This window comes from Acidobacteriota bacterium (genome assembly GCA_009838525.1).
GTDB lineage: Bacteria > Acidobacteriota > Vicinamibacteria > Vicinamibacterales > UBA8438 > VXRJ01.
The window spans coordinates 843,689-885,768 of sequence record VXRJ01000018.1; the positions used below are offsets into that span (position 1 = coordinate 843,689).

The window sequence follows — 42,080 nt, forward strand, 5'->3', positions numbered from 1 at the left end:
GGCATCTGGTTGTCGAGAATGTCGCGGACGAACGAGCCGACGATGATCACGTCGTTCACGACGAGCGGGGCCGAGTTCCAGTAGTAGTCCGGGAAATCGCGGATCAGCCCCTTCCGCAGGTCTACCGCGCCGTCCTCCCCGAAGGCGGGATCGCGCACTCCCGTTCCTGCGTCGATCGAGATCAGCTTCGGTCCGCGCGCCGCGATCACGCGCGACTCGATTCCATCCGTCCAGTAGGCGACGCCCCGCGTCTGCCGGGTCCGCTGGGAGAGGCCCGCCTCCTCGAAGACCGGCTCGCTGTCGTTCCAGAGGACGTCCCCGGTGGCCGGGTCGAGCGCCGCGACAGTGCCCAGGCCCGTGCTCACGTACAGACGCCCCTCGGCCATGAGCGGCGTGTTCTGCGCCGCCACCGGAGCCCGTATCGTGTCGCCGTTCCGGATCGCGTCCGGAATGACCGACTGCCGCCAGGCGATCTCGAGCCGATCCACGGTAGTGGCGTCTATCTGATCCAGCCGCGTGTACTTCGTGCCGGCCGCGTCGGCGGCGTAGCTCGGCCATTCCACGGTCTGCGCGTCGGCGGGCGCCGGGGCGGCCAGACCAGCCAGCCCTGCGGCAACCGCGATGGCGGCGCCGGCGGGAACCGCCAGGCGGTGTCCGGACATCCAGAACTGCGGCATGTCTCGTCCCTCCCCCGCGCCAGTCTACTCCGACTGCATCGCGGCCATGCTACGTTGACGCGTGCCTCAACCCACCGCTCCGCGTCCCGCCGACGATGAGGTCATCGCCGGTTCCGTGGAGCGGGTGACCTTTCATAACCCGGACAACGGCTTCTCCGTCCTGCGGGTGCGGGCCCGAGGCCGGGGCGGCGTAGTCACGGTCGTGGGGCACGCCGCCGCCATTTCCGCCGGCGAGTGGATCAACGCCTCCGGCGCCTGGATCCAGGATCGGAACTACGGCCCGCAGTTCCGCGCCCGTTTCCTGCAAGCGTCCGAACCCACCTCGAAGGAGGGAATCCGGAGATATCTTGCTTCCGGCCTGATCCACGGGATCGGTCCGGTCTACGCCGCGAAGCTGGTGGACGCGTTCGGCTCCGCGATCTTCGACGTGATCGACGGCGAACCGGACCGCCTCCGGGAGGTCGAGGGCATCGGCGCGGTCCGCGCCGCGCGGATATGCGACGCCTGGGCCGAGCAGCGATCGGTCCGCGAGATCATGGTCTTTCTCCACGATCACGGGGTCGGGACGGCACGCGCCGTGCGCATCTACAAGACCTACGGCAACGACGCGGTCCGCGTGATGTCGGAGAACCCGTACCAGCTCGCGCGCGACATCCACGGCATCGGGTTCCGGACCGCCGACTTGCTGGCGATGCGCCTCGGCATCGAGAAGACGGCTCCTATCCGAGTCCGGGCTGGCGTCGGCTTCGCGCTCCTCGAGGCGATGTCGGACGGTCACTGCGGCCTCCCGGCGGAAGAACTGCTAGCGAAGGCGTCCGACCTGCTCGAAGCGCCGGCGGAGCTCGTCAAGGAGGCGATCGACCACGAGGTGGCGGAAGGAACCGTCATAGCCGATACGGTGCGAGGCACCGACTGCCTATTCCTGGCGTCGCTCCACCAGGCGGAGCGGGCAATCGCCCGCCGGATGCGCGCGATTGCGGCCGGGCCGGTCCCCTGGAGTGAGATCGACACCGCCACGGCGCTCCGCCGGGTCGAAGCGCGGACCGGCCTCCGGCTCGCGCCCCGCCAGGCGGAGGCGATTCGCCGCGCCCTCACCTCCAAGGTGCTCGTGATGACCGGCGGCCCCGGCGTCGGCAAAACCACGGTGGTCAAGGCCCTGCTCGCGGTCCTCGCCCCGGGAGGGCTCGCCGTCACCCTCTGCGCGCCGACCGGCCGCGCCGCGCGCCGCCTCAGCGAGACGACCGGCCTGCCGGCAAAGACGATCCACCGGCTGCTCGAAATCGACCCGGCCACCGGACGGTTTCAGCGCGACGACGAGCGTCCCGTCGATGCCGACTTGATCGTCGTCGACGAGGCGTCGATGATCGACGTCCCGCTGATGCACGCACTGGTCCGCGCCGTCCCGGGCGAAGCGGCAATGCTGATCGTGGGTGATATCGATCAGCTTCCGTCGGTCGGACCGGGCCAGGTACTGAGCGACCTGATTACGTCCGGCGCCCTCCCGATCGTCCGCCTCACGGAAGTGTTCCGGCAGGCGGCCGGGAGCCGGATCATCACGAACGCCCACCGCGTCAACGCGGGCGAGATTCCCTGGCTGGGCAAGCCGGAGGGCCGGACCGACTTCTACTTCGTTCCCGCCGACGACGCCGACGCCGCCGCCGCGCGCGTGCGCGAGCTGGTGACCGAACGAATACCGCGCCGCTTCGGATTCGACCCGATCGACGACATTCAGGTGCTCTGCCCCATGAACCGGGGCGGGGCCGGCGCGCGCACGCTGAACGCGGACCTCCAGGCGGCGCTCAACCCGTCAGGCGGCCGCCTGACCGTCGAGCGCTTCGGTTGGACCTTCGCGGCCGGCGACAAGGTGATGCAGACGGAGAACGACTACGACCGCGACGTCTACAACGGCGACATCGGACGCGTGGAAACGGTCGACCCGGAACTGGGCGAGCTGCGCGTCCGCTTCGACGGCCGGCCCGTTGCGTACGGCTTCGGCGAGCTGGACGCCCTGGTTCCGGCGTATGCGACGACGATTCACAAGAGCCAGGGCTCGGAGTACCCCGCCGTCGTCCTTCCAATCCTCTCGCAACACTACGTGATGCTGCAGCGGAACCTGCTCTATACGGGCATCACGCGCGGCCGGCGACTCGTCGTCCTTGTCGGCCAGCCAAAGGCGATCGCCGTTGCCGTGCGGACCGTCTCCGGCCGCCGCCGGTGGTCCAAGCTGGCCGAGTGGCTGCAGGCGGACCGCCGGCCGGGCTAGCGTGCCCGTGCGCCCGCGCGCCCCGGTGGGGCGGCGTTGTGGGCGCGTTGCGGGCGGGTTGGAAGCCGGGGCCGCGTCAGGAACACTGAGGCTCCCGCCCCCAGCCGTCGCGGCGCCAGCGCTCCACGACGGCCACCGGACCCTCCACCTCCATCGACACGGTCCCTCCCTCCTGTTCGTGGCGGAGAACGCGGCCGAGGCGATAGACGTCGGAGATCCGCCGCCGGTCGCGGTCGAGGCGTTCGTCGAAGCGGAGACGGACGCGCCGGGTGTCGAGGCCGAGCGTCGCGGTGACGGCGCGGACCAGGAGGTCCCGCCCCTCGCCGGTGCGGGCGGACACCAGCAGCGCGTCGGGGTGGAATTCTCGGAGCCGTTGTGCGGTCTCCGCATCGATCAGGTCGCTCTTGTTGAAGACGAGTTGCCTCGCCCGATCGGCGGCGCCCACCTCGGCCAGGACGCGAGTCACCGCGGCGGCGCGCGCCTCCCGGTCCGGATGGCTCGCATCGATGACATGCAGAAGGAGATCGGCCTCCGCCACCTCCTCCAGGGTCGCCCGGAACGCCGCCACCAGGGTATGGGGCAGCCGGTCGATGAATCCGACCGTGTCCGCGACGAGAACGGTGCGTCGATCCGGCAAGCGCAGGGGCCGCAGCAGGGGATCGAGAGTGACGAACAGCGCGTCCGACGACGGCGCCTCGCCATCCGTCAACCGATTGAAGAGCGAACTCTTCCCGGCGTTGGTATAGCCGACGAGCGCCACCGTTGGGGTGGAGTGCTTTCGGCGCCGCTCGCGCAAGCGCCCGCGCCGGCCGCGCACGCGATCGAGGTCGCGTGTCAGGCGGTCGATGCGCCGCCGGATGCGCCGCCGATCGGTTTCGAGCTTGGTCTCGCCCGGACCGCGGGTCCCGATGCCCGCCCCGAGACGGGAGAGGGAGGCGCCCACGCCGGCAAGACGCGGCAACAGGTAGCGGAGCTGCGCCAGCTCCACCTGCAGCCGGCCCTCCCGGGTTCGGGCGCGGGAGGCGAAGATGTCGAGAATGATCTGCGTCCTGTCGATCACGCGTCGACCGAGATCCTGCTCGAGGTTCCGGGACTGACCCGGGCTGAGCTCCGCATCGACGACCATCAGGTCCACGTCGAGTTCGTCGCACGCCGCGGCGAGCTGGCGCACCTTGCCGCGGCCGAGGAAGCAGGCCGGATCCGGCCTGGAGCGCTCCTGAAGGGTATGGAGAACCACCTCGGCGCCGGCGGCGGCCACGAGCCCGGCAAGCTCTTCCAGGGAACGCTCGGTGGCGTCGCGGCGACGGGCTCCGAAGCGGAGACCGACTATCGCCGCGCGGTCGCGCGCTGGCGCGCCCACGGCCCCGCCAAAGCCTCTCACCGGGTCGATTCTACGCGAAAGGAAGCACCCCCCAGGTGCACATCTCCGCAACTCTCAGGTGCTACCATTGTCCGACGTGCCGTCCAGCCCGCTGCCCGAAGCAGACCGCTCGGAGACGCCTGACGCGCCCGCCGCGCCGAAACCGGCGCCGGCGGGCGGCACGGACGGACCGGCCGCCGCGCGCTCCACTTTTCCCTTCGGCTTGAACTGGTCGTCCGAGGCAGGGGCCGTCACCACGACGATGGCGGGCGCCGCCGTCCTCGCCTTCCTGCGCGTCTTCCGCCGCTGGCGGCCGGAGCCGGAGCCGGTCGACGTGGAGGCGGATCAGGCCGCGCTCGACCCGCTTGCCATGCCGCCGAGCGTGCCGGCGGAGTCCAGAGTCGACTCGGTTGACGACCGCCGCGCCGAAGCGCACCTCGGGGGCGGCCAGGAACGAATCGACGCGCAACATGCCCGCGGCAAGCTGACCGCGCGCGAGCGGCTCGACGCACTGCTCGACGACGGCACGTTCGAGGAGCTCGCCCCTTATGTCGAGCACCGCCACGAAACCTTCGGGCTCGACCGCCAGCGCCACCCCGGCGATGGAGTCGTGACCGGCTTCGGGCAGATCGACGGCCGGCGCGTCGCCCTCTTCTCCCAGGACTTCACGGTCCTGGGCGGATCGTTCTCCGAGACGCAAGCACTCAAGGTGGGAAGACTGCTCGAAGCGGCAACCGCCAGCGGCCTGCCGATCATTGCGCTGTTCGATTCGGTCGGTGCACGAATCCAGGAGGGCGTCTGGAGCCTCGCCGGGTTCGGCGACCTCTTCTGGCGCAATACCCAGGCGAGCGGCGTCGTGCCGCAGATCAGCGTGATGCTCGGCCCGTGCGCGGGTGGCGCGGTCTACTCGCCCGGCCTGACCGACTTCGTGATCATGGCGCGGGGCAGCAGCTACATGTTCATCACCGGTCCGGACGTCATCCGTACCGTGACCGGCGAGCAGGTGGACGTCGAAACGCTCGGCGGCGCCGATACTCACGCCGCCACCTCGGGGGTTGCCCACCTGGTGGCGGACGACGAGGAATCCGCGTTCGTCCTGACGCGGAAGCTGCTCGGCTACCTCCCGTCGAACAACGCGGACGATCCTCCGGCGGCGGAACCGGACGATTCGATCGAGCCGGATGGCGCGGCGCTCGACGATCTGATCCCCGCATCGGCCGAAGTCGCCTACGACGTGCGGGAAGCCATCGAGCTGATCGCCGACCGTGGCTCGTTCCTGGAGGTGCACGCCGACTTCGCCCCGAACGCGGTGGTCGGATTTGCGCGGATCGAGGGACACGTCGTCGCGTTCGTCGCGAATCAGCCGTCGCACCTTGCCGGCGTGCTCGACATCGATGCCTCCGACAAGATCTCGCGGTTCATCCGCTTCGCCGATGCGTTCAATATCCCGCTCGTGACGCTGGTGGACTGCCCCGGCTTCCTGCCCGGTGCCAGCCAGGAACAGCAGGGAATCATCCGGCACGGCGCCAAGATCGTCTACGCCTACTCCGAAGCGACCGTGCCGAAGGTGTCGGTCGTGCTGCGCAAGGCCTACGGCGGCGCCTACATCGTGATGAGCAGCAAGATGATCCGGACCGACGTCTGCCTCGCGTGGCCGACCGCGGAGGTTGCCGTGATGGGCGCCAAGGGCGCCGTCAGCATCCTGTACGCGCGCCAACTGAAGCAGGCGGCGTCGGACGCCGAGCGCGAAGCGAAGCGCGCGACGCTCGAGGACGAGTTCCAGCAGCAGTTCAACTCCCCCTTTGTCGCCGCCGCCGCCGGGCACATCGACGACGTCATCCACCCGCGCGAGACCCGGGCGAGGATAGCCACCGCGCTGGCCTATCTCCGCGACAAGCAGACCCAGTCGCTGCCGAAGAAGCATGGCAACATCCCGCTCTGAGGCGCGCCGCGCGCGCGCCCGGCGGCAGACCGCGACCCGATGACATCCGCGCTCGACACCGTCCTGCCCATCGCTGCCGTTGGATCCGGCCTGCTGTTCCTGGCCCTCGCCGGGCTGATCGGCCTCATGTACCTCCTCACGTCGTCCTGGTTCTACGGAGAAACCGAGGCAGTGGACGAGACGGAAGAACAGCCGGAGGAACCGCAGGAGGAGACCATCGACAAGACGCCCGCGCTTCCGGGGGTGGCGGCGCTCGAGGAAGCGAAAGCAGCAGACGAAGCGGCGGAAGCGGATCGGCGGCGGCGCGCGGTCGGCCTGGCGGTTGCCGTGGCGGTGGCGCACGCCCGCGCGGGGCGGACCGCCCGCCGGGCGACTGCCGGCGCCAGCGACGCGGCCTCGGAGTGGCGGCGGGCCGGACGGGCGCGACGCCTGTCGAAGCCGCGGCGCCGGGCGAGGACCGGCCCGTGACGCGCTACCGTGTCACCGTCGACGGTCAGACCTACGACGTCGAGGTCGACGATCCGCGCGCGCGTCCGGTGACCGCCCGCATCTCGGGCGCCACGTACACCGTCGACGTCGATTCGGCGCCGGCCGAAACCGCATCCGGAGACAGCGCCCGTGCGGACGCCGCGCCGGCCGTGAAAGAGCCGGGCCCCGCCGAGAAAACGCCTTCCGGCTCGGCCCCCGCCGTGGAAACTGCCGGCAAGGCGCCGTCCGGCGCCGGCGAGGGCGGTTCGCCGCGCACGATGAACGCTCCGATACCCGGGGTCGTTTCAAGAGTATCGACCCGCCGCGGCCAGACGGTGGCGCGCGGCGACGAGTTGCTTACCATCGAAGCGATGAAGATGTTCAACGTCATGCGCTCTCCCTGGGCGGGCAAGGTGAAGACGATCCATGTCAAGGATGGGGACCAGGTTGTGCAGGGGCAGCCGCTCGTCACCGTGACGCCCCGCTGAGCCGAACCACGCCCGCCGTGCCCGAAGTCCTCGCCCTCGACCCCGGCATCCTGCTGATGTTCGCCGTCGGCGGGACCTTGATCTACCTCGCCATCGCGAAGCAGTACGAGCCTACGCTGCTGCTGCCGATCGGCTTCGGGGTCATCCTGGGCAACCTTCCGAATTCACCGATGAACGAGCCGGGCGGGATGCTGCACATCCTGAACGAGTTCGGCATCCAGACGGAGCTCTTCCCACTGTTCATCTTCATCGGTATCGGTGCGATGATGGACTTCCGGCCGCTCCTGTCACAGCCGTACTTCGCCATCCTCGGCGCGGCCGGGCAGCTCGGCATCTTCGCGACGCTCATCCTGGCCACGCTGCTCGGCTTTCCGCTCAACCAGGCGGCGTCAATCGCCGTGATCGGCGCCATCGACGGGCCGACCAGCATCTATGTCTCGTCGCTGCTCGCGCCGGAACTGCTGGCCCCGATCGCGGTGACCGCCTACTCCTACATGAGCCTGGTGCCGATCATTCAGCCGCCCATCATGCGGCTGATGACCACCCGGAAGGAGCGGCGCATCCGGATGGCGTACGCTCCGCGCCCGGTGCCGCGCCTGGCGGTGATCCTCTTCCCGATCACGGTGACGGTCGTCGTCGGCCTGCTCGTGCCGGAGTCGGCGCCCCTCGTCGCCACGCTGATGCTGGGCAACCTGCTCAGGGAATCGGGCGTGGTCGCGCAGTTGACCAAGTCCGCGTCGAACGAGCTGGCGAACCTCTCCACCCTCTTCCTCAGCCTGACCATCGGCAGCCTGATGCAGGCCGAGACGTTCCTGCAGACCCAGACCCTCTACATTCTGCTGCTCGGGCTCGGCGCCTTCGCGCTCGATACGGTGGCGGGGGTCTTCTTCGGGAAGATCCTGTGCGTCGTGACCGGCGGACGGATGAACCCGCTGGTCGGCGCGGCCGGGATCAGCGCCTTCCCGATGAGCGGCCGTCTCGTCCAGCGCGTGGCTCAGGAGGAGGACTTCACCAACCACGTCCTCATGCACGCGATGGGCGCGAATACCGCCGGCCAGCTCGGCTCCGTCATCGCCGGCGGCGTCCTCCTCTCACTGGTCAGCAACGTCCTGGGGTAGGGCGCGGGCAACCTCTCATCGAACCAGTCTTTCGAGCAGCAGGCTGGCCAGGTCCCGCCGGGCATCCAGAACCGACGAAAGTCAGCCACCCGCCTCCGTAGTCAGGCGTGATCGAATGTCCTCAGGCAGGCTCGACCGGTTCCCCGGTGTAGAAGGCGGTCGTGCGCCGAGTCGAGGCGCTCGCGACATCCGGATCCGCTCCCGCTGCGACGGCAGCCTGTCCCCAGCCGTCGCTGCTGCCCGTGATGAACGCCCTGCCGTCCCGCGAAGCGGCAAACTCCGCTTCGTCCGGCTTCGGCGCGTCCGGCTTCGCGAGATGGAGGGCGAGGCCGAGAAGGCCCAGCTCCCAGCCGACACCCACCGCGCCGGGGCCGTACTCGTCCCAGTGCGGGGAGAGACGCGCGGTATGTGTGAGCGTCAGCCGCGCGCGGCCTGCGCCATCGTCAACCACCCTCACGTCTACCCAACTGACATCCCCGGCGAACTCCCACGTAATCGTGAATTGAGACGGTCGATCGCAGGCCGTGATGACGCCCCCCGCGTTGCCTTGCAACTGATAGCGACCACCGAGTTCGAGGCGGCCGCTGACCGGCAGGAACCAGCGGGGGATGCGCTCGGCGCTCGTCACCGCATCCCACAGGTCCTCGACCGTCGTCGCGTAGCGGCGGGAAAGCGTGACCGAGCCGGCGGACTGTCCGTCCCGCTCCAGCAACGAGACGAAGCGCTCCACGGTGCCAAGCTGACCGTCAACATCGAATTCCATAGAAGTTGTATCCCCCATCGGATCGAATCCGGGCGGGATCGTAGCGCTTTGGGGCACGCGCGTCGTTCGCACCTGCGAGAATGGGCGGATGCCTGCGGCCGAGGCGGCCGGTCTGGATCCCCGCCGCGTCTACGAAGACCGACGCGCCGCGCGCCGAACGGCGCATGCGGCAGCCGAGCGGAGGCACCACGCCACCGGGATGCTCAGGCTGGCAGTACTGGGCATCGCCGCCGTGCTGGGCATCGGCATCGTCGGGGGCGCCGGATACTCCGGCTGGTGGCTGCTGGCCCCGCTGGCCGGGGTCTTCGGGCTGGGGGTGCGGCTCGACCGGATCGAGGCGGAACGCGCGCGCCTGGCACGCGCCATCGCGTTCTACGACCGCGGCCTGGCGCGACTGGACGACGCCTGGGCGGGAACCGGCGACCGCGGGGACGAGTTCGCGGACCCGAGACACCTCTATGCCGCGGACCTCGACCTCTTCGGTGAGGGATCGGTATTCCAGCGGCTCTGCGCGGCACGTACACGGCGTGGCATGGGCACACTCGCCGCATGGCTCCTGTCGCCTGCTCCACCCGGCAGGGTCCGCGACCGGCAGGACGCCGTCGACGAGCTCTCATCGAACCTCGATCTCCGCGAAGACCTGGCGGTGCTGGGCGACGACACGCGAGCCGTGGTCGATGCCCAGGCGCTGGCGATCTGGGGTGCGGCCCCGCCGGACTCCTTTTCGCCGGCCCTGCTCGCGGCGGGGCGCATCGCGTCGGTCGCCGGCGGACTGGCTGTGGCCGCAGGCGTCGCCTACTTGCTGTCAGGAGTGCGTTCGCTGGAGCTGAGCGACGGCGTCCGATCGCTGCTCGGTTGGTACTTCGTCGCCGCCGTGATCGGGGTGGTCCTCGTACAAAGGCGCATCCAGCCGATCGCGGCCCGCGTCTTCGAGGGGGTCGCCCCCCCGGCGCGGGACATCGCGTTGCTGGGCGCCGTGCTCGACCGGCTGGAGACCGAGCGCTTTCGCGCGCCGCGCCTCGCGGAGCTTCGCGCCCGGCTCGACGTTGACGGGGAGCGAGCGTCACGGCAGGTCGCCCGGCTGACCCGCCTGAGGGAGCAGGTCGACTCGCGCCGCAACGCCATGGCGCGGCTCATCGGCTTCTTCGTTGTCTGGGACCTGCACCTCGCGCATGCCGTCGAGCGCTGGCGCCTCGCCTCGGGCCCGAAGCTCGGCAAGTGGCTCGGCACGGTCGGGGAACTGGAAGCACTGGCGTCACTGGCTGGCTATCGGTTCGAGCGGCCGGAGGACGTCTGGCCCGAGTTCGCGGACGGTGCGCCGCAATTCGAAGCGGACGCCCTGGCCCATCCGCTGCTGAACGCGGACGCCGTCGCGAACGATGTCCGCCTGGACCATCACCCGCAGGTGCTGGTGCTAAGCGGATCGAACATGTCGGGCAAGAGCACGCTGCTCCGCGCCATCGGCGTCAACGCCGTCCTTGCCCAGGCGGGCGCGCCGGTGCGGGCGCGACGCCTGCGGATGTCGCCGCTGACGGTCGGCGCGTCGATTCGCATCGTCGACTCGCTGCTGGACGGGAGTTCCCGGTTCCATGCCGAGATCCTCCGCCTGCGGGCCATTCTGGCGACGGCGCACCTGGAAGAACCGGATGACGATGGCGCCCCCGGCGACGCAGGGCCAGTCCTATTCCTGATCGACGAATGCCTGCACGGTACGAACTCGCACGACCGGCGGGTCGGCGCCGACGCCGTCGTCGGAAGTCTGGTCGAGCGCGGCGCGATTGGCATCGTGACGACGCACGATCTTGCCCTCACGGCTATTGCCGACGCGCTCGGTTCGCGCGCCGTGAACGTCCATTTCACGGATCACCTGGCGAACGGCAAGCTGCGCTTCGACTATCGGCTACGGCCGGGCGTGGTCGGGAAAGGCAACGCCCTGGAATTGATGCGGGCCGTCGGCTTCGAGATTCCGACGGCTTCCGCCAAGACCATGACTGAATGAACGTCCGCCGGCCTACCCCGTCATCCAGGTCTCGGCGGTCAGACCGGGCACGCGTTGAAACTCCGCGAGGTTGTGCGTAATCAGCTGGACGTCCCGAGCCAGGGCGTGAGCCGCGATCCACAGATCGTTCGGGCCGATCGGCTGGCCGATGGAGCGGAGATGCGCTCGGAGCTGGCCGTACCGCCTCGCGACTTCCGCGTCGAGTTCGACCACCTGTACCGCGCCGACAATGTCGTGTATAGCGGCAAGGCTGTCCCGCTTGCGATCCGAAAGGCAGGCTCCCCACTCCAGTTCACCCAGGACGATGATGGAGATTCCGCACTCACGAAGCGGCAATCGAGCCTCGAAGCCCTCCCGCCGCTTCATCGCGTAGATACACGTATTCGTATCGAGCATCGCTCTCAATCGAATGGCTCCCTCTTCTCAAGCGGCAACTCGCCCTTGCGCATCTCCGGCGTTGCAGCCTCGAAGTCATCGGGCAACCGTGCACCGTTCTTCAGGTAGTCGTCCCAATCCTCGAACATGGGGCTCAGCACGACATGGCGGCCCTCACGCCGAATCAGGACCCGGTCCGTGTCGAAGCGGAATTCCTTCGGCAGCCGCACCGCCTGGGACCGCCCGGTCATGAACACTCTCGCAATTTTCCGATCATCGCGCTCCTCCTTCTTGCTACCTAATCGCCTGGCGCCGGCCGGTCTCGTCATCGCATCTCCTCCACGCAGACTGGGGCGAACCGAACGTGATATATCTTCTGGAAGTATATCGCTTGTAGCCCTGCCTGCTCGCGTGGGCCGGGAGAGCGCGTATACTGCCGACGGTCGATGCGATCGCCCCCCGGCGCGCCCCGCTACCGCTTCTTCGGTCACATCCTGTCGCCCGCGCGCCGGACACTCGTGCGCGATGGACGGGAGCTGCCGCTGATTCCGCGCTACTTCGACCTCCTCGTCCTGCTCGTCGAGCGGCGGAACGAAGCGGTGTCGAGGAACGAGATTCTCGACGCAGTCTGGAGCGACGTAATCGTCACTGACGGCGCCCTGAGCCAGGCGGTCCGGATCCTCCGGCGCACGCTGGGCGACGACCCGCGTGAGCCGACTTTCATACGCACGGTTTCGCGGCACGGCTACCGCTTCGTCTGCGACGACGTCGTCGAGGAACCGGATGAAGGGCCGCTGGAACCAGCGCGGGCGGCTCCGGCGGAGCCCGCCGGCGCGAACGCCGCGTTCGATCAGGCCCTGGAGGCCTTGCTGAACGACGCTGGCGACGACGCCGAGGGAGCGGACATCAGACGGCGACAGGCCGCCGAGGGCCTCCACCAACTGGGGACGGCGGAGGCTCTCGAACGCCTGGACCTCAGAGAGGGACACGCCACCGCCCGCGCCTACCTGCGCGAGACCCGCTGGGACGTCCCGGGGGCAGGCCCGGTTCCGCTATTCGGACATCCCGGTTGGCTCACTGCCGCCCGGATTCTGTTCCTGCTTCGCCTCCGGCGCATGGCTCAGCTGGTCGAGCGCCGCTGGATGGCCGCGGCGGGTGGCGGCGCCGCTACCGGGGCGCTCGCCGGGTTCCTCGGCGGCCTCGTTCTACGTTTCGGACCCGGGTCTACGGCAGGCGACAGCGTGCTCGCGATGTTGCCGGTTCTCGGAACTGCGGTCGGCGGCGTCGCGGCCGCGGGGGTCGGCGCCGGCCTGGCCGCCGCGGAAGCGGCCTTCCGCACGCAGCGGCGGGTGGCGCTCGCCGCGGCCGGCGCGTTGAGCGGCCTGGTGGTCGGCGCGACCGCCCACCTCCTTGCACGCCTCGTGCTCGAGGGACTGTTCGGTCGCGATCTGTCGCCGCCGGTCGGCGCGGTGGAGGGCCTTGTCCTGGGCGGAGCGGTCGGACTGGGCTACGGGCTCGCCACGCCGACGACGGAAGGCGGGATGGCCACTCCGCATGGGCTAGCCCGGGTCCGCGTGGCACTTCTGACGGGGCTCGCCTGCGCCCTGGCCGCCGGCATGCTTGGCTGGAGCGGCCGGTTCCTGGGGGCGATGAGCCTCGACTTCATGGCGCAGAGTTTCCCCGGCTCGCAGGTCGGCCTCGCGCCCCTGGCCCGCCTGCTCGGCGAACAGGAGCCGGGGGTCGTGACCCGGGCCGCCATCAGCACCTTCGAAGGCCTGATGTTCGGCACCGGCCTGGCCGCGGGGCTGACCAGAAGGCCCCGCTAGGAGCTTGCGCGCGCCCGCCAAGGCGCACTTTCAGCGAAATATCACCGTACCCTCACTTCTCGCTCATGTCTTTGGGCTGCCTTCTTCCCATACTGCCTGCGAGTGAATCTGAGCGGGCGCCGCCGCAGACAAGGAGCGACTAAGAGATGCACGTCGGGCTCATCATGGACGGCAACGGTCGCTGGGCCCATGCGCGCGGGCTCTCAAGGACGGAAGGACACCGTCGCGGCGCCGACGCCGTGCGACGGGCGGTGGAGGCGGCGCCCGGGATCGGCATCACGACACTGACGCTCTATGCCTTCTCCGCCGACAACTGGCGGCGGCCGGCCGCCGAGGTGTCGACGCTGATGCGGTTGCTGCAGTCCTTTCTCGTTCGCGAGCGCACGAACTGTCGCCGCAACGGCGTGCGGCTCGCACTCATCGGCCGGCGGGATCGCCTGTCCCCCACCCTGGTTCGCGCCATCGAGAAGACGGAGTGCGCGACACGCGACGGCGGCCGGCTCTACCTGCGGCTGGCGGTGGACTACTCGGCCCGCTCGGCGATCCTCGCCGCGGCCGGCACGCTGCGGTCCGACGAAACCTGCGACGAGCACGCCTTCCTGCGGCGCGTCAACCGCGCCTGCCACTCCGATCCGGAGACGCCTCCCGTCGACCTGGTGATCCGGACGAGCGGCGAGCAGCGCCTGAGCGACTTCCTGCTGTTCGAGTCGGCTTACGCGGAGCTCATGTTCATCGAGACGTTGTGGCCTGACTTCGACGGCGAGGACCTGCGCCGGACGGTGGAGGCGTTTCGTCGCCGCGACCGTCGCTACGGTGGCCTGACCCGACGGGGAGCACTCGCCACCTGTGGGGTGGAGACGTCCGGGTAGCCGACCGGCGGCAATTCTCGCCGCCGTGCGCTACGGATTGAACAGAACCTGAATGGACAAACAGCTTACGGACGGAAACTCACGGTGATGGTGATCCGCGTGTCGACGGGCACGCCGTGCAGGAGTGTCGGCTCGTATCGCCACCCGCCAACCGCCTCTACCGCGGTGCGAGCCAGGTCGGGGTACACGGTGGTCATCGTCGCCGGGTCCACCGGGGCCAGGATCTGAAGCACGTCGACGGTGCCGTCCATCCTGACCAATCCATCCAGAACCACCTTGCCCTCGAACCCGCTGCCGCGAACGGAGGCGGGATAGACAGGAGACTGATCCCGGATCTTGATGGGGGGCAGAATCGTCCCGCCGCGCGTCCGATTCTCTCGGGCGCGGGCCAGTGCGTCGTCGCTCATCGTCACGGGTGGCGGCGGTGGCGCGTTAGTATCCGTCACGTTGATCGTCTCCTCGATGGAGCCGAGCCTGAGCACCACTTCCTCTTCGCGTTGTTCCTCCGCTTCCAGCGAGAACCGCCGAAACAGCCGCTCGAAGCCCGGTTTGCTCGCGACGAAGCTGTACTCTCCTGGTTCCAGCTCACCGAACTCGAAGCGGCCGGCCTCGTCGCCAGTGACATTTGACCGTTCCCACGTCGCCCGATTGGTGAGCGTGAGAGTGGGATTCTGCACGACGCGTCCGGTCTGGTCCGTGACCGTGCCGGAAATCCGCGCCGTCTGTGCGGCCGCTGGTGCGCTGACGGCGAGCAGCGAGGCGAGCGTCAATCCAAGGCTCGTGTTGCGGCGACGTACTGCCTGCCCGGTGCCCATTGGCAAACTGTATCAACACGTCGCCGGCAGCCCAAGCCTGCCGCCTATCCAGGTCGTTCTGCAGCACCCACGTCGCGGGTAGAGTAGTTACTGGCTGCTACGGCCGACGGGGCGGCACTGGAGTTCTGGACGCACGATGAGCGTCAAGCCAGCGACGCGCATGGAAGAAGCCCTGCTCCTGCGGCGGATACGGGAGGAGTTCCCCAACGTCACGTGGACGTCGCACCGGTACCTGACGCGCGGCTGGGACCATGCCGTCCTGATCCTCGACGAGGCGCTCGTCTTCCGGGCTCCCAAGGCCCGGGCGAGCCGGGATACGCTGGCGAACGAAGCCAGGCTGCTTCGCCACCTCCGGCCGAGGGTCAACGTCGGCATTCCCGACTACGTCTACGAGTCTGCCGACGGCTCGTTCGCTGGCTACAGACTTCTCGCCGGTCGGGAGCTGGACGTCGCTACGTTCGGACGGCTCTCCGTTACGGCAAGGGAACGGGTAGCGGAACAGCTCGCCACGTTCCTCACCGCGGTCCACGAGACCCCGAAGTCGGTCGCCCGCGAGTGCGGCGTGTCCGAACAGGACCCGGAGAAGGACCACGAGGACCTCGCTCGTGACGTCGAAACGCTCGTGCTACCGCGCCTCGCATCGCACGAAGTCGAGATCATCCGTGCCTTCCTGACCGAGCTGGCCGCCGCAGTGAAACCGACCCGCCCGACGGCACTGGTCCACGGCGATCTGGCCGGCGAGCACATACTCTGGGACGCGGGCCAGCAACAGGTCAACATCATAGACTTCAGCGACCGCTCCATCGGAGACCCCGCCCTCGACTTCGCCGGACTGCTCGCCAACGGGCAGCAGTTCGCCCAACGCGTCGTGGACCAGTACCGCGGACCGAAGGATGAGGGGAGGCTGTGGCGGTCACAGTTGTACTTCCGCCGGATGGCATTGGAGACGATGGCATACGCGCTGCAGGGCTACCCGTGCACGTTCGAGGAAGGCTACGCGGAGTTCAGAGCGCAGTTCCGGGTGTAAGCGTCGTGCCCGTGGACCCGCTTCGAGTCAAGGCAACGCGAAGACGAACAGCGTGTTCCCCGCCGCCGGGCGCAATTCGGGCGTGAGGCGGTTGAACGCGCCCGACGTGAGCGACGTGCCGGTGCTGACGGCGACGTACTGTTTTCCGTCGACGGCGTAGGTGACCGGGAACCCGGTCAGCGGCGAACCGAGGTTGATCTCCCAGAGGACGTCGCCCGTCTCGTGATCGAGGGCGCGCAAACGCCCGTTGTGATCCCCGACGAAGACGAGGCCGCCGCCGGTGACGATCAGCGAGCTGGTTGCCGCCCGCTGCTCGTGCTTCCAGACGACCTGCCCGGTCTCCGCGGATATGGCCTGGACCGTCCCGACCTGATCGGTGCCGGGTGCGATCTGGCTGCGCACCGTGAGGTTGTAGAGCGAGCCGTTATCGTTGGCCATGATGCGCGCGCAGGCGTTCCGGAGCGGCATGTACATCGCGTTGGTCAGCGGCGAGTAGGCGCCCGCCTCCCAGTCCTTGCCTCCCGTCAGCGTCGGGCAGACCATCATCTCCTGACCCTCGCGCTCGAAGACCACCTCGGCGTTCTCGGAGACCGCGCCGGTGGCGCCATCGATGGAGCTGACGACGTTCTGGGCGATGGTCGGCTCCGCCCAGAGGAACTCTCCGGTCTCGCGATCCAGCGTGTAGACAATCCCGGTCTTGCCGGGAATGCCGGTCATGACACGCCGCTCCTCACCCGGCGTGAGGCGAGGATTGATCCAGTCCACGGTCTGCGGATCGGGCGCCACCGCGGTATCGACCAGCAGCCGCTCGAACGGATGATCGAGGTCCCAACTGTCGTTCAGGTGCTGGTAGTACCAGACGATCTCGCCGGTGTCGGCGTCGAGAGCAAGCGTCGAGTTGTGGTACAGGTGCTTGTTGCCGGTCCCGCCGATCATGAACTTGGGGGCGGGCGAGGTGACCGACGTGCCGGCGTAGACAAGATCCAACTCGGGATCGAAGCTCGGCACCATCCACGAGCCGACATGCTTGCGTTCCTCGAACGGGACGCCGCCCCAACTCTCGTCGCCCGGCTCGCCGGGGGCCGGAATCGTGCGCCGGCGCCACAGTTCCTCGCCGGTGCGGGCGTCGTGGGCGACGATGACGCAGGCGTTCGGCCCGCCGCGCGGCGTGCAGCCCCGGCCGGAGACGATCTTGCCGTTGGCGATGATCGGCCCGCTGCTCTGATTCGCGGGATTGACGCGGTAATCGAGGATCTGGGTCTCCCAGGCCAGCTCCCCCGTCGCCGCATCGAGCGCGAAGACATAGTCGTCGCCGCTCGTGTCGATGATGTGGGTTCCGAAGATCGCGAGGTTACGGTTCAGGTCGGTCAGCACGCCGAGCATGTAGTCCCTGAGGTCCTCCGGGAGGCTCCGCTGGTAGCGCCAGTAGAGGTCGCCCGTCGCCGCGTCGAACGCCTCGATGATGTCGCGGGGGTTCGGCATGAACATCACGCCGTCGTGGACGAGGGGCGTCCCCTGCTGCAACCCGGGGCCGAGGCCGCGCGACCAGACCATCTGGAGGTCGCCGACGTTGGTCCGGTCGATCTCGTCGAGCGGGCTGAAGCCCCAGCCGTTCAGCGTCCGCCGCCACATCAGCCACGAGCCCGCGGGGGGATCCTGGAGCATGGCGTCCGTGACCGGCGTCACGGCGGGCGCTTGCGCGTTCAGCGCGGCGAGCGCGCCGCCGGCGACAACGACAGCCAACACAATCCGGAGCCAGAACCTGCCCTCCATTGCCACCTCCCGTTCCTGCCGGTCCGCCGCACTACGGCATGGATCAACGATACGCCACCCGAGCCTATTCAGCCCGAGGCGGCGACGGCCGACGCGCGCGACTCCTCCATCGGAATGATCCGATCGAAACCGTTGATCCGGAAGATCTCCCGGATATGACTCTTCATCGCGCAAAGCACGAATGTCCGCCTCTCAGCTTCCAGGGTCTTCGCGGCAAGCAGGAGTACCCGCAGCCCCGCGCTGCTGATGAAGTCGAGACGGCTGAAATCCACGATCACGTGCCCCTCCGCATCACCGATACGCTGCATCACGAGCGATTCGAACAAGTAGTCGTTCGTGCCGTCCACGCGTCCGACGGGCAGCAGCACCAGCACGTCGCCGTCCCGTTCCTCCGACATTTTCAGGCTCATCAACCGTCCCCTTCGAGCTCATGCACCACCAGGTCGCGGTCACGTCAGCGTGCCGCCGACGCCTGTCAATCCAGATCCACAAACACCGGCGCATGATCGGACGCCGTGTTTCCTTCCTTCTTCTTGCGGTACTCGCGATCGATCTCCACGCTACGCACCCGCGCAACCACGGCCGGGCTCCCCAGGAGCAGGTCGATGCGCAGCCCCATGCCGCGGTGGAAGGCCCCGCCCCGGTAGTCCCACCAGGAGAACCTCTGCTCTCCCGGGTACCGATGGCGAAACAGGTCCGTGAGCCCCAGATCGAGGAGGGCCCGGTAACGGGATCGCTCCTCGGTGGTGCAGAAGATCGAGCCATCGGCGGCCGCACCTTCCCAACCGTCCAGCGCCGCCGGCACGATGTTGAAGTCCCCGCCGATAATCAACGCGGCATCCCGATCGACGCCGGAGAGGAAGTCCCGCAGCGCATCGAACCAGGCGAGCTTCATGGGAAAGTCGGGATGGTCGAGCGTCTTGCCGTTGGGACAGTACACCGTGGCGAAGTGGAGGCCGGCGACCCGCACCGCGAGCAGGCGCGCTCCGTCGTCTTCGCGGCCGGGCAGTCCCCGTGTTTCCACCTCCGCCGGCGTGCGGCTGAGCACCGCTACCCCGTTCCAGCCCTTCTCGCCATGCACGACGGCGTGATAGCCCAGGGCCTCGAAGTCGTCGTGCGGGAACTCCTCGTCGCTCACCTTCACTTCCTGCAAGCCCACGACGTCGGGCGAGCGGTTCTTCAGCCAGTGCGCGATGAAGTCCAGGCGCGCCCTCAGCCCGTTGACGTTCCACGTCGCGATTCGCATGGCCCGTCAGTATCGCACCTTCAGTCTGCCCGGCGGCAATCCCGCCGTCGTGACGCGAGCCCCCAGACCGACTACACGAGGTCCTTCCCCATCCGGACGACCGCCATCCGATGCCCGTTGGGGAGCGCGACTTTCGTTCTCTCAAGGACGCTGTAACCGAAGTTCGCGTAGAACCGCTCGGCGTTGAGAGAGGCATGGAGCGTAAGGCGGGTTACTCCATTGGATCTGGCGATCCGTTCGATCTCACACACCAGCGCCGAACCACAGCCCTGCCGGGCGCCCTCCGGCGCCACGTAGACCGCGCGCAGATCCGATTCCTCCAGCACGAGGGCTCCGATCCCAACGGGTTCGCCGTCCAGTTCGGCTATCAGGCGGATCTCGCGGTCGGCATTCAGCGTCAGACGGCGAAGACTCTCGTCCGTCGCCGGCACGACCCAACCCTCGATGTCCTCCTGGGAGTAGTGCCTCCCGGCCAAGCCTCGAATCGCCCGTTCGTGAATCTCGAGGTACAGGCGGACCTCGTCGTCCCGGAGCGGGCGAACGGTCACCGCCATGATTCGGAGTCTACGCGGAGTCGCAGGCGGTGATTGGCGACGCCCCCGGCGTTCCCATTCGGACCGTCTGCCTCTTTGGCATGGCTCTATACTTCGTCGCCTGGAAGCACCTGGTCGGATTCCAGGCCGACGGGGCCGGAGTCACCTTGACGGGATGACTGCTGACGAATTCCGCGACATCGCGCTCGGCATGCAGGGCGCCGTCGAAAGCGCCCACATGAATCACCCGGATTTCCGGGCCAACGGCAGGATCTTCGCGACGCTGGCGGCCGATGAACGGTCGGGAGTGGTCAAGCTGTCGCCTGACGAACAGAGCGAGTACATGCGCGAGCATCCGGAGACGTTCGCCCCGGCGGCCGGCGCCTGGGGCCGCCAGGGATGGACGACTGTATCGCTGGCCTCGGCCGATGCGGGCGCAGTGCGCGGCGCCGTGCTGCTGGCGTGGCAACGCGTAGTCAGCAAGCCTCTCAGGCGGTCTGGTGCGAGACGCAAGTGACCTTCTCATCCGCCGCGGCGGCCGCGACCCATCCGGCTGACGCCGAGGCAGAAAACGGCAGATCAACCAAGAATTCGCTTGACACGTTTTCCACGAGGCCCCTCTGGAACTTCCCAACCGGTGGGTAGACACGTCGTTCCAGCAGCCTGACAGCGCCGTAGAGCGACACCGCCGCGAAAACGAGATCGCAGAGCTCTCCGCCCGCATCGACGCCGCCGTCTACGAACTGCTGGTCCGCATCCGCCGCTTCGACGAGCTGGGCGGCTGGTCGGGCGCCACGTCCTACCCCCAGTGGCTGAGCTGGCGGGCCAACCTGGCCCCCGGCACCGCGCGGGAGTACGTGCGGGTGGCGCATGCCCTGGCCGACCTGCCGAAGACCTCCGACGCGCTGCGGCGGGGCCAGATCTCTTACTCGAAGGTGCGCGCCATCACCCGGGTCGCGACGGCGGCGACCGAGGACCGCCTGCTGCATCTCGCCCGCCAGGCGACGGCGGCCGACCTCGAGCGTATCGTCCGGGCGTGGCGGCTGTGCGACCGCCAGCACGAGGGGCGGGAGGACGCGAAGCGGCGGCGGAACCAGGGTCTCAGCATCTATCCCGATGTCGACGGCATGTTCGTCGTCCGGGGTCTGCTGACGCCGGAGGTCGGCGCGGTGGTGCGCCGGGCCATTGAGGCGGCATCGGAACAGCTCTACCAGGAAGCGAAGGACGCGGAGCCGAAGAACGTCGAGGCGGCCCTGGAGGAGACGGGCGGCATCCGCGTTTCCGCGGAAACGTCGCGGCGGATTGCCTGCGACGCCGGCAAGGTGGTGATGCGGCACGACGCCGAGGGCAACGTGCTGGACGTCGGCCGCAAGACCCGGACGATTCCCCCCGCACTGCGTCGGGCCTTGGCATCACGCGACCAACACTGCCGATTCCCGGGCTGCGAGGCGCGCCGGTGCGACGCGCATCACGTCAAGCACTGGGCGGACGGGGGAGCGACGAAGCTGGACAACCTCGTGCTGCTCTGTAGGCCGCCGCGGAGAATATAGCAAGTCATTAATAATGAATGACTTACTTGTCTTGTACTGGTCGATATTCCCTCGTCTATTCCCTCTTTCTGAGAGGGAATAGACGGAACGTCCACAGCCGCCGCCGGACCGTGGCGCATGACCGCTAGACCACGGTTCGCGCCTTGCCGACATAGACGGTCGTGGCTCCTTGCACGAGAAATGGGCCGGTGATTTGTCCCGGGGCGAGGGAGGGGAAGATGAGAACCGTTCACGCTTGTGTCCAGGCGACGTACTCGCGCACGCACCTGTGGGATTGACCCGTCCTCGCGGCCTTTCTGTAGCTGCCATCGTGGACATCGGAGCCGCCCAGCGGAGTCTCGTCCGCCTGCTGCTTACCACGTCACAGCCAGCCGCATACCCATGCGTTCGTGTGACACTAGCGGTGAGACCTCCACGCGCGCCGGTGGCGGAGCCCGGTAGAGGGTCCTGGTCATGTGCCTGTCGAACAACGCCCCGAAGTAGACGCCGAGGCCGAGCTCCACGTAACCGGCCGTCACGGCGTACGGGATGATCGGACAAATGCCGGTCCGGTTGCCTCCGTACTTGCACCGCATCAGGAACGCACCGACGCCGATGGCCACTCCGATCAAAATGCCGTTGGTCAGGCTATCCCGGGCTTCAACTCGGACGATATCGCTAGCCACCCAGCTCCATTCATCGTTCCCGTTCTTGATCGTCAGCCCCGCCGCGGAGACCTCGCTGACGCGGCCGTCCTCGCGCTCGCCCCCGACATCCGTCACGTAGACCCTGTCGCCCGGTTCCAATCCGGTGCGCAGCAAGTCGTCCGACGGGGCGGACACGTCCTGCGCCGCCGCCGCACTTGCCACCGTGACAAGCACCAGCGTGATGATCCCGATGGTCGCGCGCCGCTTCTCAGAGCTTGCTGAGAGGAGGTTCAGCCGCCGAACCTCCTTTGGATCTCGAACTTCCCTTCTCATCGGTTCGTGCCCTCGCTCACTGCATCACCCACCGCAAGTTCCCGAGAAGGGTTGTCTTCGTGTCCTCAAAACCACAGACGTGCATACAGCACGGGTTGAAAAGCCCGCTCGTCGAAGTCGCGAAGCAGGATCGCGCCGCCCATGACCCCGACGTGCGGGAATAGCTTACGTCCGATCAGCAACTCCAAGGCAACGGTGGGACCGCCCCACGGAAACCGGCGCGTCTCGTCGGTTGCACCGAGCGAGGCACGTTGCGCCTCCGTCAGGTACCTCAGCGGGTTGTATGTGCCCCGATGGAGCACCCGCTCTATCCTCGTGCCCATGAACTGCGCGCCGATGCCCAGTACAAGCTCGGTGCCGTTGTTGAGGAACGCTCGATGTCGCGCCGTGAGCATCCAGTAGCGATAGCCCTCACGCCCGCTGAGCAGGAACGGATGTTGCCGCCACGACTCCGAAGTAAAGGTGAACCCGTCTCCCCGGGTGCGTGCGTGCTGCAGGGCAATCCCCCAGTGGTCGCTGAACCATGCCGCCGCACCGAGTTGATACGCCGTAGCAAAGTCGGCAATGCGTCCCTCTGACAATGCACCGGCGCCAACCAGCACTTCGACCGTGTCGCCGACCTGCGCCGCAACTGGCCCGGCACCCGACCCGATGCCCAGCAGCGCGACGATCGAAATCCGAAGAACGATGACTCCGCCCGTCGTCGTTTCGTTCCGCCGGTCTCGACAGCGACCTGCTGTGCCTCTATGCCTCATGCATTCGGACCTCTACAGCCGAACCGCCCCGTGATGGTTGACGCAGTCATTCCGGCGTCCGGAGTCGTTTCCATACCAGACAGCCGCCCGCTAGTTCGTAGTGGTCCTGCTAGTCCTGCTCTTCCGCCTGTTCGAACGCCAAGATTGCTGCGCGAGTCTGCTCTAGATGCAACGCCCTGATCGGCGTCACGCCCGCGACAATCGAGTCATCGGTATACGTCAGGACCGCCCGACTTGCAGCACACGCCCAGCTTCCAACCTCCCTGCTTCGAGGCACCCGCTGCTCCGACGCCACGACTGCCCTGCCCTTCGTCGCTATCTGGACACACCGCGGGCAGTCGACGGCTTCCGTTCTCGAAGGCGATCTTCGTCCCCGTCCGTCCGGCTTCTGTCTTGCACGCTGATCGGCACCGTTGAGTCAGCCCGTGCGATCATGACCCCCCCCGCCACCCCCAATGCGATGCCCGACCAGAATAGAGCATTGGCCTGATCCGGGTAGTCAGCGCCCGCGGCAGCGCCGTAAAGCATAGCCAGACCGCTGAAAGTTAGCAGCGCCAACCCTCCGAACACCCGCCCCATACGCCGCCCGCTCCGCGCTGGAGTGGCTGGCTGGTGTTCGAGACGTGACGCCGCTCCGATAGCCGACGTGACCAGGCTGGATTCGGGCCGCGGCGCGTCCTTCGCCTGCAATTCCAGCAGCAATGCGGCCCGGGCACGCGGCGTCATCGTGCTCGATGTGTCGGGTGGTCTCCCGTTCGGTGCCGCCTCCTGAGCGTGAACCGGTGTGCTGAATGCGAAATACGCAACCATGCAGAGCACCATTGACCTTCTCATCGTGTCTTCCTCCTACCGGTGGCTGTGCGAAGCATCCGCGTAAGGAATACTAACCAACTTAGTGTGACACTTTGGCGATAGCGCTCTTCCCAGTAGCGATACGACTGAGATTGTCGAGCTGTCGTCTTTGCACGCGGTGGGGAGCCCGGCCGGGCGCCCATGCGTGAGATCTACGAGAGGTCGTTGAACGGGAAGCGGATGCTGCGGGTGTTCAAGCAGCATGAGTTCACGGCCGGACGTCGAGCGGCCCGGCGGACACGAGAAGATCCTGGAGAGCGGCGACGACGATCCGGGAGGGAAGACGAGGCAGGCGCACGACGAGCAGATGAACCGGACAAGCTGGCTCATGGTCCGTTAGGAGCCATGAGCCAGCAGACCCGATGTGCTACATCGGGCTGGCGAGGGGATGCTGCGCTCCCCTCGAACCCCTGGCCACCGGCAGCGCCGGTCTGCCGCTCCCGAACGTCGTTCGGCGCACCCACCGACGACCTGCAGCATGTCGTCTGCGTCGCGCAAGGCGACGGCGCGGCCCTGCCCGTTCGGTCCGGCCTTCCCGCCAGGGAACATTTTCGCCGGGAGCGACCCCCGCGCGATGGGTGTGACACCGGAACACCCATTGCGCCGCAAGGCTACGGGTTTTCCGGGGGTCGCTCCCGGCACTACGGGCGGCGCAATACAGGGCCGCCCGCTCCTGTTGATGTGCACGATTGGCGCAGTGAACACAGGGCATTCCGGCTCCGCGGCCGTGCTGGCCGAATATGATTCGGGCTGTGACTGAGGGCCACTGACTGAATCACACGCCGACGCGGCAAATCAGGTGCTCGACAGTCGTGCTCGAACCTGTCTCGGCGCCGCCGCCCGGTCAGATGAGGTGCGGCGTCAACGACGACCCACGGCGGTTGCTCCGTGCCGACCGTTCAAAGTACGTGCCCCAGTCGTCCATCAGGAACCGGCGCCGTTCGAACAGGTCCGAGCGAGCGTACGCCGCCTCGATGTCGGAAGTACCACTGCGGCCGGCGTTCCTGCGGCAACAAGAATGTCGATGATCCTTGGATGCATGATTCTCCAGCCGCTCGCTAGTCGATGGAGTCGGGCAACGCCCAGTTGCACGCTTCGGCGACTTGCTCGATGGCCTCACGAGCGTCGTCCGCGTCGAGTTCCCATATCAGCGTTCGTGGATTCTCACTATATGGCGTAGCTCGCACGACAACTCGCTCCGCTTCTGCTACTTCTCGAAGCAACGGAATGGGACGAGGGGCGAACGTCGTGTCGTAGTCGGTCGAGACACCCCAAAAATCGCTATACGCATCTCCGACCGTCCGCACTGTCACAAACGATTCATCCGTGTCCATGAGCTCGCCCCAAGTGATGTACACGTCAGTAGTGTTCGAGCGGCACCTACCGATTAGCGTCGCGACCTTGACGCCGAATCGTCCAACGCCGCTGTCAGAATCGGCATCCCGATGCACGGTTACCGTCACTGAATCATCCAGGGGGTCCGTCGACGAGCGGACACGCCACTTCGAGCGCGAAGCCCCCTCGCTCGAGCGCGAAGCCCCCTCGCTCAGCTCCTCGCACTCCGTCACCCACGATTCGAGCGGAGTGGACTCGGCGGCGCTACAGTACCAAGCCGCCGCTTCCGCGATGTCCTGGGCGACGCCGCGCCCCCGCTTGTACATCTCCCCGAGGTCAGCCTAAGCCAGAGGATAGTTCTGCTCAGCGGCCTTGCGGTACCAGGCGATGGCCTCAGTAGTGTCCTGAGGGACACCGATGCCCAATTCGTAGTTGCCCCCGAGCCTCCACTGCGCGCTGGCATCACCAGCCTCGGCTTCGGCGCGCAGTTCTTCCATTGTCGGTGGCTGCTCCTGTGAGCATCCCGGCAAACCAACCAAGAGACCGATGCCGACGATGGCGACCGTGTGCAGGGCATGGCGACGAGTAGGCGTGCACGTATCGGACATGATCCGGTAATCCTACTTCACCGCCACCAGCAGATCGTCGGCAACCACGACATCGCCGGTGTTGTGGCCCCAGCGGGGTTGTGTTGGCCTTCCTCAGGAAGAATGCTGAAGGGAGCGACCCGGCTCCGCAGATGTGACGGAGGAACACCTGCGGGGGCCGCAAATCGCCAGATTCGCCGTGGTCGCTCCCGGCACTACGGGTGGTGCAATACAGGGCCACCCGCTCCTGTCGACGATGCGATCCGCCCAGCAAGGACTGGGCGCTCCGGCGCAACGGCCCGGCCGCGCGATGTGACTCGGGGCGTGACAGAGGGCCGTTGTCGCTGGCGCTGCAAGACTGAGGCTCGCCGTGCTGTTCGACTCCCTGCCCCCGCGCCGCCGCCGGGTCAAACGGGGTGCGGCGTCAACGGCGAGCCTCGGCGGCTGCTCTGTGTCGACCGTTCAAGTACGTGCCCCAGTCGTCCATCAGGAGCCGGCGCCGTTCGAACAGGTCCGACCGGGCATACGCCGCCTCGACCCGGTTGCGGACCGCGTGCGCCAGGGCCGCCTCGACGACCTCGCGCGGGTGGTCCGTCTCCTCGGCCGCCCAGTCCCGGAAGCTGGAACGGAAGCCGTGCGGCACCGCCGCGATGTCCAGCTCCTTGAGGAGCTGCGACAGGAATGTGTCCCTGATGGGGTTGCCCCAGCGGTTCGGGAACACCAGCGGATTGCCGTCGGCGAGTGACCGCGCGGCGTCGAGGACCTCCACCGCCCGCGGGCTGAGCGGCACCCGATGCTCGCGGTTCATCTTCATCCGGACGGCCGGGACGGTCCATGTGCGGCCGGCCGCATCGATCTCGTCCCACGTCGCCAGGCGCACTTCGGCGGAGCGCGCCGCCGTGAGCACCAGGAACTCGAACGCGAGCCTGACCGCCCGCGTCGCCTTCGACGCCCGCACCGTCTCGAGCGCCGCCGCCACGTCCCGATGGGGCAGCGCCCGCATGTGCCGCACGACCTCGCGTTGCGGGCCGAGCACCGGCCCGATGCGGTCGCAGGGGTTGTCGGCCCGGTAGTCCATGGCGATCGCCCACTCCAGCACCGACCGGATGCGCTGGCGCACCGTCCGGGCGGTCCGCGTCTTGACGTGCCAGAGGGGCGTGAGGACCGCCAGCACGTCGGCGCTGCTGACCTCGGAGACGGGCCGGCTGCCGATACGCGGGAAGACGTGCCGTTCGAAGCTGTGGAGCCAGCCGGCCGCCTGCCTCGGGCTGCGCCAGCCGCCCCGCTTCTGCTCGACCACGGTGGTTGCGGCCTCGGCGAAGGTGGGCATGCCCTGGAGCCGTCGCCGGTCGGCGAGCGGATCGCCGCCCGAGCGGGCGAGCTTGCGGTTGGCCAGGGCCAGCTCGCGGGCCTCGGCGAGCGAAACGAGCTGGACGCTGCCGAGTCCGAGTTCGTGCTTGCGGCCGCGGATGACGAGGCGCTGGATCCAGCTCCGGGTTCCGGTGCGCTGGACGTAGAGGTAGAGTCCGTTTCCGTCGGCGTGCCGGCCGACGGGCGCGGACCGGACGAAGGTGGCGGCGAGGCGGTTGTGGGGGTGCCGGCCCCTGGGCTTGGTTTTCCGTGGCTTGGCGGCGGCGATCGTCACACTATCCATTCCCTAATACTAAACGAGATGACGGCGGATTTCACGCCTCGTTCCGACTGGCTCAGCCCGACGGTACGAGTAATAAATCATTACAACACAGCTACTTAATGACAATGCTGCATGTATACGGAAGCTGGCGGATAACGTGGTAGTGCTGCTCTGCAGGCGGCATCATAGCGCCGTGCACGAGGAGGGCTTCGGCCTCACGCTCGATGCGGAGGGCCAGCCGCGGTTCACGCAGCCGGGAGGTGCGCCTCTGCCTGCGGTGCCCACCGCTCCTGCCTGGACTGGCGTTCCGCTGGCGCCGACGGACGCGAAGCTTGCCGAGGACGGCATTGAAATCGACTCCGATACGTCGATTCCAAACTGGGACGGCGAGCGGCTTGACCTGCCCTATGTGATCGGTGTGGCGTGGAGGCCGGGGGACAGTCCGGGCGCGGAGGGAACTGCGGGGCCGTAGATGGGCTCTCCCACGAACGGCGGGAACGCTGCGCCGTGTCAGCCTAGGGCAGCGCGTAGACGACCAGCTGATCCGTAGCGGCTATCGCCACGTGCTGCCGGCCGCCGGCACGGTAGGTCATCGGATTGGCGTTGCCGCGGCCCGGCAGCTCCTCGACCCAGAGCTCGTGTCCGGTCTCAGCATCGAGCGCGCGGAAACGGTTGTCATCCGTCGCGGCGAGGAACAGCAGGCCGCTGCCGGTGACGATCGCCGCGGCCCGGCCTGGGCGGCCGGTCCGCTGCCGGTCCGCCGGAAGGATGTCCGTCACCCCGACCCGCTCCTGCCAGACAATGTCGCCGGTCGCGGTGTCGACGGCGATCAACTGGCCCCAAGGCGGCGCCTGGCACGGCATCCGGACGCCGTCGACGTTCACCTCGAAGCTGGCCGGCCGCGGCGTTTCCTTCCGGTAGGGCGAAGGCGCGTCCGGGTCGTCTTCGTCCACCATCCAGCCGAGGGCGCCGACGTCCATCGTGAAGACGAACGCGTAGCGGGTCGCCGGGTCGAACGCCACCCCGCCCCAGTTCGGGCCGCCGACCCCGCCCGGAAAGTTGAGCGTCGTGCGGGCCGGTCCGTCCGCGGTCCGGTACGCCCACGGCGTGAACGGTCCCTCGCTGACGATCTCGCCCAGGCTGTCGACCAGCGCCGCGCACGCCTCGGCATGCTCGGCCGACGTCATCTCCGCCGTCACCTGATCCGCCGGCGTGTAGCGCACGCGCCCCATCGGCGAGGGCTTCACCGGTATCGGCTGCGTCGCCGCGGTCGCCTCGCCCTGCACATCGCTCTGCGCCACCGCCTGCTCCTCGACACCGTAGATGGGCTCTCCCGTCTCGCGGTCCAGGAGGTAGAGGTAGCCGGACTTCGTCGTCACGCCGAGGGCCGGCGTCACCGTGTCGTCCGCCGCGGCGATGTCGAACAGCGCGGGTGGCGCGGGCGGATCGGCATCCCACAGGTCGTGGTGAATCGTCTGGAAATGCCACCGGTAGGCGCCGGTCTGCAGGTCGACGGCGACAACCGAGTTGCCGTAGAGGTTGTCGCCGGCCCGGTCGCCGCCGTAGTAGCCCGGAATGGGCGACGCGAGCGGCACGTAAAGCAGGCTCCGCTCGTCGTCCACGGTGAAGTAGAACGGCCAGGCATTCGCGCCGAGGCGATCCTGCCAACTGTCGCCCGCCCACGTGTCGTGCCCGGGCTGTCCCGGCTGCGCCACCGAGTCGAACTCCCACCGCTTGGCGCCGGTCCGCGCATCGAAGGCACGCGCGTTGCCGATGCCGCCAATCGTCCCGGCCGGCGTGTTGGCGCCGACCACGACCACGTCGTCATGCACGAGCGGCACCGAGTTGTAAGGCACGCCGATATCGATCGCGCCGCCGTCGCCGAAGCCGTCGGCCGGCTCGCCCGTCCCCGCATCGAGGGCGACCAGCGTCGTGCCGCCCGCCGTGAAGAGGATTCGGGGCGCGAGGGTTCCGTCACCCGGCCACCAGGCGACGCCGCGGCGCGAAGGCGCCCCCGCGGTGGTCATGTGCCGCCACCGTTCCTCCCCCGTCGCCGGATCGAGGGCGACGATGCGATCCGCCGCCGGGAGGTACATCACCCCGTCGACCACGATCGGCGTCACCTGCGAGTTGGGCCCGCGGTCATCCGGACCGCGGTTCTCGCGATGCAGGTCGTAGGTCCAGGCGCGGGCGAGGCTGCCGACGTTGGTGGACGTAATCTCGTCGAGCGGCGAATAGCCGGTTCCCGAGGGCGCACCGCGGTACATCGGCCAGTCGCCCACATCGAGGGCCGGCGTCGAGGCGGACAGCATCGCGGGAGCCGCCGTGTCGCCGGCCGCCGGCGGCTCGGAGGGCCCGCCGCCGCACTGTGCAAGAACCAGGGCCATCAGGACGCAGGTGAATCGGGTCGGTCGCATCGGTCGCATGGCGCGTCATCCCTCCTGCCGGAACCGTAAGGGGAGAGGCGTATTGTATGCTACGGGCAGTCTCGTTAGGCTCGATCTTGGTGAGGAGTTGACCATGCGCCAGCATCGCCAGACGCATATCGCGCTACCGCTCGCCATCGCCATCGCCGCCCTGGCGGCGGTTCCGCTCGCCGGGCAGTTCGGCGGCGGATTCGAGCTGACGGTGACCCCCGATCGGCTGATCAACGCGCAGAACGAGCCGCAGAACTGGCTGCTCATGAACGGCGACTACGGCTCGCAGCGCTACTCGAAGCTGGACCAGATCAATCGCGACAACGTCGGCAACCTCCGGATGGTCTGGGCCCTCGCCCTGGGCGGCATGCTCGGCACCGGCGCCAATGGTCCCGAGAACGAAGTCAACCCACTGATCGACAATGGCTTCATGTACACGACGGACGGCTGGGGCACCGTCTACAAGATCGACGCGCGCAATCACGACTTCGCGAAGTTCATCTGGACCACCGACCCGGGAGTCGACCAGGAGGATAACCGTCCCCGGACGCGCGGCATCGCGCTCTGGGAGGACAAGGTGATCCAGAACCTGCAGGACGGCCGGGTACTGGCCATGGACCGGGACGACGGCGAGATTCTCTGGGACGTCGAAGTGGCGGGCTTCACCGAATTCGGCCGCCGGGAACGGTTCCTCACCGCACCGCTCGTCGCGGACGGTAAGGTCCTAGTGCAGAACGGCGCGGGCGACGGCGGGACGCGCGGCTGGGTGGCGGCTCTCGACGTCAACACGGGCGAGGAACTGTGGCGGTGGTACACCGTCCCGGCCCCGGGCGAGCCGGGCAGCGAGACGTGGAAGGACGACCACAACGCGTGGAAGACGGGGGGCGGCGGCGTCTGGCAGACGGGCTCGTACGACCCGGAGCGCAACCTCTACATCTTCGGCACCGGCAACCCGTATCCGATCTACGACCCGGAATTCCGGCCCGGCGACAACCTCTACACCAACTCGGCGGTGGCCCTCGACGTAGCGACCGGCGAACGGCGGTGGCACTTCCAGTACACGCCGAACGACTCGTGGGACTACGACGAAGTGGGCGTGCACATGCTCTACGACACGGAGGTCGACGGCGAAATGCGCAACGTCGTGGCGCACTTCGCGCGCAACGGGTTCTTCTATTCGCTCGACCGCGACACCGGCGAGTTCATCAAGGGCCACCAGTACGTCAACGAGCTCAACTGGACCGCCGGCCTCAACCCGGAAACCGGCATGCCGCTGGAATACGACCCGGAACTCGATATCCAGATCTACAACGAGGAAGCGCGCGCGCTACGGGCCGACCGCGACGAAATGAAGCGAGCCTGCCCCACCTGGCACGGCGGCGTCGCGCACCAGCCGACCGCCTACAACCCGGAGAAAGGGATCGCCTACGGCGTCGGAACCGAAGGCTGCTTCTCGCAGACCGGCGCCGCTGTCGCCTCGGCCGGCCCCGAGGGGAACATCGACAACGAGGCGAGCGAACGTCGCGAGTATACGAGTGACCTGTACTACGGCTCGGTCACCGCGGTGCACGTCGATACGCACGAGGTGATCGCGAAGGCGGTGACCGAGATCGAGGTCCGGTCCGGCGCCATCGTCACCGCCGGGGGGCTCGTCTTCTCCGCCCTCCAGGACGGCTGGGTGGTCGCCTACAACGACGAGACGCTGCAGGAGCTGTGGCGCTTCAACGTCGGCACCCCCCTCAAGGGCGCGCCGGTCACCTACTCCATCGGACCGCGCCAGTACCTGGCGGTCCAGACGAGCGGACGGCATCTGCATCCCGTCAACTTCGACAACCTGCAGACGTCCAGCTATCTGTTCGTCTTCGCTCTGGACGAATAGGGACGGCGGCCGGTGCGCCGGCGTCCACGCCGGCAATCGCGAACCGTCGCCGCCGTTCCCCTACCGCGGGAACTCGTCCTGGCAGGAGTCGGCGTCCTCCCCCCAGAACTCGATGCATTCGTCGCGGTTCATCTCCCCCTGGCCGATTACCCTGGCCATGAGGAAGTCCGCTAGCCGCTGCACTTCCCGGTCCTGCAGCGTCGCGGGTGGCGCGAACAGACGCAGTCCCATCCGCTCCAGGTCGGCCATCGTCCGGCCCAGGCACCGGTCGTCCTGATACGCCCGCCGGTCGTAGGCCGGCATGTCGCGGCCCGGCAGTCCGCACTTGATGACGAAGACCAACTGATCCCGGTCGAGCGTGCTCATCCGCAGGTTCGCCCCGTCCGGCATCTGGTTGTTCATCTTCCGCCCGTCGCCCGCCCATCCGTGGCAGGCCTGGCAGTTCCCCTTGCCCTGATACAGCCGGCCACCGGCCGCCACGGTATCGGTCTGCGCCTCGGCGACGCCGGCCACGACCAGCACGCCGAGGGCCGCGATAATGCCGAGCGCTTTCACTCGCACGTCGAACCCTCCCGCACGCAGCCTGAGGCTACCACACGCCTCTCCCGCGGGATGCGGCTGGCGCATTCAGGACGTCGAAGACCGGTAACTCGCAGCGAAATGCAGCAACCGCTCGGCCGCATCGATAGCGGACGCAGCCTGCGCTTCGCCGTAAGACTCGGACGGCACGCCACCCGGCAATCCGTTCGGATAGCGCGTGGGGACGTAGTACTGATCCAGCAAGCCGGCGTCTCCCGACAGATCACCGAGCCCCGGCACGCGATCGGCGTACCGCTTGACCAGCTCCGCGATGGAGTGTCCGAGAACGACCCGTTCTCCCAAGCCGTAGGCAACCGCCTTGATCGCCATCTCTCCCGCCTGCTGCGCGTTGAAGCAGGCCTTGTGAGGGAACCCTGCTTCCAGCGCGAGCCGGGCGAACTTCAGGTCGTCCTCGGCAGTTCGACGCCAGCGCTCCGCCTCCGCCGCGCTATCCCACATCGATCGGTCTCGCCGATTCCAGGGCGTGCATGAGGAACGGTCGCTCCTCGGCCTTCAACCGTTCGAATTCCTCCGGCGTGTAGACGAACAGATCGACCGCCCCTTCGGCGGCAAGCAGCGCCGGCATGTAGTCGTGAAACCGGTCGACGAACGGCCGGTCCGAGGGTGCGACGACGATGACGTCGATGTCGCTCTCCGGCGCCGCGTCTCCCCGCGCCCGCGAGCCGAACAGATAGGCCGCCTGGGCAGCCTGCTGCACCAGCAGCGGACGCAACGCCGCGAGGAAGGCGTCAAGGTTCGCGGCCATTTCCCGATTGTAGTCCGGCTAGTCCTCCCCGATGCACCGGACCCTGACGCCGGGCAGGCGCAGCTTCTTCCAGACGGGATCCGCGGTCAGGGCCGGGATGCCCAGTTGCTTCGCCGTCGCGACGCACGCACGGCCGCCGAGGCCGATGGCGTGGCGCCGCGTGCGGCTGCGGAACTCGCCGCTCAGCACCGCGGCCGCCGTGTCGAAGGGGACGATTTCCAGATCGAAGCCATCGATCACGCCCGCGACTTCCCGCCTGGTCCAGCCGTCCTCGTCGAGGCGCGCCACCACCTCGCCGACGTTCACCGCAGACATCACCGCCTGTCCGCGCAGCGCCTCGTGGACCTCCCCGGCGCCGGTTTCCTCGTAGATCACGGCCAGCAGCGCCGACGCATCAAGCAGGACCCTCTCCCCCGCCACCGCCGCTTCCGCCATCACGGCTTCGCCTCCGCGCGCCGGTCGGCGATGAGTTGATCGACGACACTCCCGGAGGGCTTGCGTCCCTTCGACCGGCGCCGGGCAACCTCCTGGGCCTGCTCCACTGCGGCCTCCAGGGTCCTCACGACGACCCTGTCGCCGTCCAGACCGACCATCAGGGACTGCGCCCCGGTGATCCCCAGCGCCCGCCGAAAGGCGATCGGCAGCACCAACCGCCCGGCCTCGTCGATCGGCGCGCGTTCCCACTTAATGGTGGATATTGAACCTACTACCATAACTCCTCGTGTATACCATTATAGATGCAGAAATCCATTTAGGATAGATTAGGGTATCTAGCTGATCTAATGGTATGAATGGACTGGAATGGTATCTGCCCTCTTCGCCACCGTGTCGTTGCTGACCGCCCTGTTCCTGGGCGGTTGCTCGGGGTCTCCGACCGAGCCGACGGACGCGCTCGCGTTCACTTTCGACTTCCATCGCGGCCCGCAGGGATTCACCGCGGGCTTCGCCGACTATCCGGCCGCCGATGAGGAAATCTACGAGTTGACTTCCGGCTACCGAAGCCTCCCACCGCCGCTGGAATCGCAGTCCGGCCTGTTCATCTCCGGAATCAACCGGAGCGACGACCTCTTCATGTTCTTCAAGGGGCCCATCGACGATCTGCCGCCGGGCGCAAACTACAGCGTCACGGCAAGCGTGGAAATTGTCACGGAGACCCCGGCCGGGTGCGTCGGCGTCGGTGGCGCGCCGGGCGAAAGCGTCTGGATCAAGGCCGGCGCGACCGCGATGGAACCGCTCGCGGTCCCCAGCGGCTCGTACTTGCGCATGAACATCGATATCGGCAACCAATCCCGCGGCGGCGAACAGGCGGTTGTGCTCGGCGACGTCGCCAACTCCCGGCGCTGCGAGCAGTCACGCCAGTGGGAACGCAAGTCGTTCGAGGCCCGACCGCTGCCAGCCCCGATCTCCATCGCTCCTGACGGCCGGGCGTGGCTGCTCCTTGGGGTCGACTCCGGATTCGAGGACCGGACCGCCATCTACTTCACGCGAGCATCGGTCACCTTCACACCGATGTGACCAGCTCTCACTCGGCGCGAAGCGTCAGCATCGGGTTCACCCGAGTCGCCCGGCGCGCCGGCATGACGGTCGCGGCGGTGCTGACCACGCCGAGAACAACTACGACACCGGCGAGCGTCCACGCATCAAGGGCCTGGGCATCGGGCGTCAGGGACTGCAACAGGCCCGTGAAGAGCACGGCGCCAGCTACGCCGGCCAGGCCGCCCATGGTGGCGAGCACTATGCCCTGCCGCGTGAAGCGTGCCGTCACGCGGCCGCCCGGGGCGCCCAACGCCAGACGGATGCCGATCTCCCGCGTCTGCTGCGCCACGGCGTAGGCGACGAGCCCGTAGAGCCCGGCGGCCGCCAGGGTCAGGGCCATTGCGGCGAACAGGCCGAGCAGCAGGGTGCGGAAGCGCGTGGCCGCGACCGCACCACGCACTACCTCGTCCATCGTGCGAAAGGCCGTGATCGGAAGGAGCGGGTCGGCTTCCCGGATCACCCGCTCGACGGAGGGAATCACCCCGGCCTGCCCTTCCCGTAGGCGAAGCGCCCAGTTCACCTGAAAGAACTCGTGAACCAGCCCGAGCAGATCGTCCGGCACCTGCTCCACCGGCACGAACACCGTCGGCCTGGTGGCGGTGAGGCCGCGCGTCCGCACGTCGCCGAGCACGCCGACGATCTCGCGCTCCTGGTCGTCCTGCAGCATCGGCAGCAGCCGCGAACCGACCGCCGGCCGGCCGCCGCCGAACTCACGGACGTACGCCTCGTTAACCAGGGCCACTCGTGGTGCGGCGGCGCGGCGGTCGGCCCCGGTGAACCCGCGGCCGGTCACGAGGGGGATACGCAAGACTCGCAAGTAGTCTCCGGCGACGTAACGCCAGTCGACGGCCGTCACGTTATCGCTCCCGGGCGCCGCGCGCATCGGAACATTCAAACCCCGATCGACCGGCAGATTGTTCGTCGCCGCGGCGGATTCGACGCCGGGCACTCGGGCCAGCCCCGCCAGCGTGCTTCGATAGAGCGCCGACACGGCTTCCCCCGACTGATACGCGGGTCCCTGGAGCGAGGCGCGCGCCGTGAGCACGTTGGCGGGATCGAACCCCAGCTCCGATGATGTGAGTCCGACAAACGTCCGCAAGAACACGGCCGCCGCCGCGAGCAGCACCGTGCACAGGGCGACCTGGGCCACCACGAGCGACCGGCGCATCCAGGACCCGCCCGCCGCCGTCACGCTGCGCGACCGGTCACCGTGAAGCGCGTCCGCGAGCCCGCCGTGGACCGCCACCAGAGCGGGCAGCAGGCCGAAAACCACGCCGGTGGCGAGCGCGATTCCCAGCGATCCGAGGAGCACGGGCGTGTCGACGGCGATGTCCCAGATCGCGAGCCGCGGCTGCGTCGCGACGAGCCCCTGCACGCACGCGGTTGCGGCCAAGACGCCCACCGCGCCGCCCGCCGCCGACAACAGGACACTCTCGGTCAGGAGCTGCCGGAGCAGGCGGCCACGTCCTCCCCCGAGCGCGGACCGGACGGCCAGCTCCCGTCGGCGCCCCACGCTGCGCGCCAACTGCAGACCGGCCGCGTTGGCGCAGACGATCAACAAGACGGCGCCCACGGCAGCGGTCAGCGGCCAGACCATCCCGGCATGCTCCAAGGCCAGTACGTCCCGATAGGGTTGCACGCCCGGTCGCGGACCGTCGGACGCCGCGTCGGGCAACCGAAGGCGAAGGGACGCCGGGAGCTGGTCACGCAAGCTCACGGCCAGCGAACGGAGCTCTGCCTCGGCCTGCGAGACCGTCCACCCCGGCGCGAGTCGGCCGATCAGCCGGTAGTTACGATCGGTGCCGCGCGGGTCGGGACGGAACGGCGTCCAGGCGTCAGCCTCCTCGTTCGACCAGAAGCCGGCCGGCATGACCCCGATGACCGTGTGCGGCCGGCCCCCGAGCCGCACCACCTGCCCGACGATGTCCGGGTCGCCGCGGAAATGGCGGTTCCAGACGGCGTGGCTCAGCACGACCGTCGACGGATCGAATTCGTCGTCGCGCGCAAAGCCGCGCCCCAGCCGCGGCTCGGCCCCGAAGACCCGAAAGTAGCCGGCGGTCACCTCGAGGTTTCGGATGTAGGTCGAGCCGCGGTCGCTGACGAGGTTGACCCCGGGGCTGATCCCGATGCCGGCCACGGCCGCAAGTGCACGGCTGTGGTCGCGCGTGTACGCGACGGCCGCCTGGGGATGGATGGCGTTCAATCCGGATGGCCCATAGGTAACCACGCTGACGATGCGGTCCGGCTCGTCGAACGGCAGCGGCCGAACGTACATGGCGTTGATCATGCTGATCGCCACCGTCGTGGCGCCGAGACCCAGACCCAGCACGACCACGGCGGCGATGGTGAATCCCGGGTTCTTCGCCAGCGTGCGCGCGCCGACGCGGAGATCCTGACCGAGATCGGCGACGAGCTGCCCCCAGCGCCGCTGCCGTGCCCATTCCCGGTCGATCTTGACGCACGCCGCCTTCACGCGCGCGTAGTCGCCGAAGCGGCGCTCCGCTTCCGTCCGGGCTTCGGCCGGATCATGACCTTCCTGCACGAGCTGCTCGGTCAGCGCGTCGACGTGAAAACGGAGCTCGGCCTCAACGTCCGCGCGGACGTCTGGGCCCCAGAACCGGAGATACCGCCGCCACATCGGTGTGCGCGCCATCCGGGGACCTCCGCTACCCAGCCTCGGCCGCCTGCAGGACCTTGCCGATGGCCGCCGCGAACGCCGTCCAGCCTTCGGTCTCGCTCCGCAGCCGGGCGCGGCCGAGGGACGTCAGGCGGTAGAGTTTCACTTGCCTCCGGTTGTCCGAGATCCCCCACTCGGCCTCGAGCCAGCCGCGCCGCTCCATCCGGTGAAGGGCCGGGTAGAGCGAGCCTTCCTCCAACTGGAGGTGGTCGTCCGACGTTTCTTCCAGCCAGCGCGCGATGCCGAAGCCGTGGTGGCGCCCCCGGCTCAGCGCGGTGAGGATCAGCAGCTCGACCGTGCCGCGCAGCATCTCCGGATTTCGATTGGGCATCACTCGCGGCTCCTTCCCTAGAGTGTCTAGGCTAATGACCAGCATACGCGCACCTCACATAGACTGTCAATGTGACTCGGGCACGCGGGGCGCCGTACCGCAGGGCGGCCCGGACGCCAGGCGGGCGTCCTCATTAGACCGCCCCTCCGGGGTCATGCTTGAATACCGCCATGCAAACCGTAGGGCTTGCTCCGCGAAGCGGCTTCGCCGGTACCGAGCGCGTCGATCGATGGTGGATAGCGCCGGCGGCGACGGCATCCGGCCTTCTTCTCCTCTTCGGCTACCTGACGTTTCGCGCCTTCAACCCGGCCCACGTCTGGTTTGACCCCTACATCAGCCCGACCGTGGCTCCCCCGGTGTTCACGTCGCCATCCAGCTACCCGGGATCGGTTCCGGCGGAACTTGCCTGGCTGGGGGCGTTTCCGGCCTGGTGGCCGGCCTTCATCCCGCAGTCGCCGGCCTTCCTGCTCCCCTGGATGGCGCTCGCGTTCCGCGTGACGTGCTACTACTACCGGGGCGCGTACTACAAGGCCTTCTTCCTGACCCCGCCGTCCTGCGCCGTCGGGGGCGTGCCCCAGCAATACCGTGGCGAGACCCGGCTCTTCCTGATTCAGAACCTTCACCGCTACACGTTGTACGGCGCCCTCTTCCTCATCGTGTGCCTCTGGTGGGAGGGCCTCGCCGCGTTCTTCCGTGACGGCCAGTTCGGCATCGGGGTCGGCACGGTGATCATGCTCGTGAACGCGGCCCTGCTGTCGGGGTACATCCTCGGATGCCACTCGTGGCGTCACCTCGTCGGGGGACGGCTCGACTGCCTGACCTGCGACAGCGCAGCCTCGTCGCGCTATCGTCTCTGGAAGAGCTCGACCTGGTTCAACGTGCGGCACATGCTGTTCGCCTGGGTCAGCCTCGTCTGGGTGGTGTTCACCGATGTCTACATCTATCTGCTCTCGACGGGCGCCGTGCGGGATCTGAACACCTGGCAGTAGCCGAAACGCCGATAGGTTGCCGATGGCCCGCCCCCTGCTGAATCGCCTGCGTTGGGGGCCGGGAACCCAGTTCTGGTGCGCCGGGGGATGTTTCCTGCTCCTGGCGGTTTTTCACACCTGGCCGCTCGCGACGGGCACGGTATCGCCGACTCACGACGACGTATGGCTGAACGCGTGGGCCGTGGCATGGATTGCGCATCAGATTCCCCGCAATCCGCTGCAGTTGTTCGACGCCAACATGTTCTTTCCGCACCAGGGCACGCTGGTCTACACCGAGCCGCTGATCATCCCCGGCCTGATGGCGGCGCCGATTCTCTGGCTGGGCGGCTCCCCGCTCCTGGCGCACATGGTGCTCGTGCTGCTCGGCTACACGCTGACCGCCCTGGGCATGTACGTCCTCGTCAGGAAGTGGACCGGCGACTTTCGCGCCGGCCTGCTGTCGGGCGCGCTGTTTGCATTCTGCACGGAGCTGTTGATGCGAACGGCGCACGTTCAGGGGCTGCACATCTACTGGCTGCCATTGGCGTTTCTTGCGTTCCAGCGGTTGATGGCGCGCCGCCGCCCGCAGGACGCGGCCTGGCTGGGGCTCTGCGTGATCGGCGCGGCGCTGACTTCCGGCTACCTCGTGGTCTTCGTGTGCTTCGCGCTCGGCGCCGCCGCGCTGGCGCGGGTGACCGCGTTCCGGGAACGCGAAGGTGCTCGCCTGTTACTGCAACTGGGGGTGGCAGCGGCAGGGACCGTCGCGATTCTGCTGGCCGTGCTCTGGCCCTACGTACAGGCAGGACATGAACGACCTCCCGTTGCCGAGGCGGCTGATCTGGCGACGGCGTTGGGAAGCTACCTGGCGTCCGGCGCCGTGTTCCACCAGAGCTGGAGCGCCGACTACGCCCAGTCGTCGCCGCGCACCCTGTTTCCGGGAGTCGTGATGCTGGTGCTGGCGACCGCCGCCGCCTGTCAGCGCCGTCGCGTAGCGCCCCTCGGGGCCCGCCGGATGCTTCTGGCGACCGCCGCCGCCGGCTTCCTCCTGTCGTTGGGCTCGTTCACCCCGGTCTACACGTGGGCGTACGAGTTGGTCCCGCCGCTACGAGGCCTCAGGGCGGTCAGCCGTTTCGGCATTCTCCCGCTATTCGCGCTCGCGGCGTTGGCGGGCATCGGCCTGAGCGGGCTCAGGTGGCCGGTGTCGCCGCCGAGGCGGTCGCTGGTTGCCGTCGTCCTGCTCCTGCTGGCTACGGGAGAGAGCTTCCACGGTTGGGGCTCCGATCCGTGGAGGGACACGGCCGGGCGCATTCATCGGTTCCTGGCGACGTCGTCGTGGCCCGGCGCGGTCCTCGAGTTGCCGATCTACCAGCGGCGCTACGGGTTCCACAGGAACGCCCGGTATCTGCTGGCGTCAACCGTCCATTGGCGGCCGCTCGTGAACGGTTTCGGTGGCTTCGCGCCGTCGGATTTCGACGACAACGCCCACGTGGCGAGCGGATTCCCCTCGGTACTGACCGTGAAATGGCTTCAGGAAATCGGCGTCGGCTATGTCATCATCGACCTGGACCACTACGGCAACCGGATGCGGCGGAAGTTGAACGAACTGGATAAACGACGGGATCTGGCGCTCGAGGCCGTGGAGGGGTCGACCCGGCTCTATCGTGTCCGGCCCGACACGCCGCGGGCGATCGAGGCGCTGGCGCCCGTCCCGAACCTCTCCCAACTCCGCTTCGCGGGCGGTCCCGCGGAGGGAAGCATGCTGCGGGCGGCGCATGGACTCCGCCAGGCCTTTGGATTTCAGTCGCCGCGGCGCTTCATCGCGTACCTCGAGTCGACACGCGCCGACGCGCAGTTGGTGCTGCGATTTCCGGCGCCGATGTCCGGATGGTTCTTCGACGCCGCAACCGGCGAAGCGTTGCAGGAGGTGACGGTCAGGGCCAGCGCGGCCACCGATCCGCCGGCCAGCCTGTACCCGCCCGCCGGCCGCGCGGACCTTCTTCTCGACCTGCGCCCGCAAGCGTCCGAACCATGACGAAGGCTCCGGTGGGGAGCGTTCTGATCGACTTCGAACTGCTGGTCCTTCAGGCGAACATCCCGGTGGCGATTCTTCCCAGGTCCTGAATCGTGGCGTAGACCATCAGGGCCAGGACGAACGCCCAGCCCATGAGAGTGACCGGCGTCTGCAGGCGCGTGAGCGGCCGATAGACCTTCTCGAGCAGGCAGAACAGTATGCGGCCGCCATCCAGGGGAGGCAGCGGCAACAGGTTCAGCACCGCCAGGTTCAGGTTGATCCACACCGAGAAAGTCAGTAGCCCGACGGCGGTCGATCCGAACTCGGCGCCGCCGATCGCCACGATACCGACGATTCCGCTGATCTGGCTGGGATCGACGAAGAGGGTCGACACCGCGAACGCCAACAGTTGCAGGCTGCTCCACAACTGCGTCGTCGCGAAGACCGCCACCTTCGCCGGACTCAATCCGAATTCGACGACACCGAGTGCGAGCAGGCCAAAGAAGGCAGCGACGACGTTGGCGATGGGCCCGCCCATGGCGAACAGAATGCGACTGGCGGTCGGCCGCCGGCGGAACTCCCGTTCATCGAGGGCCGGCAGGACGTATCCGCCCAGCGGTACGGCCGAGATCCGGTAGAGGGTCCCTCCCCAGCGCCGGCCGGCCAACTTGCGTCCGAACCCGATGGAGAACTCCGCGATCGGAATCCTGCACAGCTTCGCCGCCAACAAGTGGCCGAACTCGTGTACGGCGATCAACGCGCCCAGAATGAGGACTACCAGCAAGTAGGACAGCATCCTCCGAGTATGTCACACCCCCTCTAGTGGAACCGCACCGAGTAGTTCAACCGGACGCCGCGACCCATCTCGGGGGCTAGATCCTTGATGAACGACGTGTGGTTGCGATAGAGCGCGTTCGTCAGGTTGTAGCCCGTGAACGACAGGATGTGCGCCGTGTACTGCCGTGGCCAGACGTACGACGCCCGCAGATTGACCACGGAATAGCCTTCGGTCTCGGTCTCGCCCCTGAACACGTCGGCCTGCCGCCCCGCGAACTCCACCTGCGGGCTCAGCGTGAACCCACCGTAGGGGATATCGAGGTTCACCGTGCCTCGCAGCGGCGGAATCCGTGGCAGCGCGTCGTTGGTCGTCGTCAGCCGCGCGTCGACGTACCCGAGGCCGAGTGTCAGCCAGGTCCGTCCAGCGAGACGGGTGCTGCCCCGCGCGTCGAAACCGGTGAAGCGGCTGTCGCCCTGCAGGTAGTTGAACACCGGCAGGTTATCGATCACCAGCCCGCTGTGGTTGCCGAAGATGAAGTTGTCGATGTTGTAGACGAAGAAGTTCAGGTCGGCGCGGACGCGGTCGCTTCGGTGACGCAAGCTCAAGTCCAGTCCGACGGTGGACTCGGGGTCGAGATCCGGGTTGCCGACGTCGAAGGAGAGCGTGCCGACGTGAGCGCCGAAGTTGTACAGCTCCTCGATGGCCGGGGCGCGGTAGGAGCGGGTCACGTTGGCAACCAGGGCGTTGCCGGCGCCGAGCTCCGCGTGGATTCCGACCGACGCTGACGCACCCACGAAGTCGCGGTCGCGTGGATCGGGCGCTTCAAGCGAGTGGCCGTGGTCGTCGTGGTCGTCGTGGTCGTCGTGGTCATCGTGATCGTCGTGATCGTCGTGATCGTCGTGATCGTCGTGATCGTCGTGATCGT

Annotated in this window: 39 protein-coding genes and 2 pseudogenes (1 of these 41 cut by a window edge); 16 read left to right on the forward strand and 25 right to left on the reverse strand. The window is 68.0% G+C overall.

Annotated elements, in window-relative coordinates:
- On the reverse strand, positions 1–677 hold the start of the coding sequence (locus tag F4Y45_09595) for a PQQ-binding-like beta-propeller repeat protein (protein ID MXY24762.1). It extends 1,333 nt beyond the left edge of the window; 677 of the gene's 2,010 nt are visible here — the first part of the coding sequence; it begins with the start codon at positions 675–677; its stop codon lies beyond the left edge, outside the window.
- A gap of 61 nt (positions 678–738) precedes the next feature.
- Between F4Y45_09595 and F4Y45_09600 the strand changes: the two genes are divergently transcribed.
- Positions 739–2,940 carry an ATP-dependent RecD-like DNA helicase gene (locus F4Y45_09600; protein MXY24763.1) on the forward strand — a complete coding sequence of 734 codons (2,202 nt, stop codon included), beginning with the start codon at positions 739–741 and terminating at the stop codon, positions 2,938–2,940.
- Positions 2,941–3,016: 76 nt separating this feature from the next.
- Here F4Y45_09600 and hflX read toward each other — a convergent pair whose 3' ends face one another.
- The gene (hflX, locus tag F4Y45_09605) at positions 3,017–4,270 is read right to left on the reverse strand and encodes a GTPase HflX (GenBank protein ID MXY24764.1); all 1,254 of its coding nucleotides are present in this window, start codon (positions 4,268–4,270) and stop codon (positions 3,017–3,019) included.
- A gap of 400 nt (positions 4,271–4,670) precedes the next feature.
- Between hflX and F4Y45_09610 the strand changes: the two genes are divergently transcribed.
- Genes F4Y45_09610 through F4Y45_09625 form a run of 4 tightly spaced genes read left to right on the forward strand, consistent with a single transcriptional unit; the run spans position 4,671 to position 8,316 of the window.
- Positions 4,671–6,242, forward strand: a complete 1,572-nt coding sequence (locus F4Y45_09610; GenBank protein MXY24765.1) for an acyl-CoA carboxylase subunit beta — start codon at positions 4,671–4,673, stop codon at positions 6,240–6,242.
- A gap of 39 nt (positions 6,243–6,281) precedes the next feature.
- Complete coding sequence (locus tag F4Y45_09615; GenBank protein MXY24766.1) at positions 6,282–6,710, forward strand: hypothetical protein; 429 nt, start codon at positions 6,282–6,284, stop codon at positions 6,708–6,710.
- Positions 6,707–7,198, forward strand: a complete 492-nt coding sequence (locus F4Y45_09620) for a biotin/lipoyl-binding protein (GenBank protein ID MXY24767.1) — start codon at positions 6,707–6,709, stop codon at positions 7,196–7,198. The genes F4Y45_09615 and F4Y45_09620 overlap by 4 nt, the downstream gene beginning before the upstream one ends.
- A gap of 56 nt (positions 7,199–7,254) precedes the next feature.
- Positions 7,255–8,316 (forward strand): sodium ion-translocating decarboxylase subunit beta, encoded by a 1,062-nt coding sequence (locus tag F4Y45_09625; protein ID MXY24768.1) that lies wholly within the window; start codon positions 7,255–7,257, stop codon positions 8,314–8,316.
- Between the two features lie 121 nt (positions 8,317–8,437).
- On the opposite strand, the gene F4Y45_09630 is transcribed toward F4Y45_09625, so the two are convergent.
- Positions 8,438–9,079, reverse strand: a complete 642-nt coding sequence (locus F4Y45_09630; protein ID MXY24769.1) for a polyketide cyclase — start codon at positions 9,077–9,079, stop codon at positions 8,438–8,440.
- A 199-nt stretch (positions 9,080–9,278) separates the two neighbouring features.
- Here F4Y45_09630 and F4Y45_09635 point away from each other — a divergent pair, with 199 nt between their 5' ends.
- On the forward strand, positions 9,279–11,078 hold the full coding sequence (locus F4Y45_09635; protein ID MXY24770.1) for a DNA mismatch repair protein MutS: 1,800 nt from the start codon (positions 9,279–9,281) through the stop codon (positions 11,076–11,078).
- Between the two features lie 12 nt (positions 11,079–11,090).
- Here the strand turns inward: F4Y45_09635 and F4Y45_09640 are convergent, their stop codons facing one another.
- Entirely contained in the window at positions 11,091–11,483 is a 393-nt protein-coding gene (locus F4Y45_09640) for a type II toxin-antitoxin system VapC family toxin (GenBank protein MXY24771.1), read from the reverse strand.
- A complete protein-coding gene (locus F4Y45_09645; GenBank protein MXY24772.1) occupies positions 11,480–11,782 on the reverse strand; it encodes an AbrB/MazE/SpoVT family DNA-binding domain-containing protein in 303 nt (100 codons plus the stop codon). The genes F4Y45_09640 and F4Y45_09645 overlap by 4 nt, the downstream gene beginning before the upstream one ends.
- Positions 11,783–11,899: 117 nt before the next feature.
- Between F4Y45_09645 and F4Y45_09650 the strand changes: the two genes are divergently transcribed.
- Both F4Y45_09650 and uppS read left to right on the forward strand, forming a co-directional pair.
- On the forward strand, positions 11,900–13,279 hold the full coding sequence (locus tag F4Y45_09650) for a transcriptional regulator (protein ID MXY24773.1): 1,380 nt from the start codon (positions 11,900–11,902) through the stop codon (positions 13,277–13,279).
- Positions 13,280–13,425: 146 nt separating this feature from the next.
- A complete protein-coding gene (gene uppS / locus F4Y45_09655; GenBank protein ID MXY24774.1) occupies positions 13,426–14,148 on the forward strand; it encodes a di-trans,poly-cis-decaprenylcistransferase in 723 nt (240 codons plus the stop codon).
- Between the two features lie 65 nt (positions 14,149–14,213).
- Here the strand turns inward: uppS and F4Y45_09660 are convergent, their stop codons facing one another.
- The gene (locus F4Y45_09660; protein ID MXY24775.1) at positions 14,214–14,963 is read right to left on the reverse strand and encodes a TonB family protein; all 750 of its coding nucleotides are present in this window, start codon (positions 14,961–14,963) and stop codon (positions 14,214–14,216) included.
- A gap of 136 nt (positions 14,964–15,099) precedes the next feature.
- Here F4Y45_09660 and F4Y45_09665 point away from each other — a divergent pair, with 136 nt between their 5' ends.
- On the forward strand, positions 15,100–15,990 hold the full coding sequence (locus F4Y45_09665) for an aminoglycoside phosphotransferase family protein (GenBank protein ID MXY24776.1): 891 nt from the start codon (positions 15,100–15,102) through the stop codon (positions 15,988–15,990).
- A gap of 27 nt (positions 15,991–16,017) precedes the next feature.
- Here F4Y45_09665 and F4Y45_09670 read toward each other — a convergent pair whose 3' ends face one another.
- The 4 genes from F4Y45_09670 to F4Y45_09685 all read right to left on the reverse strand — a co-directional run bounded on the left by F4Y45_09670 (position 16,018) and on the right by F4Y45_09685 (position 19,563).
- Positions 16,018–17,763 carry a PQQ-binding-like beta-propeller repeat protein gene (locus F4Y45_09670; protein ID MXY24777.1) on the reverse strand — a complete coding sequence of 582 codons (1,746 nt, stop codon included), beginning with the start codon at positions 17,761–17,763 and terminating at the stop codon, positions 16,018–16,020.
- A gap of 68 nt (positions 17,764–17,831) precedes the next feature.
- Positions 17,832–18,173, reverse strand: a complete 342-nt coding sequence (locus F4Y45_09675; GenBank protein MXY24778.1) for an STAS domain-containing protein — start codon at positions 18,171–18,173, stop codon at positions 17,832–17,834.
- 65 nt (positions 18,174–18,238) lie between these two features.
- On the reverse strand, positions 18,239–19,009 hold the full coding sequence (gene xth, locus F4Y45_09680; protein MXY24779.1) for an exodeoxyribonuclease III: 771 nt from the start codon (positions 19,007–19,009) through the stop codon (positions 18,239–18,241).
- A gap of 71 nt (positions 19,010–19,080) precedes the next feature.
- On the reverse strand, positions 19,081–19,563 hold the full coding sequence (locus F4Y45_09685; GenBank protein ID MXY24780.1) for a GNAT family N-acetyltransferase: 483 nt from the start codon (positions 19,561–19,563) through the stop codon (positions 19,081–19,083).
- A 190-nt stretch (positions 19,564–19,753) separates the two neighbouring features.
- Here F4Y45_09685 and F4Y45_09690 point away from each other — a divergent pair, with 190 nt between their 5' ends.
- Both F4Y45_09690 and F4Y45_09695 read left to right on the forward strand, forming a co-directional pair.
- Positions 19,754–20,059: an MmcQ/YjbR family DNA-binding protein gene (locus F4Y45_09690; protein MXY24781.1), complete on the forward strand. Its 306-nt coding sequence runs from the start codon at positions 19,754–19,756 to the stop codon at positions 20,057–20,059.
- A gap of 346 nt (positions 20,060–20,405) precedes the next feature.
- Positions 20,406–21,092 (forward strand): DUF222 domain-containing protein, encoded by a 687-nt coding sequence (locus F4Y45_09695; GenBank protein ID MXY24782.1) that lies wholly within the window; start codon positions 20,406–20,408, stop codon positions 21,090–21,092.
- A gap of 353 nt (positions 21,093–21,445) precedes the next feature.
- Here F4Y45_09695 and F4Y45_09700 read toward each other — a convergent pair whose 3' ends face one another.
- The 4 genes and pseudogenes from F4Y45_09700 to F4Y45_09715 all read right to left on the reverse strand — a co-directional run bounded on the left by F4Y45_09700 (position 21,446) and on the right by F4Y45_09715 (position 27,234).
- The gene (locus tag F4Y45_09700) at positions 21,446–22,051 is read right to left on the reverse strand and encodes a hypothetical protein (protein MXY24783.1); all 606 of its coding nucleotides are present in this window, start codon (positions 22,049–22,051) and stop codon (positions 21,446–21,448) included.
- 65 nt (positions 22,052–22,116) lie between these two features.
- Complete coding sequence (locus F4Y45_09705; GenBank protein ID MXY24784.1) at positions 22,117–22,806, reverse strand: hypothetical protein; 690 nt, start codon at positions 22,804–22,806, stop codon at positions 22,117–22,119.
- A 2,441-nt stretch (positions 22,807–25,247) separates the two neighbouring features.
- Positions 25,248–25,601 (reverse strand): annotated as a pseudogene (locus tag F4Y45_09710) (sel1 repeat family protein).
- Positions 25,602–26,004: 403 nt separating this feature from the next.
- Positions 26,005–27,234 carry a tyrosine-type recombinase/integrase gene (locus tag F4Y45_09715; GenBank protein ID MXY24785.1) on the reverse strand — a complete coding sequence of 410 codons (1,230 nt, stop codon included), beginning with the start codon at positions 27,232–27,234 and terminating at the stop codon, positions 26,005–26,007.
- Positions 27,235–27,406: 172 nt separating this feature from the next.
- On the opposite strand from F4Y45_09715, the gene F4Y45_09720 reads away from it, so the two are divergent.
- Entirely contained in the window at positions 27,407–27,685 is a 279-nt protein-coding gene (locus F4Y45_09720; protein MXY24786.1) for a hypothetical protein, read from the forward strand.
- Between the two features lie 43 nt (positions 27,686–27,728).
- Here the strand turns inward: F4Y45_09720 and F4Y45_09725 are convergent, their stop codons facing one another.
- Positions 27,729–29,639, reverse strand: coding sequence for a PQQ-binding-like beta-propeller repeat protein (locus tag F4Y45_09725; GenBank protein MXY24787.1), 1,911 nt, complete (start codon positions 29,637–29,639; stop codon positions 27,729–27,731).
- Here F4Y45_09725 and F4Y45_09730 point away from each other — a divergent pair.
- Positions 29,638–31,509 carry a PQQ-binding-like beta-propeller repeat protein gene (locus tag F4Y45_09730; GenBank protein ID MXY24788.1) on the forward strand — a complete coding sequence of 624 codons (1,872 nt, stop codon included), beginning with the start codon at positions 29,638–29,640 and terminating at the stop codon, positions 31,507–31,509. The genes F4Y45_09725 and F4Y45_09730 overlap by 2 nt on opposite strands.
- Positions 31,510–31,569: 60 nt before the next feature.
- On the opposite strand, the gene F4Y45_09735 is transcribed toward F4Y45_09730, so the two are convergent.
- From F4Y45_09735 to F4Y45_09755, 5 genes are read right to left on the reverse strand one after another with little or no spacing between them, the layout of a single operon-like run.
- Positions 31,570–32,136 (reverse strand): cytochrome c, encoded by a 567-nt coding sequence (locus F4Y45_09735; GenBank protein MXY24789.1) that lies wholly within the window; start codon positions 32,134–32,136, stop codon positions 31,570–31,572.
- Positions 32,137–32,547 carry a HEPN domain-containing protein gene (locus tag F4Y45_09740; protein MXY24790.1) on the reverse strand — a complete coding sequence of 137 codons (411 nt, stop codon included), beginning with the start codon at positions 32,545–32,547 and terminating at the stop codon, positions 32,137–32,139. It abuts the gene before it with no gap.
- Positions 32,537–32,854: a nucleotidyltransferase domain-containing protein gene (locus tag F4Y45_09745; protein ID MXY24791.1), complete on the reverse strand. Its 318-nt coding sequence runs from the start codon at positions 32,852–32,854 to the stop codon at positions 32,537–32,539. Before F4Y45_09745 ends, F4Y45_09740 begins: the two co-directional genes overlap by 11 nt.
- 18 nt (positions 32,855–32,872) lie before the next feature.
- The gene (locus F4Y45_09750; GenBank protein MXY24792.1) at positions 32,873–33,289 is read right to left on the reverse strand and encodes a type II toxin-antitoxin system VapC family toxin; all 417 of its coding nucleotides are present in this window, start codon (positions 33,287–33,289) and stop codon (positions 32,873–32,875) included.
- Positions 33,289–33,567 carry an AbrB/MazE/SpoVT family DNA-binding domain-containing protein gene (locus F4Y45_09755; protein MXY24793.1) on the reverse strand — a complete coding sequence of 93 codons (279 nt, stop codon included), beginning with the start codon at positions 33,565–33,567 and terminating at the stop codon, positions 33,289–33,291. The genes F4Y45_09750 and F4Y45_09755 overlap by 1 nt, the downstream gene beginning before the upstream one ends.
- Positions 33,568–33,655: 88 nt before the next feature.
- On the opposite strand from F4Y45_09755, the gene F4Y45_09760 reads away from it, so the two are divergent.
- On the forward strand, positions 33,656–34,369 hold the full coding sequence (locus F4Y45_09760; GenBank protein MXY24794.1) for a hypothetical protein: 714 nt from the start codon (positions 33,656–33,658) through the stop codon (positions 34,367–34,369).
- Between the two features lie 7 nt (positions 34,370–34,376).
- On the opposite strand, the gene F4Y45_09765 is transcribed toward F4Y45_09760, so the two are convergent.
- Both F4Y45_09765 and F4Y45_09770 read right to left on the reverse strand, forming a co-directional pair.
- A complete protein-coding gene (locus F4Y45_09765; GenBank protein MXY24795.1) occupies positions 34,377–37,043 on the reverse strand; it encodes an ABC transporter permease in 2,667 nt (888 codons plus the stop codon).
- A 13-nt stretch (positions 37,044–37,056) separates the two neighbouring features.
- Positions 37,057–37,398 carry a PadR family transcriptional regulator gene (locus tag F4Y45_09770; protein MXY24796.1) on the reverse strand — a complete coding sequence of 114 codons (342 nt, stop codon included), beginning with the start codon at positions 37,396–37,398 and terminating at the stop codon, positions 37,057–37,059.
- 170 nt (positions 37,399–37,568) lie between these two features.
- Here F4Y45_09770 and F4Y45_09775 point away from each other — a divergent pair, with 170 nt between their 5' ends.
- Both F4Y45_09775 and F4Y45_09780 read left to right on the forward strand, forming a co-directional pair.
- The gene (locus F4Y45_09775; GenBank protein ID MXY24797.1) at positions 37,569–38,387 is read left to right on the forward strand and encodes a hypothetical protein; all 819 of its coding nucleotides are present in this window, start codon (positions 37,569–37,571) and stop codon (positions 38,385–38,387) included.
- 22 nt (positions 38,388–38,409) lie between these two features.
- Positions 38,410–40,398 carry a hypothetical protein gene (locus tag F4Y45_09780; protein ID MXY24798.1) on the forward strand — a complete coding sequence of 663 codons (1,989 nt, stop codon included), beginning with the start codon at positions 38,410–38,412 and terminating at the stop codon, positions 40,396–40,398.
- Positions 40,399–40,447: 49 nt separating this feature from the next.
- Here F4Y45_09780 and F4Y45_09785 read toward each other — a convergent pair whose 3' ends face one another.
- The 3 genes and pseudogenes from F4Y45_09785 to F4Y45_09795 all read right to left on the reverse strand — a co-directional run bounded on the left by F4Y45_09785 (position 40,448) and on the right by F4Y45_09795 (position 42,080).
- The gene (locus F4Y45_09785) at positions 40,448–41,173 is read right to left on the reverse strand and encodes a site-2 protease family protein (GenBank protein ID MXY24799.1); all 726 of its coding nucleotides are present in this window, start codon (positions 41,171–41,173) and stop codon (positions 40,448–40,450) included.
- A gap of 23 nt (positions 41,174–41,196) precedes the next feature.
- Complete coding sequence (locus tag F4Y45_09790; protein MXY24800.1) at positions 41,197–41,949, reverse strand: TonB-dependent receptor; 753 nt, start codon at positions 41,947–41,949, stop codon at positions 41,197–41,199.
- A gap of 41 nt (positions 41,950–41,990) precedes the next feature.
- Positions 41,991–42,080: pseudogene (locus tag F4Y45_09795) on the reverse strand (sulfocyanin).

Bases quoted from the DNA above. Each gene is read 5' to 3' on its own strand.
- F4Y45_09610 (MXY24765.1), top strand. From the start codon at position 4,671: ATGCCGCCGAGCGTGCCGGCGGAGTCCAGAGTCGACTCGGTTGACGAC.
- F4Y45_09615 (MXY24766.1), top strand. From the start codon at position 6,282: ATGACATCCGCGCTCGACACCGTCCTGCCCATCGCTGCCGTTGGATCC.
- F4Y45_09625 (MXY24768.1), top strand. From the start codon at position 7,255: ATGTTCGCCGTCGGCGGGACCTTGATCTACCTCGCCATCGCGAAGCAG.
- F4Y45_09630 (MXY24769.1), bottom strand. From the start codon at position 9,079: ATGGAATTCGATGTTGACGGTCAGCTTGGCACCGTGGAGCGCTTCGTC.
- F4Y45_09635 (MXY24770.1), top strand. From the start codon at position 9,279: ATGCTCAGGCTGGCAGTACTGGGCATCGCCGCCGTGCTGGGCATCGGC.
- F4Y45_09645 (MXY24772.1), bottom strand. From the start codon at position 11,782: ATGACGAGACCGGCCGGCGCCAGGCGATTAGGTAGCAAGAAGGAGGAG.
- F4Y45_09650 (MXY24773.1), top strand. From the start codon at position 11,900: ATGCGATCGCCCCCCGGCGCGCCCCGCTACCGCTTCTTCGGTCACATC.
- uppS (MXY24774.1), top strand. From the start codon at position 13,426: ATGCACGTCGGGCTCATCATGGACGGCAACGGTCGCTGGGCCCATGCG.
- F4Y45_09660 (MXY24775.1), bottom strand. From the start codon at position 14,963: ATGGGCACCGGGCAGGCAGTACGTCGCCGCAACACGAGCCTTGGATTG.
- F4Y45_09665 (MXY24776.1), top strand. From the start codon at position 15,100: ATGAGCGTCAAGCCAGCGACGCGCATGGAAGAAGCCCTGCTCCTGCGG.
- F4Y45_09670 (MXY24777.1), bottom strand. From the start codon at position 17,763: ATGGAGGGCAGGTTCTGGCTCCGGATTGTGTTGGCTGTCGTTGTCGCC.
- F4Y45_09675 (MXY24778.1), bottom strand. From the start codon at position 18,173: ATGAGCCTGAAAATGTCGGAGGAACGGGACGGCGACGTGCTGGTGCTG.
- xth (MXY24779.1), bottom strand. From the start codon at position 19,009: ATGCGAATCGCGACGTGGAACGTCAACGGGCTGAGGGCGCGCCTGGAC.
- F4Y45_09685 (MXY24780.1), bottom strand. From the start codon at position 19,563: ATGGCGGTGACCGTTCGCCCGCTCCGGGACGACGAGGTCCGCCTGTAC.
- F4Y45_09690 (MXY24781.1), top strand. From the start codon at position 19,754: ATGCAGGGCGCCGTCGAAAGCGCCCACATGAATCACCCGGATTTCCGG.
- F4Y45_09700 (MXY24783.1), bottom strand. From the start codon at position 22,051: ATGAGAAGGGAAGTTCGAGATCCAAAGGAGGTTCGGCGGCTGAACCTC.
- F4Y45_09705 (MXY24784.1), bottom strand. From the start codon at position 22,806: ATGAGGCATAGAGGCACAGCAGGTCGCTGTCGAGACCGGCGGAACGAA.
- F4Y45_09715 (MXY24785.1), bottom strand. From the start codon at position 27,234: ATGGATAGTGTGACGATCGCCGCCGCCAAGCCACGGAAAACCAAGCCC.
- F4Y45_09730 (MXY24788.1), top strand. From the start codon at position 29,638: ATGGCGCGTCATCCCTCCTGCCGGAACCGTAAGGGGAGAGGCGTATTG.
- F4Y45_09725 (MXY24787.1), bottom strand. From the start codon at position 29,639: ATGCGACCGATGCGACCGACCCGATTCACCTGCGTCCTGATGGCCCTG.
- F4Y45_09735 (MXY24789.1), bottom strand. From the start codon at position 32,136: ATGCGCCAGCCGCATCCCGCGGGAGAGGCGTGTGGTAGCCTCAGGCTG.
- F4Y45_09740 (MXY24790.1), bottom strand. From the start codon at position 32,547: ATGTGGGATAGCGCGGCGGAGGCGGAGCGCTGGCGTCGAACTGCCGAG.
- F4Y45_09745 (MXY24791.1), bottom strand. From the start codon at position 32,854: ATGGCCGCGAACCTTGACGCCTTCCTCGCGGCGTTGCGTCCGCTGCTG.
- F4Y45_09750 (MXY24792.1), bottom strand. From the start codon at position 33,289: ATGGCGGAAGCGGCGGTGGCGGGGGAGAGGGTCCTGCTTGATGCGTCG.
- F4Y45_09755 (MXY24793.1), bottom strand. From the start codon at position 33,567: ATGGTAGTAGGTTCAATATCCACCATTAAGTGGGAACGCGCGCCGATC.
- F4Y45_09760 (MXY24794.1), top strand. From the start codon at position 33,656: ATGGTATCTGCCCTCTTCGCCACCGTGTCGTTGCTGACCGCCCTGTTC.
- F4Y45_09765 (MXY24795.1), bottom strand. From the start codon at position 37,043: ATGGCGCGCACACCGATGTGGCGGCGGTATCTCCGGTTCTGGGGCCCA.
- F4Y45_09770 (MXY24796.1), bottom strand. From the start codon at position 37,398: ATGCCCAATCGAAATCCGGAGATGCTGCGCGGCACGGTCGAGCTGCTG.
- F4Y45_09775 (MXY24797.1), top strand. From the start codon at position 37,569: ATGCAAACCGTAGGGCTTGCTCCGCGAAGCGGCTTCGCCGGTACCGAG.
- F4Y45_09780 (MXY24798.1), top strand. From the start codon at position 38,410: ATGGCCCGCCCCCTGCTGAATCGCCTGCGTTGGGGGCCGGGAACCCAG.
- F4Y45_09785 (MXY24799.1), bottom strand. From the start codon at position 41,173: ATGCTGTCCTACTTGCTGGTAGTCCTCATTCTGGGCGCGTTGATCGCC.